The sequence below is a fragment of the Salsipaludibacter albus genome (genome assembly GCF_019798055.1).
Lineage (GTDB): Bacteria > Actinomycetota > Nitriliruptoria > Nitriliruptorales > Nitriliruptoraceae > Salsipaludibacter > Salsipaludibacter albus.
In genome coordinates this window covers 57,159-114,829 of record NZ_JAHOPH010000011.1, presented here as the reverse complement: position 1 = coordinate 114,829, position 57,671 = coordinate 57,159, and the positions used below count along the sequence as shown (strand labels likewise).

Sequence of the window (57,671 nt, the reverse complement as noted above, 5' to 3'; positions counted from 1 at the left end):
TCGCCCGCCTGGGCGTGTCGCCCACGAGCGTGGCCGTGGACAACCTCGGCTTCTTCCCCGACCTCGACGCGCTGGTCGCCGACACACCGGTCGACGTCCTGCGCCACTACCTGCGGTGGCACCTGGTCCGCACCTTCGCCTCGGCGTTGCCACCGGCGTTCGAGGACGCCAACTTCGCCTTCCACGGTCGCCTCCTGGGGGGCCAGCAGGAACAGCAGCCACGCTGGAAGCGGATCCTGTCGGCGGCGACCAACGACATCGGCGAGCAGGTGGCGCAGCTGTACGTGGACGCGGCGTTCTCGCCCGAGGCCAAGGCCCGGTGCGAGGCCATGGTCGACGAGTTGATCGCCGCCATGGAGCGCGCCGTGCGGTCGGCCGACTGGATGACCGACGAGACCCGTGCCGCGGCCCTGACCAAGGTGTCGACCTTCACCGCCAAGATCGGCTACCCCGACACCTGGCGCGACTACTCGGACCTCGAGATCACGCCCGACGTGCACGTGGCCAACCGCATGCGGGCGGCCGCCTTCGAGACCGAGCGCCGCCTGGGCCGGCTGGACGAGCCGGTCGACACCACGGAGTGGGAGATGCCGGCCCACATGGTCAATGCGTACTACAACCCGTTGCGCAACGAGATCGTGTTCCCCGCCGGCATCCTCCAGCCACCGATGTTCTGGGCCGACGGCGACGACGCCGGCAACTTCGGCGGGATCGGGACCGTGATCGGCCACGAGATCACCCACGGGTTCGACGACAACGGCAGCAAGTTCGACGAGCAGGGTCGGTTCCGGATGTGGTGGACCGAGGAGGACCGCCGCGAGTTCGACCGTCGGGCCACCGTGCTGGCGGACCAGGTCAACGCCTACCCCCTCGGCGAGGACCTGGCGGTCAACGGCCGGCTGACCCTGGGCGAGAACCTCGCCGACCTGGGCGGGCTGAAGATCGCCTTCGACGCCTGGCGTCACGCCGGCGGTGGCGACGCCGACGACGTCGGGGGCCACACGCCCGCCCAGCGGTTCTTCCTCGCCTACGCGACCATCTGGCGGATGAACTACACCCCGGAGTACCTCCAGCTGTTGCTCAACGTCGACGTCCACGCGCCCTCGGCGGTCCGGGTCAACGTGCCGGTGTCCAACCTCGCGGCCTTCGCCGAGGCGTTCGACCTGGGCGACCAGGCAACGCTGCGCCGCCCGGCCGACGATCGCGTCGAGATCTGGTGACGGCGACGACGCCCCGTCGGTCCCGGCGGTGGGTCACGCGTCGGTGACCGATTCCAGCACGGCACGCTCGGCCTCGCGGGACAACCCGGTCCGCCCGACCTCCCGACCGGCCTCGCCAGCGGCGTGGACCCAGGCCAGGGTGTCGGCCGACGTCTGGGCGATCGACCGGGTGAGCAGGCCCACCGCCCGGGCGGGTGCGTCCTCGTGCGCGACCATCCCGGCGTACTCCGGCTGGGGCAGCCACAGCGGCACCGCACGCTCGCCCATCCACGGCGCGACCTCGTGCTGGTCGAGGTCGTCGCCCGACACCCACGTGAAGGACACGTCCGACCCGACCCCGGCAGCGACCTGGCCCAGCAGTTCCCCCATCGTCGTGCGTGGCCCGACCAGGTCGTACGTTCCGGTCAGCCCGGACTCGATGGCGTCGACCTGCCACGCGGCGAGGTCGCGCACGTCGATGACCTGCATCGGGTCGGCCGGGTCCCCCGGGGCCAGGACGTCGTCGCCGGCCCGGGAGTCCGCCAGCCGGACGGGCCAGTAGGTGAACCGGCCGGTCGGGTCGCCCGGCCCCACGATCAACCCGGGCCGCACCACCAGGGACCGGTCGGTGGCGTCCACGACCAGCCGTTCGCAGGCCACCTTGTGGCCCCCGTACACCTCGGGCTCCATCGAATCGGACTCGGTGGTCACGGGCTCCCGCAGTGGCAGGGTGTCGGGGGTCCCTCCCGGGGTCGCATCGTCGGCGTAGACGCTGATCGACGAGACGTAGGTCCAGTGCCCGGTCCGGTCGGCGAGCGCGTCCAGGGCGGCGGCGACCCAGGCCGGCGACTCCTGGGTCTCGACCACGGCGTCCCACGACCCGTCCAGTGACGACCAGTCCGGATCGGCCCGGTCCAGCACGACGTGCTCCACGCCGTCGGGCAGGGGGTCGCTGCCACGACACGCACCGACCACGTCATGGCCGCGCCGGGCCGCCTCGGCCGCGATCTCGTGGCTCAGGAACAGGCTCCCCCCCAACACCAGGATCCGCACGTCTGCCCCTCGGTCGTCGGTCGTCGGGCGTCGCGGCACCCAGCCTGCCCGATCGCGACCGGCTCGGCCAGCCCGACGCGGATCCGCTCGGACGGGCTCAGCGAAGCGACGCGATCGTGCGATCGGCGGCGGCGAGCTTGCCGGCCAGCCGCCGGGCGATGAACTGGTGGAGGTCGAGGGCACGGCGCGGATCGCGCTGGACCAGCTCGGTCACCTCTGCGGTCGTGAGGTGGCGGACCTCGCAGTCGGTCTCGCACACCACGGTGGCGTTGGCGGGACGGCCGGACAGGAGGCTGAGCTCGCCGATCACCGTGCCCGGCAGCAACAGGGCGTGACGTGGGCGGTCCCGGGAGGCGGTGTCGGTCACCGTCGCCCGTCCGGCCGTGAGCAGGTAGAGGCCGACGTCGCGGTCGCCCACCGACACGACCACGTGCCCGGCCGGGAGGCTCGTGGGCACGACGTCCCGCAGCGCCAGCGGCATGTCCGCGCCGGGGGCCGTGGCCGGGTCGGTGGCCGGGTCGGTGGCCGGGTGGTCCGCCGCCGCCCCGGCGAGCAGCCGCTCCTCGCCGGCCTCCACGGCATGGTCCAGGTCGGTCGCGGTCGTCAGCACCCCCTCGGCCAGCACCGGCGCCAGGACCGCAAGGACGGCCGGCGAGCAGCCGCTGACCACGACCTCGACGCCGTGGGCGCCCGCATGGCGGGCGAGGCGGTGGAACGAGGCCAGCGCGGACGAGTCCACGCCGGTCACCCGGGCGAGATCGACGACGAGGAACTCGACCTCGGGGTCGGCGTCGAGCCCGTCGACCACCGTCGCGACGACCTGGTCGGCCGTGCCGAAGAACACGAACCCCTGGAGCTCGACGATCGAGGCCCGGCGACCGACCCGGTCGAGCACGGCCTCGTCGGCCGCGGCGCGTTGGACGTGGCTGCGGCGCTCGCCCAGGGTCGACCGGGACCGGACCGCACCGACGCGACTCGAGCGCACCACGTACATGACCGTCGCGGCCAGCAGGCCGAACCCGACGCCCTCCAGGAACCCGACCGTCGCCACCACCACGACGATCGACAGGATCACGACGTGCTCGACGGGGCCGACCCGGTGGCGCACGTCCCACAGCCAGGTCAGGGCGAAGTCGATCCCGATCGTCAGCAGGAGTGCGCCGGTGAGCAGGGTCGGCACGAGTGCGAGCACGTCGGCACCGAGCAGCAGCACGACCCCGGCCAGGAGCGCCCCCACCAGGACCGGGACCCGGCTCCCCCCACCGATCCGCCGTCCCATCATCGTGGGGCCGAGCTGGATGAACCCCGGCAGGCCAGCGAAGGGCGCGGCGGCCAGCAGCCCGACACCCGTCGCCACCAGTTCGCGGTCGGCGTCGACGTCCCGGTCGAGCTCGAGCTCGAGGGCCCCGAGGTTGAGCAGCATGCCCAGCGCCAGCAACAGGGTCAGGGCGAGCATGGCGGGCACCTGGCCCGCGACCGCGCCCCAGTCGGCACGGCCGAGCTCGCCCAGCACGCCCGGATCGAACAGCGGCCCCGAGGGGAACGGCCCGAGCACCAGGCCCCGGGCAGACGCGGTGGCACCGTCCACCCCGGCCAGCAGGGCCCCGGCGTGGTAGACGACCACCCCAACGACGACCAGCAGGGCCGGCACGGCGGCCCGGGCGCCGCGTCGGCCGAACCAGGCCAGTGCGACGGCCAGGGCGATGCCGGGCAGCAGGCGCAGCCAGGGTTCGTCCGTCGGTCCCGATCCCAGCAGGATCGACCCGCCCGCCAGGCACAGGACGACGGCCGTGCCACCCAGGAACCCCGCGACCACGGGATACGGCACGAACCTCACCAGCCCGCCGAGCCGCCGTCGACCACCGACGACCAGCGCCAGCCCGGTCACCACCGAGGAGACGACCACGAAGGCGGCCAGGGTCGGCAGCGGGTCCGTCGCGAGGTCGGCGACCAGGTCGGCGGCCACCGCGGCCAGGACCACGTTCGGGACGTCCTGGGGGCCGGCGACCATCCCACGCACCGAGCTGCCCAGCCCGACGACGATCCCGATCGTGACCATCCCGACCAGCGCCCAGCCCGCCCCCGTGGCGAGATCGCCCGCCAGTGGACCACGGAACACCAGGGCCGCGAGCGACAGGGCGAGCGAGATGCCGACGACGGCCACGACCACCCCCGCTGCGAGCTGGCGGGCCACGTCGCGCACCCGGACGGCCATCGTGTCACCTCGGGTCTCGCGTCGTGTCGAGTCACCCGCGATGACGATAGTCCACCCCCGTGCAGCGTCCACGCACGAGCACCACTGCCATGCACCGCGACCCGACGGACGGCGGGGACGACGGCCGCCCGCTCCCCCGGCGGTCGGGCATCCTTGCACTCGGCGGCCGGCACCCCCGACCGGCGCGCGATCCGTCGTGACGTCCACTCGTCGATCCCGGAGGCCTGCATGTCCGACGCCGTCCCGGACGAGGTCGTGGTCGGCCTGGACGTGGGGACCTCGGCGACCAAGGCCGTGGCCTTCGCCCCCGGCGGCTGGTCGCGGCTCGCCAGCCGCGACTACCCCCTGCGCTCCCCCGCGCCCGACCGCCGGGAGCAGGATCCCCGGACGGTCGCCGAGGCGGTCGTCGGGACGCTGGCCGACCTCGTGGCGACCCTGGACGGCGCGGCGGTGCGGGCCATCGCGGTCAGTGCCGCGATGCACGGGCTGCTGGGCCTGGACGCCGACCGCCGGCCCGTCACGCCCCTGGTGACCTGGGCGGACGGACGTGCCCTCGAGGACGCGCGCTGGCTGCTGCGTGAACACCCGGACCTCCACGGGGCCACCGGGACGCCGATGCACCCGATGGCCCCGGTCGCCACGCTGCGCTGGTTCACCCGCGAGGAGCCCGACACGGCCGACCGCGTCCGGTGGTGGATCGGCCTGAAGGACTGGGTCCTGCTCACGTTGACGGGCGAGCTGGTGACGGAGCCGTCCTCGGCGTCCGGCACCGGCCTGCTGGAGCTCACCAGCGGCCAGTGGCACCCGGACGCCGCCGGACTGGCCGGATCCTCGGTGGACTGCCTCCCGAGGATCGTGCCGGTGGACACGCGCCTGGACCTGGGCGACGAGGTCGCGGCCGCCACGGGCCTGCCCGCCGGCGTCGAGGTGGTCGTCGGCGCGGCCGACGGACCCCTGGGCAACCTCGGCGTGGGGGCGATCGGACCGGGCGTGGTCGGCGTGTCCCTCGGGACCAGCGGGGCCGCCCGGGTGGTCCTGCCCGGATCGCCGCCAACGCTCGACCCGGGCCTGTTCGACTACCTGCTCGTCGACGGGCTCCACGTGGTCGGCGGTGCCGCCAGCACCGGCGGACTGGTCGCCGACTGGGCAGCCGAGGCACTGGCGCCGGAGCTCGGCGACTCGGCGGATCGGCCTCGGACGGCACGGGTGCTGGCGGAGGCGGCCGAGGTGCCGGCGGGCAGCGCCGGGGTCGTGGCACTGCCCCACCTGCTCCCGCCCCGGGCGCCCCACCTCGACCCCGACCTGGCAGGCACCTGGCTGGGCGTGCGCACCCACCACGACCGGCGCCACCTGGTGCGCGCCGCCGTGGAGGGGGTGACGCTCCACCTCGCCGACGTGGTCGACCGGCTGGAGCAGGTCACCCACGTCCGGGAGGTGCGCGCCACGGGGGGTGCCCTGCAGTCCCCGCTGTGGCAGACCTCGCTGGCCGACGCGCTGGACCGGCCGGTCACGCTCGTCGGGGCGGCCGGCGGGACGGCCCTGGGGGCGGCGGCCCTGGGATGGATGGCCCTGGGGCGGGCGGACGGCCCCGGGCCGGCACGTGCGGCGCTGGCGCCGGCCGAGGACCCCGTGACGGTCTACCCCGACCCGGAACGGGTCGCGGCACTGCGGGCGGTCCGTCGACGGCGCGCGGCCCTGCTGGACGCACTCGTGTCGGCCGGTGCGGGGCCGACCCCGGAGGGTGGGTAGCCGGCGAGGAGCCCTTCGGTACCGTCGCCGACGACCCGACCCCGACATTCCCCCCCGACACCCCAGGAGCGCATCGTGCGCATCGGCGTCCACGTCCCCGGCACGGATCCGCTCGGCGCCGCGGCGGCTCGCGGGGCCGACCTGGTGCAGGTGTTCCTGACCGCCCCACAGTCCTACGACCCGCCGCCCGACCGCGACGACACGGCCCAACTCGTCGCCAGCGACCTGCCCGTCTACGTCCACGCGCCCTACCTCATCAACGTGGCGACGGGTGTCAACCGGATCCGCCACCCCAGCCGCTCGAACCTCGAACAGACCGTCCGTGCGGCCGAGGCGATCGACGCGGCGGGCGTGATCGTCCACGGCGGCCACGTGAGCGACGACGACGACCCGGCGACCGGCTACGGCAACTGGCGCACGACCCTGGACCGGCTCGAGACCACGGTCCCGATCCTGGTCGAGAACACCGCCGGGGGCACCAACGCCATGGCCCGTCGGGTGGACCGGATGCTCGCGCTGTTCGAGGCGCTCGACGGCACCGACACCCCGCACGGGCTGTGCCTGGACACCTGTCACCTGTGGGCCGGTGGCGACGACCTGGTGGAGGGGACCCGCCGCCTGCTCGACGGGGTCGGCCGGATCGACCTGGTGCACGCCAACGACAGCCGCGACGAGGCTGACTCGGGGCGGGACCGCCACGCCAACCTCGGCGCCGGACAGGTCGATCCCGAGGCCCTGGTCGAGGTCGTCCGGATGGCCGACGCCGACGTCGTGCTGGAGACGCCGGGGGACGTGGCGGACCACGTCGCCGACCTCGCCTGGCTGCGCGAGCGACTCTGACACCGCGTGCCCGCCGGCATCACGCCCTCGTGGCCCGGCCCAGCACCAGTGCGTCCGGCTGCTCACGCAGCACGGTGAACCCCAGCCGCTCGGAGAAGCCACGGGCCGCCGTGTTGTCGAGTGCGACGCCCAGGTGGACGTGACGTCCCGCTCGGCCAACACGGCCAGCAGGTGCTCGACCAGCCGGCGTCCCAGCTCCCTGACCCTGCGTCTCCCCCGCCCGACCGATCGGCCTCCTGACGGTCCCACCCGAGCGGCCTATCGTGGCCAGTCGACCGATCCCCGGAGCGACGCCATGGACGACCGACCTCCCTTCCGTGCCGACCACGTCGGCAGCTTCCTGCGGCCTACGGCGGTGATGGCCGCGCGCCAGCGGCGGGGCGACGGCGAGATCGACGCGGCCGCGCTCCGCGAGATCGAGGACGAGGCCATCGCCGACGTCGTCCGCCGCCAGCAGGACGTCGGCCTGCGGGGGATCACCGACGGCGAGTTCCGCCGGTTCATGTTCCACCTCGACTTCCTCGAACAGCTCGACGGCGTCACGGTGAGCGAGGGTGACTTCCTCGCACGGTTCCGGCGTGACGACGGGACCGAGGTGTCGTTCTCGCCACCGAAGATGACCGTGACCGACCGGATCGGCCACACCCACGCGATCCAGGGCGACGACTTCGACTACCTCGCGTCACGGGTCGACGAGACGCCGAAGGTGTCCATCCCGGCGCCGTCGATGCTGCACTTCCGCGGTGGCCGCGACGCGATCAGCACCGACGTCTACCCCGACCTCGAGGAGTTCTTCACCGACCTGGCCGCGGCCTACCGGGAGGAGGTGGCCGACCTCGCCGACCGCGGCTGCACCTACCTGCAGCTCGACGACACCAACCTCGCCTACCTGTGCGACCCCGCGGTGCGCGCCAGCACGGCCGAGCGTGGGGACGACCCGGACGAGCTCACCAGGCTGTACTGCCGGCTGGTCAACGACGCGATCGCCGAACGCCCGGACGACATGGTCGCGACGGTCCACCTCTGCCGAGGCAACTTCCAGAGCGCGTGGGTGTCCGAGGGCGGCTACGAGCCGGTCGCCGAGATCCTCCTCAACGAGATGGCCGTCGACGGCTTCTTCCTGGAGTACGACGACGAGCGTTCGGGCGACTTCGCCCCGTTGCGCCACCTGCCCGCGGACAAGGTCGTCGTGCTCGGCCTCATGAGCTCCAAGCACCCCGCGGTGGAGGACGCCGACGAGGTGAAGCGCCGCATCGAGGAGGCGGCCGCGTACGCCCCGCTCGAGCAGCTCGCCCTCAGCCACCAGTGCGGGTTCTCCTCGACCGCGCACGGCAACCAGCTCGAGCCCGACGACCAGTGGCGCAAGCTGGAGCAGACCGTGTCGGTCGCGCAGGACGTCTGGGGCTGAGCCCCCGAGCGACAGGATCCCGTGATGCCACCGGACGACCATCCAGCCCTCGACCATGCGACGCTGATCGTCCGCGAGAGCGAGCGCTTCCGGGAGCTGCTCGGTCCCGCCGACCCCCGTGCCCGGGTGCCGTCGTGCCCCGACTGGGACGTCGACGACCTGCTGTGGCACGTGGCCGAGACCCAGTGGTTCTGGGCGACGATCGCGGCGGAGCGGCTCGACTCGCCCCGGCCCGCCCAGGCGTCCAAGCCGGACCGGCCCACCGACCACGACGGGCTGTTGGCGGTCGGGGCCCGAGCCACCGAGCGACTGCTCGGCGCGCTGGACGACCTGGACGACGACACGCCCGTGTGGAGCTGGAACGACGCTGGCGACGGCGCCTTCGTCCGTCGGCGCCAGGCCCACGAGATCACGATCCACCGGGTCGACGCCCAGCTGGTGGTCGGCGAGGAACCCGAACTCGATCCCGACGTCGCCGGTGACGGCATCGACGAGGCGCTGGACCTGATGTTCGGCCTGGTCCCACCCTGGGGCGAGTTCGTGCCGTCGGAGCGGGCGCTCCAGGCGGTCACGACGGACACGCACCGGTCCTGGCACGTCCGCCTGGGACGCTTCGTCGGGACCAGCCCTCGCAGTGGCCGCGACTACGACCGACCGGTCGTGGCGGCGCGCGCCGACGTGCTCGACCCCGACGTCACCACCACGGTCGGGGCCCCCGCGGCCGACCTGGACCTGTGGCTGTGGTCGCGGACCGGGACCGAGGCCTTCGAGGTGTCCGGCGACGACGCACCGTGGCAGTCGCTGGCCCACCTGGTCGCCGAGGGGATCCAGTAGCCCCCCCGACACCAGCGAGACGGGAGCACCCGATGGACGACGACTTCGTCGCACCCGACCACACCATCGTCGACGGCCTGCTCGTCCGTCCATGGAGACGCGGCGACGGCCCGGCCCTGGCCGCCACGACCAATGCCTCCCACGCCCACCTGGCACCGTGGATGTCCTGGTCGACCGGCGACGACACCCCCGCCCGGAGCGAGGCGCGGGCCCAGTCGTTCGCCGGCAGGTACCTCGCGCGGGAGGACTTCGTGCTGTCGATCTGGGACGGTGACGAGCTCGTGGGCGGTTCGGGCTTCCACCCACGGTGGGGCGGCATCGAGACCCGCGTGGCAGAGATCGGGATGTGGATCTCGGCCGACCGCGCGGGTCGGGGGGTGGGGACCACCGTGCTCCGGGGCGTGGTGGCCTGGGGCCTGTCCGACGCGTGGCCCTGGGACCGGCTGATGTGGCTCTGCGACGCAGAGAACATCGCGAGTGCCCGCGTGGCGCAGAAGGCCGGCTTCACGCTGGAGGGCAGCCTGCGTGGCCCCGGACCGAGTGGCGACGGGGTCGGCCGCGACGCGACGCTCGTGTTCGGGCTCAACCGGGGTGACCCGCATTCGTCCGGGCGTCCCGGCGCAACGGGAACGGACGCCGACGGGGCCGATCGTGACGGGGACTCACCGTGACCGACGCCTACTTCACCACCGACGACGGGCGGTCCTTCCGGCCGACCGCGTTCGCACGCGGCCCGTGGGACCCGGATGCGTGCCACGCCGGCCCACCGACGGCGCTGCTGGTCCGGGCCGTCGAACGCCTCGCGACCCGCGGCGGACTGCCCGACGACGTGGCCCTGGCACGGCTGTCGGTCGAGCTGGACCGCCCCATCCCGATGGACGGCTTCGTGGTCGACGCGGGCGTCCGGCGGACGGGCCGGACCGCGTCGGCGACCGAGGCGACGATCATCGACGGCCACGGCCGGACCTGCGCGCGAGCGGCCGGGCTGCACCTGGCGACGGTCGACCTGCCCACCCCGAGCGCGCCGGTGGACGTGCCCGACCTCGCCGCGGCGGTGGACGGCGACTTCCCCGTCCCGACCGACCGGATGGGCGGCGAGTGGTTCTTCTCGCACTCGATCGAGGTGCGCTACGACCCGTCCGGTGGTCGTGGCGAGGGCGGACCGACCACGATGTGGATGCGCAGCCTCCCGATCGTCGCGGGCGAGGAGCCCTCGCCCCGTCAGCGGCTCGGTCCGCTGGCCGACTGTGGCAACGGCATCTCGTGGAACACGTCGCCGAACGACGTGGCCTGCGTGAATCCTGACCTCACCCTGACGATGCTGCGGGAACCCGTCGGCGAATGGTTCGCGAGCCGGGCGTCGACGCACACGGGCGCTGTCGGGATCGGCTACGCCCATGCCGAGCTGTTCGACGTCGACGGGCTGGTCGGCCACGCCATCCAGACCGTGGTGCTGCGCGAGGCCTGAGACGGGGCCTCGCCGCCGCGGGCCCACGGGTCGTCACCCTCGACCGGCGCCGTCCGGTGCACGCGCCACCAGCAGGTCACGCAGGTCTTCGACGTCGTCGACCACGTGGTCGGGTCCGGCGTCCTCCAGCTCGGCGCGATCGCCTGCACCCCAGGTCACGCCGACCGTGGCGGTCCCGTTGGCGCGCCCCGCGGCGACGTCGTGGTGGCGGTCCCCGATCATCACGGCCGTGGCCGGGGCCACGACGTCCAGGTCGTCCAGCGCCCGCGCGAGGGTCAGCTCCTTCGGCTCGTTCTCGACGTCGAGCCCGGGCCCGTGCACCACCTCGAAGGCCTCGTCCAGCCCCAGCGCCGCCACCAGGGGCCGGGCAGCCGCGGCTGGCTTGGAGGTCACGACCGCGCGCCGCTGCGGCACGGCGGCGAGCAGGTCCTCGATGCCCTCCACAATCGTGGTGAGGGCGACCGACAGCTCCGGGAAGGCCGACCGGTACGCGTCGAGGGCGAGCGGAACGCCGTCCTGGGGGTCGGGGTGGCCTGCCTCGGTGAGCAGCCGGGTGAAGGACGCCGCCAGGGGCGGTCCGATGCACCACTGGAGCGTGGCGGCGTCACGCGGCGCGACCCCCACGGCGCCGAGTCCCTCGTTGATGCAGGCCGGGATGGTCCGCGACGAGTCGACCAAGCACCCGTCGAGGTCGAACAGCGCCCATGCGAGCGGATCCAGCGGAGCCGATGGCCTCACGTCGTGCTCGCCTCGGTGAAGGACCACAGGTCGGAACCCCCCATCGGGGGCTCGGCGCGTCCGCACAGGGCCTCGCGCAGGTCGTCACGCCGGTCCGGCGCCAGCCAGCGCCGCCCCACGAGGGTGGCGGTGCCGGCGGTCCGGGACTCGGCCGCGTCCCCGGCAGCCAGCCATGCCGACAGTGGACGGGGCGTGCCCAGCGCCGTGAAGACGGCATGGCCGTCGTCGCGCCCGGACCGGGCCGCGTCGAGCGACACGAGTCCGTCGACCAGCCGGCCCGGTTCGACCGGGGCCAGGAGGGGATCACAGTCCAGCGACGCCGCCAGATCCCCGGGGCCGGCACCGACCACGCCGTCGGTGCGCACGACCAGGGTCTGGGGCGATGCCGCGGCCAGGGTGTCCTCGGCCCGGCCGAAGGCGCCGCGCACCCCGCGGTGACCGGCGTCGGCGCCGACCAGCGAGACGAACACGATGCGGCGAACGCCGGCCGACTCGGCCGCCGCGACCGCGACCTCGACTTCCTGTTCGAGTCGTGCCGGCTCGGCCAGCCAGGTCTCGGTGGGCAGCACCACGGTGTGGACGTCGGTCATGGCGGCGTCGAGATGGCCCTCGTCGTCGAGGTCGCCGACGGCGACGAACGCCCCGGCAGCCTGCAGGTCACCCACGTCGCCGTCGCCGGTCGCGAAGGCGCGCACGTCGGCCCCGTCGCCGGACAGCGCGGCGACCAGTGCGGGCCCGATGCCGAGGTCGGCCCGGGTGACCAGGACCGGCACGTCAGGAGCCCGTCGGGTCGGCGCCGGCCTCGGCGCACGCCGTCGCGAGGTCGCCGACCCGGTCGGTCGCCCCGTCGGTGGTGTCCAGGACCTGTCGACCCGCCGACGTCACGGACTCGGGCAGGCCGAGTGCCTCGCCCACCTCGACCGCCACCTCGAGCCGGCCCCGTTCACCCGCGGTCAGGCGGTCGTCGGCGATCAGCTCGCAGAGACGATCCACGTCCACGCTCCCCCCGAACTGTTCGAGGGCCCGGTCCACCTGGTCCTGGACGGCCTGGTCGAGCTCGCTGGCCGCGCGCGTGCGGACGTCGTCGCTGAGCTGGCCCACCTGGTCCCCGACGGCCCCGCACCCGGCCAGTGCGGCCACGGCGGTTGCGAGCGTGACCAGTCCGAGCAGGCGTGACGGACGACGGCGGGTGGGTGCGGCGGGCATGGACGACTCCGGTCGAACGGGCCACCAGTGTGCCAGCCCCACCACTCGCCGGTGGGCGCCCCCGGCCTCAGCCGGTGTTGCGCAGGCCGGCGGCGATGCCGTTGATGGTCAGCATCAGGGCCCGGTCGCGGGCGCGGTCCTCGGCGTCGTCGCCGCGGGTCCGGGCCAGCAGTTCGACCTGCATGGCGTGGAGCGGCTCGAGGTACAGGTCACGGACCGTCAGGGTCCGCGCGAGCACCGGGTGGTCGCCGAGCAGCACGTCGTTGCCGGTCAGCCGTCCGACCTCCTCCACGCTGACGTCGTACTCGTCCTCGATGATCGAGAACAGGTGCTGGTGCTCGGGCGGGACCAGCCGCTCGACGTAGCGACGGGCGATCCGCAGGTCGGTCTTGGCGAGTGTCATCTCGACGTTGGACAGCAGCGCCTTCAGGAACCACCACTCGTCGGCCATGGTCGCGAGCAGGTCACCGTGGCCGTCCTCCCGGGCGGCCCGCAGCCCCGTGCCGATGCCGAACCAGCCCGGCACGATCTGGCGTGACTGGGTCCAGCCGAACACCCACGGGATCGCCCGCAGGGCGTCCAGTCCGGCGCCGGTGGTCGATCGCTTGGCCGGCCGCGAGCCGATGTTCATGGAACCGAGCTCGTCGACCGGGGTCGAGGTCACGAAGTAGTCGACCAGGGACTCGTCGTCGATCAGCCGGCGGTAGGCCGCCCGGGACGACGACGAGACGGTGTCCATCACCTCGTCGTAGTCCACCTGGGTCGCGGCGTCGTGCCGTGCCTCGGTGTGGAGGAGGGCCGCCTCCAGGGTGGACGACAGCACCAGCTCGAGGTTCGCGCGTGCCAGGCCCGGCAGCAGGTACTTGTCCGAGATCACCTCGCCCTGCTCGGTCAGCTTGACCGAGCCGCCGACCGCCCCGTAGGGCTGGGCGAGGATCGCCTGGTGGGCCGGACCACCGCCACGCCCGACCGAGCCACCACGACCGTGGAACAGCCGCAGCCGGACCCCGTGGCGGGCCGCGGTGTCACGCAGGGCACGGATCGCGGTGTGGATCGACCACTGGCTGGTGACGATCCCCCCGTCCTTGTTGGAGTCCGAGTAGCCCAGCATCACCTCCTGGACGTCGCCACGCAGCGACACGATCGACCGGTAGGCGTCGATCGACAGCAGGTCGTCGAGGATGGTCCCGGCGGCGTGCAGCTCGTCGACGGTCTCGAGCAGCGGGGCGAACCCCAGCCGCGCCACGCCGGCGTGGATGTCGACCAGCCCCGACTCGCGCGCGCTGACCGCGGCGGCCAGCACGTCGTCGGGTCCCTTGGTCATCGACACGATGCAGGTGTCGGCGATGCCCTCGCCGTAGCGATCGAAGTCGCGGCGCAGGTTGGTGAACAGCTGCGCGGTGCGGCCGGCCCCGTCGGACACCACCGTGGTGGGCGACGACAGCGGGCGGCGCTGGTCGAGCTCACCGGCCAGCAGTTCCTGGCGGGCGACCTTGTCGTCGGGGTAGTCGATGCCGTCGAGCTCGCACAGCTCGGCGACAAGGTCGTGGAAGACGTCGGCGTGGTCGCGGATGTCGAGGATCGCCATGTGGAACCGGGCCGCGTTGACCACGTGGATCGCGCGCTCGACCATGCCGGAGGCGACCAGGTCACCACCGTGCTCGGCCAGCGAGTCACGGATCAGGCCCAGGTCGGCGATCAGCCCACTGGCGTCGGCGTAGTCGATGCCGTCGCCATGCGGCAGGCCGGCCTCGTGGCGACGTCGGGTGGCCCGCAGGCGCTCGAGGCAGTAGGACAGCTTGAGGCGGTAGGGCTCCTCGGCGTTGAGGTGGGCGAGCCGCTTCCAGACCTGGCCCATGACGGCACGGTCGCCGGCGAGGCTGGCCAGCAGCTCGCCACTGGCCGGCCGGATGCGCACCGACGGCGACAGTCGTGTGCCGAGGTCGCGCAGCACCTGCTCGACCAGGTCCATGCCCTTGTCGTGCATCACGGCCAGCACGTGGTCGGTGACCTCGGGGGTGACGAACGGGTTGCCGTCCCGGTCGCCGCCGACCCACGAGCCGAACCGGATCGGGGCCATGTCCGGGGTGAACGCGACGTCAAGCCGGGACAGTTCGGCGTTGGCGTCGTCGAGCAGCTCGGGCAACACCTCGCGGAGGGTCTGCTCGACGTAGAACAGCGCCGACGTGGCCTCGTCGACCACGCGGGGTCGTTGCAGCCGCAGCTCGTCGGTCTGCCACAGCAGGTCGATCAGCTCGGCCGTGCGCCGGTCCACCCGGGCGCGGTCGGTCGAGGTCGACCGCGGGTCTCGGCGCTGCTCGACCAGTCGACCGATCGCGGCCAGCTTGGACAGGATCGATCGGCGTGACGCCTCGGTGGGGTGGGCGGTGACGACCGGCCGGACCTCCAGGTCGTGCAGGACCGCCGCGATCTGGTCCTCGCGCAGGCCGGACGAGGCGAGCCGGTCCACGGTCGCGGCGAACCAGCCCCGACCGGACTCGTCGGGCGTCCGGAGCAGCTCCACGCGGTGGGACTGCTCGGCGACGGTGGCGAGGTGGAAGTAGGCCGTGAACGCGCGGACCAGCCGGATGACGTCGACCGTGTCGGTGTCGGCCAGCAGGTCACGCAGCTCGTCGCGCGCCCCGTCGTCGCCGTCGGCACCGTCCCGGGTCAGGCGACGGACCTCCTCGACGAGCTCGAAGAGGTCCTGTCCCTCCTGGCGCAGCAGGCTGCGTCCGAGCTCGGACCCCAGCCGGCGGATGTCGGCCCGCAGGGCGGTGTCGACCGCGGCGAGTTGGGGATCGTCCACCTGGACGTCGTTGTCGGACACGGCAGGTTCCTCGGGGTCGGCTCGGCAGACGAGACGGTGGCGGTCGGTCCCGGCCACCGGGAGCCGCTGACCGTCACCCCGACCCCGTTGTCGAGCATCACTGCCACCGGCACCCGATCGATGCTAGGACCCCCGCCCCGGACCAGTCCAACCCACCCGCGCCCTCCACCCTCCGATCTGCGGCGACCACCCCGCACCGCCTCACCTCGACCGTCACCCCTTCGCGATGTGAGTTGCCCGCCCCGATGTGACTTCGACGCGAGGGTGCGTGGAACTCACATCGCCGCGACGAACTCACATCACGCCCTGCGGACCGAACTCGAAGACGCCTCGGCGAGGTGGGCGGTTCGTGACGGGACCCGAATGAAGGGATCAGCCGGCGAGGGCGTCGTGGAGGTCGTCGAGGAAGTCCCCCCAGTGGCGATCGAACTCCCACGTCCCGATCCGCAACGGCTCCCAACCCGCCCGGGAGTAGGCGCGGTCCTTCCGATTGTCCACCATCAGTTCCCGCTGTTCGCTGTGCGCGAGCATCGAGTCGCACTCGATCGCCACCCGTTCATCGGTGAAGGTGATGTCGGGATGCAGCGTGCGTCGATGCGTGGGCACCGGCGTGGGGGCGGGATCGGGACGCAGGCCCTCGCGGAGGAGGCGTCGGTGCACACGATCGGAGAACGGCGAGTCCGCCTCGACGTCCAGCACGTCGGCCACCGCCCGGCGCAACACCGGCAGACCCGGGACACCTCGTGCCTGGCGGATGCTCTGTTGCAGCCGTGCGACGTCGACCTGACGCGCCTGCCGCGCGGTGACCAGCAGGTCGCGGACGTCGGCGGCGGACGGCGTCGGCGGGATCACCAGGTCCACGAAGCAGCGCGTGGCCAGGGCGCACGGGAGGCCCTTCGCCGCGCCGGCGTCGGTGGGACGCAGGGTCCGACTGCTGATCACCTTCGCCCGCGAGCGCAGGTGCCGCGCCGCGTGGGTCTCCATCGGGGTCACGATCCGGGGCCGTGTCCGGGGAGCACGGCCGACGCCTCGGAGCCACAGCCCGTCGGCACCGGTGACCATGGCCTGCGGCCCGCAGGCCAGGACCGCGGCCCACAACCGCCCGAGGCGATCGGTCCGCGCACCCGGCATCCGCCAGACACCCCGGCTCTCGCGAGTCCATCCTTCTTCGCTGCCACGACGGGTGAAGGTCGACGCGAGCACCCCCAGTTCCGTGACCTGCTGGATCGTGATGCGACCGCCCTGGCGGGCGGCGAGTTCGAGGACGGACTTCCACAGCAGCATTGCGCGAGCCTGCCCGGTCCTGCCAGCCTGGCGGCCCCCGCTCCGACGGACTGTGGAAAACCGACTCCTCCGCACGCCCCTCCACCCCCTCGTCGACCCCGCACGCGATGTGGGTTGCGCGTCCCGATGTGAGTTCGACGCGAGGATGCGTGGAACTCACATCGCCGCGACGAACTCACATCGCCTGGTGGTGCGGCGCGAGGGGTGGGGGTCGGGGCGAGGTGGGGTCGGGGCGAGGTGGGGCCGGGGCGAGGTGGGGCCGGGGGGAGGTGGGGCCGGGGGGAGGATCAGGTGGGGAGGGTGAGGAGGGTGGCGTCGATGGTGGCGAAACGGTCCTCGAGGGAGGCGCCGGCGGCGGCGAGGTGGCTGGCCACGGCTTCCAGGCCGGGATCGCCGACCCCGACGTCCCGGACGAACGCCCCGATCTGGCGATCGACCCCGGGCACCCGCCAGGCCCGCACGCCATCCGGCAGGTGCAGGCAGGCCAGGCCGGGCACGACGGTCATGGCCGAGCCCAGCGCCGCGACGTGGAGCATCACGGTCATGTCGTCGGTGGTGAACTGCATGCGGGGGTCCTCGGCCCCCAGCGACGCGATCACGGCCCGGGTCGCCGGACCGCACTGCACGCACGGGTGGTCGATCCACGCCCCCTCCGCCCGCACCTGCGGGTCGGTCAGGTCGACGTCCTCGCGAGTCACCACGTAGACCGGCTCGCGGCACAGCTCGATCACCGACAGCCCGTCGATCGCGCGGTCCGGCACGTTGGACCAGTGGTGGTCGACGGCGAGGTCGATCCGCCGGTTGCGCAACGCGTCGAGCACGGCGTCCCCGAGGTCGACCACCTCCAGGCCCAGCTCGGGCTCGTCCCGCTCCAGCGACGCCACCGCCAGCGGGACCAGGTCGACGATCGTGGAGCCCAGCGCGCCGACCCGGACGACGCCGGTCGAGGCTGCCGCGGCACGGCGGGTGGCGGTCTCGGCCGTCTCCAGCGCGTCGAACACCCCGTCGGCGGCGTCGACCAGTGCTCGACCCGCCCGGGTGAGCCGCACGTTGCGGCCGTCACGGACCAGCAGTTCGACGTCGAGGTCGCGTTGGAGGGCGGCCAACTGCTGGGACGCGGCCGAGGGTGAGTAGCCCAACGACTCGGCGGCGGCAGTGACGGTCCCCCAGTGGTCGACCTCGACCAGGAAGCGGAGACGGCGTGGATCAATCATGAAGTGATTCTACACGAACCCTGCACAAACATTCGATGGACAGGGACGATCGGTCTCGCCACAGTGGGTGCCGGAGCCGGAACGACAACCGACAGACATGCACCCGCCCGACACGAAACCCGGAGGTACGCCATGTTCCTCATCACCTGCCCCGACACCGACACCCCCCGTCTCGTGGACGTGCACGCGATCCGCGAGCACGCCAACACCGCGCACGGCGTGCTGACCGTGGTCGCCTGCTCCTGCGGCGGCGAGGCCGTCCTGCGCAACGGCGACCAGGTCGCCCACCACGCTCCCGGTGCCAACTCGCTGACCCCGATGGCTCCGGCCGCGATGGCCGCCTGAGCCGATCCCGGCCCCGCCCAGCCACGTCGCCAGCATGACCGGCCACCCGCCGTTCACGACGTTCGAACGCGCCGCCCCCGGTGATCCCGGTGGCGGCGCGTCGTTCGTCGTGGGGCTGCCGAGCCCGCCTGACCGGACCCGGCCGACTGGCTACAGCCGCGGCACCTCGGAGTAGGTCCCCCACACGTCCTGGAGGGCCCGGCTGATCTCGCCGACCGTGGCGTCGGCACGCACGGCCTCCATGATCGGCTCGAGCATGTTGGCGTCGGTCCCGGCGGCCGCGACCATGGCCTCCATCGCGGCGGCGTGGCGTGCCTGGTCGCGGTTCGCGCGGACCTCGGCGACCCGGACGGCCTGGCGCTCACCGACCTCGTTGGAGATCCGCAGGATGTCGAGCTCCTCGTCGTCGTCGTCGACGTGGGCGTTGACCCCGACCTGTCGGAACCGGCCCTTCTCGACCCGGTTCTGGAAGGTGAAGGCCGCGTCGGCGATCTCGGACATGAACCAGCCGTCCTCGATGCCCCGCAACAGCCCCGAGGTCACGGTGCCGTCGTCGCCCATGTCGATGATGGTGGCGAAGATCTCCTCGACCCGACGCTCCATCTCGTCGGTCAGCGACTCGACGAACCACGATCCCCCGAGCGGGTCGATGACGTTGGTGACACCGGTCTCCTCGGCGATCACCTGCTGGGTCCGCAGCGCGACCTTGGCGGCGTGGTCGCTGGGCAGGGCGAGCACCTCGTCCAGCGCGTTGGTGTGCAGGGACTGGGTGCCGCCCAGCACGGCGGCGAGCGCCTCGATGGCCGTCCGGACGATGTTGTTGTCCGGCTGCTGGCCGGTGAGGCTGACCCCGGCGGTCTGGGTGTGGAAGCGCATCAGCATGGCACGTTCGGCCGTGGCGCCGTAGCGCTCGCGCATCCACCGTGCCCAGATCCGGCGACCGGCCCGGAACTTGGCGATCTCCTCGAAGAAGTCGAGGTGGGCGTCGAAGAAGAACGAGAAGCGTGGCACGAACTCGTCCGGGTGCAGGCCACGGGACATGCCCAGCTCGACGTAGGCGAAGCCGTCGGCCAGGGTGAACGCGAGCTCCTGTGCCGCGGTCGAGCCGGCCTCGCGGATGTGGTAGCCCGAGATGGACACCGGGTGGTAGCGGGGAACCTCGCGGGTGCAGAACTCGATCAGGTCGCCGATCAGCCTCAGGTGCGGCTGGGGCGGGAACAGCCACTCCTTCTGCGCGATGTACTCCTTGAAGATGTCGGTCTGGAGCGTCCCGCCCAGCTGGTCGAGCGAGAACCCCTGGCGCTCCGCCGCGACCGCGTACATCGCGAACAGGGTCACGGCCGGGGCGTTGATGGTCATCGACGTCGTGATGTCGCCCAGCGGCAGGCCCTCGAAGAGCCGTTCCATGTCGTGGATCGTGTCGATGGCGACACCACAGTGGCCGACCTCGCCCAGTGACCGCTCGTCGTCGGAGTCCAGTCCCATGAGGGTCGGCATGTCGAAGGCGACCGACAGCCCGTGCTGGCCCGCATCGACGAGGTCGTGGAACCGCTTGTTGGTCTCGTCGGGATCGGCGAACCCGGCGAACTGGCGGATCGTCCACGGCCGTGTGCGATACATCGAGGCGTAGACGCCGCGGGTGTAGGGCGCCTGGCCGGGGTAGCCGATCCGGTCGAAGTCGACCTCGGTGTTGTGGGGGCCGTACAGCGGCTCCAGCGGGATGCCCGACAGGGTCGTGAAGTCGGCGTCACGCTCCCCCGCACGGGCGTACGCCTGCTCCCAGGCCACGCGGTCCGGCCCGTCGGCGGGGTCGACGCGCTCGGCATCGGAGCGGTCGGGGGTGCCGGGATGGGGGTCGGTCGCCACGGGGGCTCCTGGGCTGGACGGACCACCACCGTACGTCGAAACTATTTCGACGTCAAAGGAAATTGCCGGTCGGTCGGCCCATCACGTGGGTGACACGGCCGTCGGCCCGGACACCGAGGTGGTGTCCGGGCCGACGTGGCGGTGTCCCCCACCGGCGCCGGCCGTGGTGCAGGCACGACGCGGCGACCGGTGGGGGACGTGTTCAGGACTGGTCGAGCAGCCCCTCCAGCTCGCGGACCAGCAGGTCACGCGCGTCCGCGGAGTCCAGTCGCTCGGCCCAGCCGAGGAGCGCCTCGAGCTGGTCATGGTAGGCGTCCACGTTGCCGCGGTCGTCCATGCGCTCGGCCAGCTCGACCTTGCGCGTCATCCAGCGGTGGTCCTTGTCGTCGAGCTCGCCCTGGTCGGCCAGCCGGTCCAGGTGGGCCTGGAGGTCGTCCAGGGACGTCTCGATCGTGAAGGTCACCTCCGTGACCACGCTGTTTCCCGCGACGTCGACCGCCTCGACGGTCAGGACGTGCTCGCCGAGCGACCAGTCCCAGGCCTGCAGCGACAGTGAGTGTGGCGCGTCACCCGAGGCGACCTCGTCACCGTCGACCGTCACGACGACCTCGGCCACGCCGGACGTGGCATCGGTGGCGTCGACCGCCACGTCGACGACGTCGGAGGACCCGACGGTGGCCCCGTCGGTGATCCCGTCCACGTCGACCTCGGGCGCGGTGCCGTCGAGGTCGATGCTGATGGTCTCGACCTCTGTGGTCTCGTCACCACGGACGGCGCGGACCTCCACGGTGTGGGACCCGTCGGCCGTCACCTCGAGGACACCGTCCTCGTCGGCGACCCACTCACTGCCGTCGACCGAGAACTCGATCGTGGCGTCGTCGGTGCTGGTCGCCGTGACGGTGACCGGCGAGACGTACCAGCCGTCCTGTCCGTCGGGGTCGGCCGGGTCGACCGACACGTCCAGGGTCAGCGGCTCGAGCGCGCCGTCCAGCGCCAGCATCGGCACCTGGGTGGGCGAGTCGATGGTCCAGTCCAGGACCACGGACTGGTCCTGGCCGGGTCCGACGATGACGTCGAGGGCGTTGGGGTCACTGGTGTCGGTGTCGTGCGACGGGCTCGAGTCCCACTCGCCGGCACCGCCACCCGGGCGCCACTCGTTGATGTAGCCCATGCCCGCGGGCGGGTTCTCCCAGTACTCCAGGGAGTAGACGGGCCGGACGTTGCCGATGCCCTCGCCACCCTCGGCGTCGATGAACATCGCGGTGCCGTAGGCGGCACTGTCGAGGTCGAGGTCACCGAAGGCGCTGGCGGGCACCACGACACCGAACTCGTTGGTCTCGGGGACCGCGAAGAGCTCGCCGTCGGCGATCTTGGTGCCGTCGGGCGCCCACACGCCGGCCTGGTCGAACCGACCGTGGATCACCACGGTGGACTCCCAGGACGACTCGGTGTCCATGTTGGTGCCGGGCAGGGCTGCCTGGGCGTCACCCCCACCCTCACCCACGTAGACGTTGACCCGCTGGAGGGCGATCTCGTCGCCGCCCCAACCGGACGGGTTGGTGACCGGGCCGTCGATGCTGACCACGAACCGGTAGTCGTCCCCGTCGCGGTACACCTCCATGCCGGTGAGGTCGAACACGCCGTCGGAGAACACCTCGTTGGACGGGTAGACGTAGCTGCCCGGACCGTCGTCGTCACCGGCCGGGTCGTCGAGCGAACCGACGAACTCGCCGTAGTTGCGGGCCATGACACTGCGCGTGGCGACCGTCGAGGTGCCGTCCTCGGCGTAGGCGTACACCGTGAGGTCGTTTCCGCCGGTCTCGACCGGCACCTCCACGCTGAACTCGCCGTCGGTCGGGGTGACCTCCCACAGCTGCGTCCCGAGCCGCACGTCGACGGACTCGCCGTCGGTCGTGCCGGCGACGGTCACGGTGTCGCCGTCGACGGTGGCGCCGTCGTCGGGACTGGTCAGCTCGAGGCTGGGCGCCGGGCCGTCCGGCGTGTCGACCTCCATGACCTGGATGTCGCGGTAGAAGACCTCGTCGCCGCCACCGTGGTTCTGGATCCCCACGTGGGTCAGGCCGTCGAGGCGGTTGTCCTCGGTGCTGGTGAAGTCGTTGACCTCGACCCCGTTGAGGATGACGCGCACGCGGTCACCCGTCACGACCAGCTCGTAGGAGTTCCACTCGCCGGGCGGGTTCAGCGCGGAATCGCGGGCGTCGGCGACCGGGGCCTGGAAGTCGTAGATGGCACCCGTGGTCGAGTCCGGGTCGTCGGTCGCGTCGATCTGGATCTCGTAGCCGTTGTCGACCGCGACCCACGGGTCGTCCCCGGGGTTCGGGAAGCCGACGAACACGCCGCCGTTGTCGTCACCGGCCAGCTTCCAGTCCAGCTTCAGGGAGTAGGACTCGAAGCTGTCCGGGTGGTAGAGCAGCCCGAGGCCGCCCTGGGACAGCAGCGAGCAGTCCTCCTGGAGCGCGAAGCCACCGGGACCGGCCATGACCCACTCGTCGAAGCTCGCCGGCGTGCCGTCGAACAGCATCCGGTAGCCCTCCTCGGGTGTGGTCGGGTCCTGGCAGGCAGGCGCGCCGCCGTCGCCGACGTGGAAGAAGTCGAACCCGGCGGCCTGGCCATCGCCGTTGTAGGCGGCCAGCCCGATGTTCGGGTCCGGCAGGGAGTCCAGCGGACGGGTGCGACCGAACGAGGTCCACGTCTCGCCGTCGGCCGACCATGCGGCGGTCAGGCCGATGCCGTTGCTGGTCACGCGCAGCCAGACCCCGTCGGTGTTGATGCCGTCGGGCAGCGGCGCGGACTGGTCCAGGCCGCCGTCGTGGATCGCGGACCCACCGACGGTCTGGCCGAACTCGGCGATCCACCCGCGGGTCGGGTCGTCCATGAGCATGAGCTTGGCGAAGTTGTCGTCGTCCTGGTGGACGAGGATGCCGGCCTGCTCGTACTCCTCGCCCTGCGGCAGGGTCACGTGCGTCGTGGCCGACCAGCTGTCGGTGTCCGGTGCGTCCTGGAGGATGACGTTGGCGGCGTTGGTCGCGCCACCGTGCATGTCACCGTCGAGCGCGTCGATCTGGAGCTCGCCGTCGGTGACCCGGTAGTGGTCGGTGTCCTCGCGCAGGATCTCGGTCCAGCGGCACAGGTCGAGCGCATCACCCTCGAACTCGTCGTTCGGATCGACGTCACCCGAGCAGTCCGGGTCGACGTCGATGGTGAAGGCACGGCCCGTCGAGCGACCGTCGGCGTCGGTGGCGGTCACCGAGGCCCGGTAGGTGCCCGGCGTGTCGTAGGTGTGGCTGGCGTCGGCGGTCGTGACGGTGTCGGAGCCGTCGCCGAAGTCCCACGAGTAGGTGACGTCGGTGCCCTCGGGGTCGGTCGCCGACGCGGTGAACGCCACGTCGAGCGGCGCGACGCCACTGGTCGGCTCGGCCGTCGCGGTCAGGTCGGGCACGGCGTTGTACTCGGGCTCGATCCAGACGTTGCGGTAGCGGACCGGGTCGCCGTGGTCCTGCAGGCGGATCGCGCCGGTCGCCGGGCCCTCGGGCAGGTTGCCCCCGGTCGGACCGGTGATCTCGACGTCGTCATGCACGACCACGCCGTTCCAGGTCACCGTGACCCGGGCGTTGGCGACCTTGTTCCCGTCGGCGTCGTAGCGCGCCGCGGTGTAGTCGATGTCGTAGGTCTGCCACGTCTCGGGCGGGGTCGCCTCGTTGCTGTCGGCGGCCTTCTGGGTGTAGATCGCCGCGGCGTCGTTGTCCTGCAACGGATCGATGCCGAACGAGTCGAGCACCTGGATCTCGTAGCGCTCCTGCTGGTAGACGCCGCTGTTGGCGCGCGCCTGGCCGGTCACGTCCGGCGGGAACTCGGGCAGCCAGAACTCGACGTGCAGGGAGTAGTCGCCGAACGCCTCCTTGGTGCGCAGGTCGCCACAGCACACCTCGTAGACGCCGTCGGACACCTCGGGCCACTCGGGGGCGCGTCCATCGGTGTGCTGCCACTCGGACAGGCCGTCGGCACCGTCGCCCATCAGCTGGATCCGCTCACCGGCGGGCCGGACGGTCATCGCGTCGAGGTTGACGTGCCCGGTGCTGTCCGGGCCGACGTCGAACTCGACCAGGTTGGCCCCGGCCTCGAGCTCGACGCGTTCGCGCTGGGTCGCCCAGATGCCCCACTCGATGGTGCTGGGGAAGACCACCTCCTGGCTCTCCTCGCCGTTGACCCGCATCCGCATGGTCTTGTCGCCGGAGAACGGGTTGGGACCGTTGGCGTAGCGCACCCCCAGGTCGTAGGACCCGGCCTCGTCGACGACGACCCGGAAGCGGGTGCCGCTGTGGGCCTGGTTGACGCTGGCGACGAAGCCGTCACCGGAGTAGGCGGCGTGGTCGGTGGCGATCACGGCACCACCGTCCAGGACCCCCTCCTCGGCCTCGTGGAAGAGCGGCTGCTCGTCGTCGGGGATCTCGTTGAGCGTGTACCACGCCTCGGTGTTCCACAGCTGCTCGCCGGAGTCGGAGGTGAACGGCCGCGGCGAGCGGACGTGCACGACACGGTTGCGCTTCAGGCCCGGGATCTCCAGGGTGACCGTGGTGGCGTCGCCGGACACGGTGGCCGCGGACGGCGTGAGGGACTCCTCGCCGATCTTGGGACCGCCGTAGGACGGCGACGGGCTGTAGGTCCACTGCTCGACCTGGTAGGCGGTCGCCGGGTCGGCGGTCACGGCGTCGACGGTCTCGGCCGACAGGGGCTGGGTGTAGGTGAACTCGAAGCCGGTGGCCGTGGCCCGCATCTCCTGGACGTCGAAGGCGTTGGTGCCGTTCGGGCTGAGCTTCTGGAGGCCGTACTTCAGCTTGCCGCCCTCGCTCCAGTTGCCGGCCTCGCCGATGCCACCGACGTAGATGTCGCCGTCGGGACCGACGATGGTGCGGTTGACGCCTGCCTCGAGTCCCGCGGTGTGGCGGAACGCCGCACCCTGCATGACCCCGTCGACCTCCTCGAGGAAGGCCCGCTGGAGACCACCGTAGGTCACGTCACCGAACAGCATCTGGCCGGCGAACGGGCCGTCCTCGAGCAGCACGGGGTTCGAGGGCGAGTTGCTGATCTCGTTCTGGGGCAGCCACAGGACCGGGCGGGTGACGGGCTGGTCGTCGAAGGGACCGGGCGGGTTGGTGCGGTGGTTGAAGAACCGGTCCTGCTCGACCGCCAGGAGCTTGGACGACGGGAGCCACGCCCCCTGGTTGTCCATCACCATCAACTGACCGTCCGGGCCCAGTCCCATCCCGTTGGGGGTGCGCAGGCCGCTGGCCACGTACTCGACGTCACCGGTGTCGGGGTCGATCTTGATCGTGGTCCCGCGGTTGTCCGCGGGCTGCGGGTCGGTGGTCGCACCACCGGCGTCGATGGCCACGGACAGGTTCACCCAGAAGTGGCCGTCCTCGTGGAGCAGGCCGAAGGCGAACTCGTGGAAGTTGCCCCCGAACGGCCACGAGGCGAGCTGCTCCTGCTCGAGGAGTCCGTCACCGTCGGTGTCGGGGCGCATGGCGACGAGGCCGTCACGCTCGGACACGTAGATCGTGCCGTCGACGACGGCGACGCCCATCGGGTTGAGGAGGTCGTCGGCGAGCTTGGTCACCGTGACCTGGTCGGCGCTGGTGACGCCGGTCACGTTGTCGAGCACGTACAGCTCACCGGTCTCCGACGGCGGCACGCCGCCGCCGGGGCTGACGTCGCCCGAGGTGGTCAGCACGAGCCGGTCGTCGTCCCAGGCCAGCGAGGACACCATCGGCTCGAAGCCCTCGGGGCGCAGGTCGGTGAGGTCGTAGTTCGGGTGCACGGCGTCCAGTCGGAGACCGTCACCGGGCGTGTCGGTGGCGCCCTCGCAGGACTTGGTCCCGGGGGCGGTCACGCGCACGACGTCGCTCGGGGTCTGCAGGTTCTCGGTGGGCACCAGTTCGAAGCCGGTCGCACCGGGGGCCTGCCACTCCAACGTGACCTGCTGGCCGCCGCCCGCCTCGAAGTGCTCGAGGAAGAGCTCGTGCGTGCCGGCAGTCAGGGCGACCGATCCCTCGGCCGGCGGGTCGATGCCGTGGAGCCCGTCGTGGTCCACGACGACCTCGCCGTCCAGCGACAGGCGCGAACCGTCGTCGCTGGTCAGCCGGAAGGTGTACTCACCGTCGGTCGGCACGACCAGGTCGGCGATCGTGTGCGAGATGAAGTTGTCCGACATCTCGAAGTCGGCCTCGGCCGAGTAGTCGATGACCGGCATGTACTTGTCGACGTTGGGTGTCTGTCCGCTCCGCAGGGTGCACAGTTCCGACAGCGACACCCCGCCCAGGTCGTACACGCGCAAGGTGACGCCGGGCTGGACGTCGGCGTCCTGGGCTCGGGCGGCAGGCACTGCCAGCGCGAGCGCCACGAGCGTCGTCAGGACGACGACGAGCAGGCTGCGGGCAGGACGGGACAGTCGGACGACAGGATTCATCGCGGGCAGGCTCCGGATCGGTCGGGGTCGGTCCTCGGGCCAGGCCGATCGGACGGTTTCCCACCCACGTGGCGACGCGTACGGTCGCCGACCTGCTGCACACCCGTGTACGACGTTTCACCTACGAGGTGTAGCACTTCGGTCGAGGCATTGCCAGAAGTAGCGCAAGAATGCCTTGAAACGGCGGAGGTTGTGTACGCCGTCCGCACATCTCGAGGTCGTCGGGATACCACGACATCGACCGGTGGGGGCCGGTCAGTCCCTATCCTGCCGCCCGGGCACCGACGTCGGCCTTCGCGAGTGATCGGCGCCCGCCGGACCGGACCCCGACCCTGGCCACCTCGTGCCCGACGACTCCGCGACCAGGCGGCGCCACCACGGACGACGCCTGGCGACCGCGCTGGTGGCGACGACCGTCACGGCACCGGTGCTGGTCGCCGGGGCCGTCGCCGCGACGAGCGGGCGGGACCTGCCCCCGGTCGCCACCGTCGCCACGATCGAGGATCCCGGGACCCCCACGGGCCCGGTGACGCCGCAGTTCGCGCCGGTGTCGCCCGCGCCTCCCACCGAGACCACGCCCGCCAACACGGCGAGGCCACCGGAGCCGGACCCCGCGCCGTCGACCCCCGCGCCGTCGCCGCCACCGGTTCCGGCGGGCCTTCCCCATGCCGAGCCCGTCCGGATCGCGATCCCCGACCTCGGCATCACCTCGGAGCTGGTCCGGCTCGGGCTCAACCCCGACGGCAGCCTCCAGGTGCCCGAGGACTTCGACCTCGCCGGGTGGTACGCCGACGGTCCTGCCCCGGGCGACGCCGAGGCCCCACCGGCGGTGATCGTCGGCCACGTCGACTCCACGACCGGCCCGGCGGTCTTCCACCGGCTGCGCGAGCTGGTTGTCGGCCAGCGGGTCGACGTGACCCGCGAGGACGGCTCCGTCGCGGTGTTCCGCGTCCGCGACACCGTCCAGTACCCCAAGGCCGCGCTGCCGACCGACGAGGTCTATGCCACGCGATCGCCGTCCGAATTGGTCCTGATCACGTGCTCGGGGGCGTTCGACCGCGCGGCCCGCTCCTACCTCGACAACTTCGTGGTCACGGCGTCCCTCGACCCGGAGGCCAGCTCGGTCCCACCCTGACGTCTCGCACGCGCCGCGATCCTCCCACCCGGACACCGCGGAGCTCGAGGTGCATGAAAGACTCGACAACGTCACTTCTGTTGTCTAGTGTTCTTTACTGTTGCCAAAGTTGAGCGACGACGTCCGCCATGGAGGACACCACATGACACGCACCCGAACGTTCCTGATGCTGCTGGCCGCCTTCCTGCTGGCCGCCGTCACCGGCACCGCGGCATCGGCCCAGGACCTTGACTGCGACGACTTCGCGACCCAGGCCGAGGCCCAGGCCGCCTACGACGACGACCCGAGTGATCCGAACGGCCTCGACGCCGACGACGACGGCATCGCGTGCGAGTCGTACTTCGACGACGGCGACGGCGCCGAGGACGGCGACGACGGCGACGACAGCGACAGCGACGACGGCGACAGCGACGACGACGGCAGTGACGACGGCAGTGACGACGGCGACGACGGCAGTGACGACACGGTCATGCCGACCGGTGGCGTCGCGACCGGCGGCGGTGGCACGGCCAGCACCACGTCCTGGCTGACGACGGTGGCCATCCTGCTCGCCGCCCTCGGTGCGTTCGTGGTGGCCGGTCGCGCCGCCACCGGGCGTCGCTGAGGCAACACCGCGACCACCTCGACGCGACGGCCGCACCCCGGGGGTGCGGCCGTCGTCGCACGAACGCCGGGATCAGGCGTCGGTCGGGAAGTCCCCGGCGCTGGCCCGGACGGCGCGCAGGGTCGCGAACACGCGACGGGCCGCGTCGTCGTCCAGGCCCTCGACGCCGTAGCGCACGGCCTCCAGCGCCTCGGTCGCCGCCGCGACCGTGCGGCGTCCCGACCGCGTGATCGCCGCCAGCACGGCCCGGCCGTCGGTCGGGTGCGGTCGTCGCTCGACGTAGCCCGAACCCTCGAGCCGATCGATGGCGTTGGTGACCGAGGCGGGCGACACCTGCAGCCGCTCCCCGACCTTGCCGAGCGGCAGCGCTCCCCTGCGCGAGAAGGTCAGCAGCGCCAGCACCTCGTAACGCGCGAAGGTCAGGTCGTGTGGTGCGAGTGCCTCGTCGCATCGACGCAGGACGAGCTGGTGGACCCGGGCGATGGAGGTCACGGCCGTCATGACGTCCGGCAGTGCCCACCCGTGGGCGACCCAGTGGTCCCGCGCCACGGCGATCGGGTCGAACGCCAGGGCAGGCTCGGGCCCCTGGTCCCCCGCTTCCGCGGACGGCGTGCGCTCGCTCACCGCCCGACCGATCCCGTCGGGGTCGCCGCCCCGTCGTCGACGTTGTCCAGCAAGCGGTCCGCCGCGGTGTAGGGATCCAGCTCCCGGCGGGCCACCCGCTCGGCCAGCGCGCCGAGCCGGCCGTCGCCCGGGCCGACCTCGAACCGGGCCCGGACTCGCGCCAGTGCCAGCTCGCGGACCAGCTGGACGGCCCGGTCGCGTCGGCGCTGCTCCCCCAGCCCGGTGTCCGCGAGGTGGGCGCCGTGGTCGTCGATCGCCGAGACCAGCTCCTCCAACCCGTCCCCCCGGACGGCGACGGTCCGCACGATCGGCGGCCACCACGCGTCCCGACCGATGCCCACCGCGCCACTGGCGTGGCCCATCTCGAGCATTCCGCGCAGCTCGGACTCCAGCTTGCCGGCGCCGGACTGGTCAGCCTTGTTGACCACGAACACGTCGGCGATCTCGAGGATCCCGGCCTTGGCCGCCTGGATGGAGTCGCCCATGCCGGGTGCCATCGCCACCAGGGTGGTGTCGGCGGTGCCGGCGATGTCGACCTCCGACTGCCCCACCCCCACCGTCTCGATGATCACGTCGTCGAAGCCGGCCGCGTCGAGCACGACGACGGCCTGGGGCGTGGCGAACGACAGCCCGCCCAGGTGCCCACGTGCCGCCATGGACCGGATGAACACGCCCTCGTCGGCGTGGTGGCCCTGCATCCGCACCCGGTCCCCCAGCAGCGCGCCGCCGGAGAACGGCGACGACGGGTCGACGGCCAGGACGGCCACGCGCCGGTCGCGTGTCCGCAGGGCGGTCGCCAGGGCGTTGGTCAGGGTCGACTTGCCCACCCCGGGGGCACCGGTCACGCCCAGCACACGGGCGTTGCCCCCCATCGGATGGAGTCGCTGGACGAGTCCGCGCAGCTGGTCCGGCGTGCCGTCCTCGATCCGGGACAGGGTCCGGGCGAGCGCACGGCGCTGGCCGTCGAGCAGGCGCTCGACCAGGTCGTCGTCGGGCCCGGGCACGGGTCGCGCCGTGCCGGGTCGGGAGGAGGCCGTCATCGCGCTCCTCAGCCCACCACGTCGACGACCAGGGCATCGCCCTGGCCACCACCACCGCACAGTGCGGCCGCCCCCCGGCCACCGCCCCGACGACGCAGCTCGTTGATCAGCGTCACCGTGATGCGGGCACCGGTGCAACCGATCGGGTGACCCATCGCGACCGCGCCGCCGTTGACGTTGACCAGGTCCTCGGAGATGCCCAGGTCGGCCGTGCCGGCCATCGCCACCGACGCGAACGCCTCGTTGAGCTCGTAGAGGTCGAACGAGGCCGCGTCGGCATCGAGCTTGGCCGCGGCGGCCCGGATGGCGTTGGCAGGCTGGGGCAGCAGCGACAGGGGCCCGGCCGTGGCACCCCAGGCGGCCACGGTCGCAAGGACCGGCAGGTCGTTGGCCTCGGCGTGGGCGCGCGAGGTCACGACCAGCGCGGCGGCACCGTCGGAGATCTGTGACGCGTTGCCGGCGGTGATGGTGCCCTCGCGGGTGAACGCCGGACGCAGGTTCCCCAGCGAGTCGACGGTCGTCTCGGGCCGTATGCCCTCGTCGCTGTCCACCAGCACCGGCTCGCCGCGACGCTGGGGGACCTCGACCGGGACGACCTCGTCGGCGAACGCCCCGTCCTTCCACGCGGCGGCGGCGCGCTCGTGGGAGCGGGCGGACCACTCGTCCTGGGCCTCGCGGGTGTAGGCGTGGGTGTCGGCCTGGTAGTGCTCGGTCGCCTCGCCCATGGCCTGGTGGTCGAAGGCGCAGGTCAGCCCGTCGAACATCATCGAGTCCTTCAGGGTCCCGTCGCCGAGCCGGTAGCCGAACCGGGCCTTGTCCAGCACGTAGGGCGCGTTGGACATCGACTCCATGCCGCCGGCCACGACGACGTCGAACTCCCCGAGCATGACCAGCGAGGCGGCGCGGGCGATCGCGGCCATGCCCGACGGGCACACCTTGTTCATGGTCTCGGCGGGCACGTCCAGCGGGATGCCACCGAGCTGGGCGGCCTGGCGTGACGTGATCTGGCCCTGGCCGGCCTGCAGGACGTGGCCCATGACGACGTAGTCGACGTCCTCGCCGGTGACCCCGGACCGCTCGAGCGCCGCAGCGATCGCGTGGCCCCCCAGCTCCATGGCCGACAGCGACGACAGGCCACCCCCGAACCGGCCGATCGGGGTGCGGGCGATCGCGGTGACGACGGCTTCGTGCATGGGGAGGCTCCTGGCGGACGGTGGCTCCTAGTCTAGGTCCCCGGCCGAGCCGGATCGGTGGTCGGACGGGAGGAGGACGCCATGGAGGTCACGCGCATCGACCAGATCGCGATCGCGGTGGAGGACCTGGACGCAGCACTCGACCTGTGGGAGCGGGCCTTCGGGCTCACCCCCCACCATCGCGAGGTGGTCGAGTCCGACGGCGTGGAGGAGGCGATGATCGACGTCGGTGGCGTCTGGATCCAGCTGCTCCAGGCCACGCGGGACGACTCACCGATCGCGAGGTACCTCGAGCGCAACGGACCCGGCCTGCACCACCTCGGCCTGGGCGTGACGTCCGTGGGCGAGGCGCTCGACCACCTCACGAACGAGGACGTCCAGGTCATCGACGACCGACCGCGGCCGGGGGGCTCTGGTCACACGGTCGGCTTCGTCCACCCCCGGGGCACCGGCGGCGTGCTGGTCGAGCTCGTCGAGGACTGACCGACCCGGGCCACGGGCCGGGACGTCGCCGTCCCGCCGATGCCGCACGACGGATCCGTCCTAGGGGACCAGCACGATCCGGCCGCGGGCCGTGCCGCTGGCGAGGAGATCGAGCGCCTCGGCAGCACGATCCAGCGGCAGCTCGCGGTCGACGACCGGGGTGATCGCGCCGTCGACCAGCAACGCCGCCAGGTCCGCGGTCCGGGCGCCCCGGTCGGGCGACGCGGACAGGTCCGCGGGAGGAAGATGGCGGTCCCGGCGCGAACGCAGGACCAGTCGCAACACCCGCGGCATGCTGCCGAGCCATCGTCCGGCCGTGCCGTATCCGTCATGGCCCACCAGCACGTACACGCCATCGTCCGTCAGGACCCGGCGCACGTGGTCGTAGGGGTGGTTCCCCGGGACGTCGAACACCAGGTCGTAGCGCTCCTCGCCCGTGGTGAAGTCGTCGCGCTCGGCATCGACCACGTGGTCGGCACCCAGTCGCCGGACGACGGCGAGCCGGTCGGGGCCCAGGTCGACGCCGGTGACCTCGGCACCACGGGCCCGGGCCACCTGCAGGGCCAGCCCACCGACCCCGCCGGCCGCGCCGTTGACCAGCACCCGGCGCCCCGGACCCAGGGCGGGCCGGTCCGGGAGGTTCATCAGCACGATCAGCCCGGCGGTCGGCACCGTCGCGGCAGGGATGAACCCCACCCCGGGCGGCAGGGGCGCGAGGTTGTCCGCACGGACCGCCACGTACTCGGCCCAGGCACCGCCGTTGTTCCACTGGTTGCCGCGCAGGACCTCGCCGAACACGCGGTCACCGACCCGGAACCGGTCGACGTCGGCGCCGACCCCGACCACCTCGCCGGCCATGTCGGTGCCGGGAACACGACGACGGGGACGCACCAGCCCGTTGCCGAACAGGCGCAGGACGTGGGGTCGTCCGGTCACGACGTGCCACACGTCCGGGTGCACCGACGTCGCGCGGACGGCGACAAGGACCTCGCCCGGCCCCACCCGCGGCGCGGGCACCTCCTGCAGCGACAACACGTCACGGGCGGCCCCGTAGCCGTCCTGGACGATCGCGCGCATCGCTGGCCGTTCCTCGGTCAGCCCGGGGTGGGGATCTCGACGTAGTCGTGGTCGAAGTAGCCCAACGCGGGGCCGGCGTCGCCCAGTGCGGCCGCAACGACCTCCCCGACCACGATCCAGTGGTCACCACCCTCGTGGAGGTCATGGACCCGGCAGTCGAGCCAGCCGAGGGCCTCGGCCAGGATCGGCACGCCGGTGACCGCCTCGATCGTCTCGATCCCGGTGAAGCCTGCCCAGCCCCGGGACCGGTCGGGATTCGCGAAGTGGTCCGACAGCTTGCGGGCCGTCGCCGGCAGCATCGACAGGGCGAACCGCCCGCCGGAGCGCACGCGGCGGGCCATGTCGGTGGTGCGCTCGACGCAGACCAGGACCAGCAGGGGTTCGAGCGACACCGACGCGACCGCGTTGGCGGTCATCCCGGTGACCTCGCCCTGGTCGTCCATGGCGGTCATCACCGTCACCCCGGTGGCGAACCGCGACATGACCGCGCGGAACGCCCGCGAGTCGGGGACGGGCGCGACGGCATCACTGGCCGCGGCACGATCGTGGTTGTCCATGGCGGTCACGATACCGATCCCGACGATCCGTCCCCCGGCGTCAGCACCACCCCGAACAGGTCGGTGGCCAGCGCGGACCGATCGGCGTCGTCCAGTGCACGCGCCGAGGACACCAGCACGAAGGACTCGCTGCCGAAGGACCGGCCGACCAGCTCGTCGGGGATGTTGAAGAAGGCCGAGTCCTCGGCGATCTGGCTGCGATGCGCCAGCATGGCCTCCTGCTTGGCCGCGAGTTCCTCCCGCACGTCGACCACGACCAGGATCTGCTCGGACGGCGTGCCGAACGACGCGACCTGGTCGTCGTCGAAGGGCGACACCAGCCCACGCGAGCGCAGCTCGTCATGCATCTGCTGGACCTCCTCGCGGGAGATCGTGTGGGCGACGTGCAGGCCGACCCGGTGGGGCGTGCCCTCCACGTCGGCCTGGGGATCGGCGGCCAGCTCCACCGCCCGCCCCGTGACCCGGTGGGACATGACGTGGTCGGGATGGCCGTAGGTGCCACGCTCGTCGTCGCTGACGACGACATCGGGCCGGAGGCGTCGCACGACCTCGGCCAGTCGGGTCGCGGCCTCGTCGAGGTCGGCGTTGGTGAAGGCGTCCGGATGGTCGTTCTCGGGGGTCCCGACCATGCCCGAGTCCCGGTAGCCCAGCCACGTGTGCGAGGCCAGTCCGAGCACCTCGACCGCCGCGGCCATCTCGTCCCGACGGACCTCGTCCATCGGGCGGTCGCCCAGGTCGATCCCGGCGAGGTTGTCACCCGCCTCGCCACCGGTGCAGGTGACGACGTGGGTGGACGTCCCGGCGCGGCCGTAGCGGACCAGGCTGCCCCCGACGGCGATGGACTCGTCGTCGGGGTGCGGGTGGACGGCGAGCAGGGTCGGCACGGTGGGTCCTCGGGCAACGGGCGGACGAGCGGCGGTGCACCGGGGTCCGGGCAGCCGTCGCGACGATACAAGTTCAACCTTGCTCGACGTCAATCCCGGCCCGGCACCCGACCCGACTCCTGTCGGAGCACGAAGGACAGGCACTGGCGTTAGGCTTGGCTGGTCGTGGGTCCGGGGCGCCCCGTGAAGATCATTGCCACACGGAGAGCACACCGTCCAGTACGTCATCGTGGACCGTCCCCAGGACCTCGCAGCGCAGTTGGCCACGGTCGACGGCGCCATCGTCGGGGTCGACGTCGAGCGCTCGACCAAGCCGCGCTGGGACAACCCCGCCGCGCTGGTCCAGGTCGGCGTGGCCGAACGGGCCGTGCTGGTGGACACCCACCTGCTGGGCGCCGTGCCACTGCTGGGCGAGTTCCTCCGCGAGCGGGTCGTCGTGCTCCATGCCGCGACCAACGACATCGCGTCGATGGACGGCGCGGCCATCGAACTCGACACCCTCGAGGACACCTCCGTCGCCGCCGGACTGCTCGGGCTCCCACTGGGCCTGGACGACCTGCTCGGCGAGCGGCTGGGGGTCTCACTGTCGCCGGACAAGCAGCGCTTCCAGCGCGCCGACTGGGAACGTCGCCCGCTGCCCGAGGACATGGCCGACTACGCCGCGGGCGACGTCGTCCACCTCCCCGAGCTGATCACCGACCTGCGGGCGATGCTGACCGAGCGCGACCGGCTCGACTGGTACCGCCAGGAACGTGACCACATGATCGACGCGACACGGTCCAACGTGCGCCACTGGGAGGACACCAAGGGTGGCGGGCGGCTCAGTCCCGAGCAGCGCGCCGTCCTGCGTGCCCTGTGGGAGTGCCGCGAGGCCCTGGCCGAGCGCGAGGACCTCGCACCACAGCGGGTCCTGCGCGACGCGACCCTGCTCGACCTGGCGACCGACCCTGCATCCGACGCCAGGGGGCTCGCCCGGCGCAACAAGCGGCGGGGGGCGCCCAGCGACGCCCTCGCAAGCGAGCTGTTCGCTGCCCAGGAGGAGGGGCGCCGGGCCGAGCCGGTGCCGCGGGAGGGCTCGGGACGCCACTTCGACGCGACCGACCGTGACCGTCACGCGGCCATGCGCCACGCCCGCTCGGAGCGTGCCGACGAACTGGGGATGTCGGCCGGTCTGCTGTGCCCCGGACGGGTGCTGTGGGGCGGGATCGCGGCCGACCCGACCGGACCCGACGAACTGGTCGAGGCCATGGACCTGCGTCGTTGGCAGCGCGACCAGCTCCGCGAGGCGTTGTGGGACGCCTACACGTCCGTCCAGCCGTAGCCTTCCGCCGACGGCGCGAGCCTGGACGTTCCGAGCGAAGCGAGGAACTCCAACGTGCCCGGATGACGTCGTGTCCGAAGTGACGAGACCGGTTCGGGCACGCCTGGGAGGCCTACCGCTCGGTGGACTAGGCGTCCACCTCGGCGAGCTTGCGGGCGAGGTTGCCCGGCATGGCGAAGTGGACGTCCTCGTCCACGACCATGACGGTCTCGACCGTGCCCAGCCCACGCTCGCGGAACCAGGCGATGACCTCGTCGACCAGGACCTCCGGCGCGCTCGCACCGGACGTCAGGCCGACGGTCCCGACCCCGTCCAGCCACGACGGATCGATGTGGGAGGCGTCGTCGACCAGGTGGGCCGGGGTGTCGTGGTCGTTGGCGACCTCGACCAGGCGCTTGGAGTTCGACGACGTCTCGGAGCCCACGACCAGGATCAGGTCGCAGCGGGGCGCCAGGGTCTTCACGGCGTCCTGCCGGTTCGTCGTGGCGTAGCAGATGTCGCCCTTCTTGGGCTGCTGCAACAACGGGAAGCGCTCACGCAGCCGGTCGACCACGGCGGCGGTGTCGTCCATCGACAGCGTCGTCTGGGTCAGGTACGCGACCTTCTCGGGGTCGACGTCGTCGAGGTCGTCGACGTCCTCGGGGGTCTCGACCAGCGAGATCGAGCGGGGCGCCTGGCCCATCGTCCCGAGGACCTCCTGGTGGCCCTCGTGGCCGATCAGGACGATGTCCTTGCCGGCGGTGGCGTAGCGACGGGCCTCGTTGTGGACCTTGGTGACCAACGGGCAGGTCGCGTCGATCAGCGTCTGGTCACGGGCGGCCGCGTTGGCGAAGGCCTCCGGGGGGGACCCGTGGGCCGAGAAGACGATCACGGAACCTTCGGGGGCGTCGGTCTCGTCCTCGACGAACACCGCCCCACGGTCGGCCAGGGAGTTGACCACGTGGGTGTTGTGGACGATCTCGTGGCGGACGTAGACCGGGGCGCCGTAGGCCTCGAGCGCCTTCTCGACGATCAGGACGGCGCGGTCCACGCCGGCGCAGAACCCTCGTGGGGCGGCCAGCAGGAGCGTGTGTGGGGAGGACGACATCATGGAAACCAGCGTATCGACGCCCACATGACCCCCGACCCGGTGGGAGGTCCGTCCGGCACTACGCTCCGGCGAGGCGGGACCCGTCCCGCTCGCGCGGCCCACGCAGGAGGACGTCGGTGCACATCATCATCGGGGGCTGCGGACGACTGGGGTCCGAGATCGCCGAGACGATGTCGGCCAAGCCCGACGCCGACCTGGTGGTCGTCGACCTGGACGGCGACACGTTCAACCGGCTCGGGACGTCGTTCAACGGCGAGACGATCCAGGGCGACATCACCGACCGGGACGTGCTCGAGCAGGCCGGCGTGGACCGGGCCGACGGGCTGCTGGCCGTCACCCGGTCCGACAACGCCAACCTCATGGCGGTCCAGACCGCCACCCACCTGTACGGCGTGCCGCGCACCGTGGCGCGCCTTTTCAACCCCGACCGCGAGTCGACCTACCGGAAGCTGGGCGTGCGCCACGTCTCCGGCACCGGCATCCTGGCCAAGCTGTTCCTCAACGAGTTCCGCGACAGCGACTTCCCCCACCACATCACCTTCGACCTCGGCGACGTCGAGATGGTCGACCTCCGGCTGGGCGCGGAGGCGGACGGGCTGACCGTGGCGGCGTTCGAGGAACAGGCCCGGGTGCGCGTCGCGGCGGTCAGCCGGGACGACGAGGTCGTGCTGGCGACACCCGAGCTCGAGCTGGCGCCAGGTGACCAGGTCACCGCCGCCATGCACCGCTCCCGACGGCGCCACGTGACCCACCTGCTGGAGCGCACCTGAGCACCTGTCGCCGGGACCACGGCCGAGGAGGACACCCGTGTACATCGTGATCGTCGGTGGCGGACGCATCGGTCGCCACATCGCACGTGACATGGTGACGCGCGGCCACCAGGTCACGATCATCGAGGAGCACGCCCAGCGCTGCCAGTCGCTGCTGATCGAGCACGACGTCCTGCTGATCGAGGGCGACGCCGGCGACATCCACTACCTCGAGCAGGCCCACGTCGACCGGGCCGACGTGTTCGTCGCCACCACCCACACCGACCACGACAACCTGGTCGCCTGCCAGCTCGCACGTGCCGAGTTCGGGGTCAACCGGGCGATCTCGCGGGTGAACTCGCCCAAGAACGTCGAGATCTTCGAGCGCCTCGGCATCGAGGCAGTCTCGTCGACCCGGTTCATCTCCGAGATGCTCGAGTCGGAGTTCACGGTGCACGACCTGGTCCGGCTCACCTCGCTGCGTGGCGGACGCGTGGCGCTGCTGGAGATCACCGTGCCGGACGGGGTCACGACCCACGACCCCGACCGCGGCAGGGAGGGCGACGTGTTGCCGGCGCCGCCGACCCGGTCGATCCAGGACCTCGGGCTGCCCGACGAGTCGGTGCTCGCCGCGATCTTCCGCGGTGACGAGACGATCATCCCGCACGGCGTGGCGACCATCGAGCCCGGCGACGAGATCCTCGCGCTGACCACGCCCGAGCACCAGGACCTGGTCCGGTCCATCCTGGTGGGCGAGGCATGACCGACCGCCCCGACCTGCGACGTCCCCGGGCCGAGCCGCGCTGGCTCACCGCGCTCCGGGGACTGGCGCTGGTCACCGGGCTGGCCCTGGCCGTGGGCCTGTTCGGGCTGCTGGTGGCATGGTTCGCCACCCTGCTGGCCTGAGCGCGCGATGCTGCTGCCACCGAGTGCCGACGACCTCCGCGCCACGGCTCGCACGATCGGGCGGGTCCTGGCCGTGCAGGGGGCCGTGACCGGCGTCCTGGCCATCGCCGCGCTGCTGACCGGCGACGTCGACAGCGCCAGCGCGCTGGCCTGCGGGGCGGCGCTCGGGATCGGCTTCGGTGCCCTTGGCCGGACCGTCAAGGCCAGGACGCGGCGCCTGACCTGGACCCGCGGCGTCGTCGCCGGGGTCGCGTCGCTGGTCGCCGTCGCACTGGTCGCGTCGGTGCCGCTGTGGCTGTCGGGTCACTACGCCGCCTGGATCGACGCGTTGTTCGACGCGGTCTCGGGCCTGACCACCACCGGGCTGACCCTGGTCAGTGACCTCGACCACCTGTCGCCCACACTGGTGGTGTTCCGCGGGACGCTGGAGGTCGCGGGCGGCGTCGGGTTCCTGATGCTGGCGTTGTCGCTGCTCAAGTCCCTGGCGATGATGGGGTCGACCATGGAGCCCGGCCACGGGGGACGCGAGCGGATCATCCGGGCTCCCACCATGCTGTGGCGCGAGGTGCGCACCGTCGTCGGCGCGCTCCTGGTCGCGGGCATCGTGGGGGTCGCCGGGTCGCTGGCCCTGGCCGGCGTGCCGCTCGCCGCGCTGCCGGCGACCACCCTGGCGCTCACCGCATCGGCGGCCACGACCGGTGGCTTCGCCCCGCTCACCCCCTCGGTTGGCGTCTACCACTCGGCCCTGCTCGAAGCGGTGCTGGTCGTGCTGATGCTCGGTGGGGCCGTGTCCGTCTGGGCGCACCTGCACGCCCAGCGACTGGACCAGGTCCGCAAGGACCTCGATGCCCGGGTGTTCGTGGCCACGCTGGTGGCGGTGGTCGGGGGCGCCGTCGTGGGGTTGGCCCAGGCCGGCACCTTCTCGCAGGTCGAGGCCCTGGTCCGCCACGGAGCCTTTCTGGCGGTGGCGAGCGTGACCACCAGTGGGCTGTCGACCGTGAGCCCGCGACTGCTGGCCACCGACTTCGGTGCGCTGGCGACGTCGGCCCTGATCTTCGGCATGGTCGTCGGCGGCATGTCGGGGTCGATGGCATCGGGCCCGAAGTCGCTGCGGGTCGGGCTGCTGCTCAAGGGCCTGGTCGGCGAGGTCCGGCGCGTGCTCAGCCCCGACAACACGGTCCAGGCGTCGTGGTTCTCCCACCAGGGGCGCCGGGAGCGACTGACCGACGCCCACGTGCGCTCGGCCGCCACGATCCTCCTGCTGACCCTCGCCGCCATCCCGGTCGCCGCACTCGCCCTGCTGTGGTCGGACCCGTCGGTCGGCCTGTCCCAGGCGATCTTCGCGGCCAGCTCGATCATCAGCAACGTCGGCCTCGACATCGGCGCACTGCGGCCCAGCGATCCCGCGGCGACACGGCTGCTGGCCACCGCCCTGATGGTCCTGGGCCGGCTGGAATGGCTGGCGGTGTTCGCCTTCGTCGGCACGCTCGTCGCCCTGGTCCGCGACGGCCGGCGACTGGGCCGCGGTCCGCGTCGCCGACGCCACCACGCCCGGCCGCGGTCCAGCGGCTCGCCCGGCGACCGCGTCGCCCTGTCGCGGGACGTCACGTCCGACGCCTCCTCCACCCGCACCCCGGGAGGGACCGCATGAAGCCCCGTCCACGCCCGTGGCTGCGATCGCACCTGGTCGAACTGGCCCTGTTCCTGGTCGTGGTGCTGGTCGCGTCGGCCGGCATCGTGTGGGCCAGGTGGGCGGCACCCGACGAGCCCCTCGAGCGCATCGCGATCGGTGCCGCCCAGCCCGACGACGCACGGATCCGGGCGATCACCTGCGAGCGGACGCTGCCGGACGCGGTCGACGCCGCCGAGGAGGAGGCGGAGGAGGAGGCAGCAGCACCCCCGCTGGGCCGGGTGCAGTCGTCGGAGGTCCTGGCCTGCCCGGACGCCTTCGACCAGGTCGTGGTGGACTACGTCGGCGAGGTCGTCGGTGACGTGCTGCGCCGCGACGGTGGGGCCTGGCTGCTGGTCAACGACGACGCCTACGCACTGGAGTCGGGACCCCTGGCGGCGCACGACGCGCACGACGGCGCCAACCAGGGCCTGGCCGTGTGGCTGCCGACCGAGTTCCTGGACCTCGTCGACGAGCCGGGCAACGCCAGCCGCCGGGGCGACGTGATCGAGGTGGTGGGGCGGATCCACCGGGCGGACCCGCTCGACGGGGGTGGCCTGACGCTGCGGGCCTCCTCGGCCGAACTGGTGCGTGACGCCGAGCCCGCCGGGGCGGCGATCAACCGGCCCCAGGCCCTGGTCGCCGTCCTGATGACCCTGGCGGCGTTCGCGGTGGTGGCGTGGGGCCATCGCAACGGCCGCCTGTCGGTGCCTGGCCTGCGGACGCGCCGCCGGCTGTCGAAGCGACGCTGAGGTGCTGTTCCGACCCGACCGCGACGACCTGCGGATCATCGGCTACTACATCGGCAAGGTGCTGGTCGGCCTCGCCGCGGTGATGGCCGTGCCGCTGGTCGTGGCGGTGCTGCAGGGCGCGCTGGACGACGTCACGGCGTTGGTGTGCGGGATCTCTGCCACCGCGGGGCTCGGGGCGTTCCTGCACGCCCGACTGGTGACCACGAAGTCGCTGGACTGGTCCCACGGCATGGTCATCGTGGCCCTGTCGTGGCTGGTGGGCTCGGCGATGGTGGCGATCCCGCTGTACCTGTCGGGCCACTTCGGGTCCTGGCTGGACGCCTGGTTCGACGCGATGTCGGGCCTGACGACGTCCGGGCTGTCGCTGCTCCAGGACCTCGACCACCTGTCCGTGCCGATGAACCTCCTGCGCCACCTCACCCACTTCGTCGGGGGCCAGGGGATCATGCTGGTCGTGCTGACCGTCATGGCCTCGTCGGGTGCGCGGGTCAGCACGCTGTACGTGGGCGAGGGACGCGACGACCGGATCGTCCCGTCCATCGTGGCCACGAGCAAGTTCATCTGGCTGGTGGCGACCACCTGGCTCGTGGCGGGCACCGCCGCCCTGTGGGCCACCGGCCTGGTCGCCGGGCTCAGCCCCGGACGCGCCCTGTTCCACGGGGTGAACATCTTCATGGCCGCCTTCGACACGGGAGGCTTCGCCCCCTACTCGACGTCCATGGCCTACTACCACTCGGTGTCCATGGAGGTCGTGGTCCTGGTGTTGATGGTGGCCGGCACGCTGTCGTTCGGGATGCACTGGGAGTTGTGGCGTGGACGGGCCCGTCAACTGGTCGACAACATCGAGATGCGCTCCCTGGGGGTGACCGCGCTGGTCACCGGGGGCATCGTGGTGTTCGGCCTGGTCCGGGCAGGGACGTTCGACACCACGACGGCCCTGTGGCGCAAGGGGGTCATGACGCTGGTGTCGGCGCACACCGGCACCGGCTTCGCGTTCAACGCGTCGACGCTGTACGTGACCGACTGGGGGCTGATCGCGCCGGCCGGGATCGTGATCGCGATGGCGCTGGGCGGGATGGCGTCGTCGACCGCCGGCGGGATCAAGGCGATGCGCGTCGGGACGGCGGCCACGTCGATCCTGCGCGACGTCCGGCGCGCCGTGCAGCCGGACGCCGCCGTGGTCGTGGCGTCGACGACCGGCCGCAGCCGCCGCGTGCTGGAGGACGATGCCGTCCGCTCGGCCGTCACCGTGACCGTGCTGTACCTGCTGACCTTCCTGGTCGGCGCGGTCGCCGGCGTACTGGCGGACTTCTCCCTGGACCAGGCCCTGTTCGAGTCCACCTCGGCGACCGCCAACGTCGGCCTGTCCAGCGGCGTGCTGGCATGGTCGAACCCGGTCCCGCTCAAGCTGGTCTACCTGGTGCAGATGTGGCTCGGCCGCCTGGAGTTCATGACCGCCTTCGCCCTGGTCGGCTTCGTCTACGCCGCCGCCCGTGCCAAAGTCTGACCGCCGACACCTCGACGCTGCGGACAGGACCTCGTCCGGTCAGATTGGAGTTCTTCGCTGCGCTCAGAACATCCAGTCCGACAGCCTCCGGAGCGGGGCGGCGGGCTGGAGTTGCGAGCGGAGCGAGCACACTCCAATGCAGCCGGATCAAGCGAACGACGCAGGATGTCGACCGCTACGGCTGCGCTTTGTCAGTGCGGCCCTCGGTGGCGTCGGAGGGGCACAGGGGGGCGACGACACAGGCCCCGCAGTCACGGTTGCGGGCCGTGCAGACGCGCCGGCCGTGGAAGATCAGCAGGTCGGAGACGTCCAGCCACCGGTCCGCGGGGAACAGGCGCATCAGGTCGGTCTCGATCCTGGGCGGGGTGTCCTGGCGCGTGAACCGCAGCCGGCGCGCGAGCCGCCGGACGTGGGTGTCGACCACCACGCCGACGTGGGCGGCGTCCTCGCCGGCCGTGTTGGAGATGACGACGTTGGCGGTCTTGCGGGCCACGCCGGGCAGGGCGGTCAGGGCCTCCATCGTGGTGGGCACCTCCCCGTCGTGCTCCACCAGCAGCTGTCGAGCGGTGGCCTGCAGGTTCTTGGCCTTCTGGCGGAACAGCCCGAGTCGTCCGATCAGCTCCTCGAGTTCCTCGCGGGTGGCCTCGGCCATCGCGGTCGCGTCGGGGAAGCGTGCGAACAGGTCGGGAGTGACCTGGTTGACCATGACGTCGGTCGACTGGGCAGACAACATGGTCGCGACCAGCAGCTCGAACGGCGTGGTGAAGTCCAGCGCGATGTGGGCGTCGGGATGCTCGACGGCGAGCCGGTCGAGGATCCACGGCGCACGCCGGGTCTTGCCACTCAGCGGTCCCACGCCGTCCGGCGGTGGTGACCCATCCTCCACGCCACGGTCGGCAGTGCCGGCGGGTGCATCGGGTTCATCGGCGGGAGGTGTCATGGGCGAGGACGTTAGCGGCCGGTGGCGCGGGCAGGTCAGTCGACCTCGACGTGTGCATCGTCGTCGACCGGATCACCCTGTTGGACGGCCCGGTCCTCGGTGAACGGATCCGCGACGGTGGCGGGACCGGCCTCGGCGGGGTCGGTGGCCCGCGCCCCGTCGGGTGCCGTCGGCATGCGGTTGGCGGTCGCGGGCTCCCGCGCCGCGTCGACCGGCACCTCCAGCGCGGGGAGCCGGACCGTGAACGTCGTGCCGGAGCCCAGCAGTGAGTCGAGGTCGATGGTGCCACCGGTGCGACTGACGGCGTTGCGCACCAGCGACAGTCCCAGGCCCGTGCCACCGGTCTGGCGCGACCGCGCGACGTCCACGCGGTAGAACCGCTCGAACACGCGTGGCAGGTCGGCCTTCGGGATGCCGATGCCGTGGTCGCGGACCACCAGCACGGCCTCGCCCCCCACCGCCGACAGCGTGATGTCCAGCGACCCGCCGTCGCGGTTGTACTGGATGCCGTTGTCCACCAGGTTGCGCACGATGAGCCGGAGGTCCTCGGGATCCGCCCGGACGGCGAGGCTGGGCGGCAGCTCGACGGTCACCGTGACGTGGCGCTCCTCGGCCCATTCCTCCACGGCCTCGACCGCCTCGACCAGGAGCGGGACCAGGTCGACGTCGTTGGGCAGGACCCGGGCACGTTCCTCCAGGCGACGCAGGTCCAGCAGGTCGTGGACGAGGCGCACCAGGCGCGTCGACTCCTCCTCGAGTCGACGCAGCAGCTTCGGCAGCCGGTCGGGCTCACGCTGGACGGTGACCAGCAGTGCCTCGGCGAGGGCCTGGATGGAGGTCACCGGGGTCTTGAGCTCGTGGGACGCGTTGACGACGAAGTTGCGTCGCAGGTTCTCCACCCGCCGCTCGCGGGTCCGGTCGGTGACCAGCACGAGCTGCTGGCGTCCGATCCGGGTGACGACCGCGCGAACCATCCGACCGGATACCTCGGCGTCGATCGTGACGGGATCGGGACCCGCCGCACGTCGCACGCCCTCGGCCAGGGCCTGGCTGCCCAGCGCGGCGAGCATGGTGGTCGGCTCACCGTCGGACGCGATCCCGAGGAGGTCACGGGCCGGCGGGTTGGCGGCGGCGACGTAGCCGTCCGAGGCGAACAGGATCGCGGGCGTCGGCAAGGCCTGGACCAGCTCGCGTCGCCACGGCAGCTCTTCCTCCATCTGGGCGACTCGCTGGTCGAAGAACTGCCCGGTCGCCTCGATCGCGGCCACGAGGTCGTCCAGCACCGGGTCGTCCACGTACTCCAGGCCACCTCGCGTCTCGCTGGTGCGCCACCAGCGGACCTGGCGGGCGAGGTCGGCGACCTCGCGGTCGCGACGCCTGACCACGACCTGGGCCAGCACCAGCGCGAGGACGATGCTCGCCCCCCCGCCGACCGGCCAGCCGAACACCTCGGTCGTCGCCACCGCGACCACGGCGGTGGTGAGGGTGGCGACTGCGGGCCCCGCCCTCATCCGTCGGCGAAGCGGTAGCCGACCCCGCGGACGGTCTGGATGCGCGTGGGCTCCTGTGGATCCTCCTCGATCCGGGTCCGCAGACGGCGGATGTGCACGTCCAGCGTCTTGGTGTCGCCGACGTAGTCGATGCCCCAGACCTCGTTGATCAGGTGGGTGCGCGACAGGACGCGGCCGGCGTTCTCGACCAGTTCGCTCAACAGGTCGAATTCCTTGGGTGGCAGCTCGACCTTCTCACCGTCGACGTGCACCTCGTGGCGCACCCGGTCGACCCGGACGCCGGCGGCCTCGGCCGGCGCGTCGACGTCCATCATGTCCACGATCGGCGCTCGACGCAGCACGGCCTTGATGCGGGCCACCAGCTCGCGCGTGGAGAAGGGCTTGGTGAGGTAGTCGTCCGCACCGAGCTCGAGGCCGACCACCCGGTCGACCTCCTCGTCGCGGGCCGTGACCATGATGATCGGCACGTCGGACCTGCTGCGGATCGCCCGGCACACCTCGGTGCCCGAGATGCCCGGGAGCATCAGGTCCAGCAGGACCAGGTCGGGCCGCACCCGTTCCCACGTGCCCAGCGCCGACGTTCCGTCCTGGACCCAGTCGACCTGGTAGCCCTCGGCCTCCAGCGTGATCGTCAGGCCCTCGGCGATCGACGCCTCGTCCTCGACGAGCAGCAGCCGTGGCATCAGGAGGCGCGGTCGTCGGGGAACTCCGCCTGCACGCGCTGCTTGCCGACCGGCACACGCTGGCCCGTGGCGACGAACGCCGCGTCGCGCGCGATCTCGACCCCGTGGTCGGCGATGCGCTCGTAGTAGCGGGCGAGCAGGCCCAGCACCAGCAACTCGGTCCCGACGTCGTCGGCCTCGACGACCTGCTGGAGCAGCACCTTCTGCAACTCGTCGACCGCCTCGTCCGCGTCGTCGACGTCGTGCACGGCCAGGGCGTCCCGGCGTCGCCACGCGTCCATGCCCGCCACGAAGACCTCGGCCGACCGCCGCGCCAACTCCTCGAGCTGGGAACGGATCGGCTGGTCCAGGAAGCGTGGGTCGAACTGGTTCAGGGTGAAGCAGGCGTGGCGCAGCAGGCTGGCGGACCGGGAGACGTCCACCGTCATCCGCAGCAGGGCGACGAGCCGCCGCAGGTCACCACCGACGGGGCCCTCGCGGGCCAGCAACACGAAGCCGGCGTCCTCGACGTCCTCGCAGGCCATCGTCACCTCGACCGCCATCTGGTCGGCCCGGTCCAGGACCGCCTCGTCGCCGAGCAGGAACCCCTCCGACATCCGGGGAACGGCGTCGGCGACCCGGAGGCCGGCGGCGACGAAGGCGTCGTCGAGCTCGTCGAGGCGGTTGTGGAAGTCGATGCGGGTCTCTTGGAACTCGGCGTCGTCCAGCGACTGCGGACGTCGGGGGGCGGCATCACGGGCGTCACTCATCATCGTTTCCCTGTGTGGCGAGGCGTGGCGCACGCGGTGGTGCGCGGGGCTCGTCCGGCCGTCGACGGCCACGGTAGCGACCGCATGTGCACGTCAGCCCGGTGGATCGGTCAGCCCTGCTTCCGGCGCTCGAAGTGGTTGCGCAACAGGATCGCGGCGGCGTTGAGCGTCAGGGTGAACAGCAGCAGGATCAGGATCCCGCCCGGCGCTGCCGCCTCGCGCCACGCCGGTTGCGGCAGCCGCGCCCAGTTGAACACCACGATCGGGATCGCCGTGAAGAACGGGTCGGTCCAGCCGCTGAAGAGGCGCACGTCGTTGGTCAGGAACGTGGCCGCGCCGACCACGATCAGCGGCGCCGTCTCGCCGATCGCCCGGGCGATCGCGAGGATCATCCCGGTCAGGATGCCCGGTGCCGCGTTGGGCAGGACCAGCTGCTTGGTGACCTGCCACCGCGTCGCCCCCAGGCCGTAGCCGCCCTCGCGGAGCTCCCGCGGGACCGCCCGGATCGCCTCCGCGGCCGAGATGGTGACGATCGGCAGGACGAGCAAGGCCAGGGTCAGGCCACCTGCCAGGACCGAGCTGCCCCCGAGGAAGCCCATGAGCTGGACGAAGATCGCGAAGCCGAGCAGGCCGTAGACGATCGAGGGCACCCCGGCGAGGTTGCGGATGTTGATGTCCACGGCCCGTGTCAGCAGGTTCTTCTCGGCGTACTCCTCGAGGTAGATCGCGGTCGCGATCCCCAGCGGGAACGCGACCACGATCGTGATCAGGCCGATCTGGATGGAGCCGATCATCGCCTGCCCGAGTCCGGTCGACTCGGCCCGTGACGAGATCGGGTCGGTCACGAAGCTCAGGCCCCGCTCGGACAGGAACGGGATCGCGTCGACCAGGATGCTCCACAGGAGCGCGACCAGGAAGGCGAACGCCAGCAGCAGGGCGAGGAGCATCGCGCCCTGGAACGCCAGCTCGCGCAGCTTGTCCCCGCCGGCCCGACCGCTGAGGTCGACCGTGCGCTCGGCCGGGACGGTGCTCGTGGTGGCGGACATCAGTAGGCCTTCCGATACCGGCGGACGATGCGATCACCGAGCACGTTGAGGAGCAACGTGATGCCGAACAGGAGCAGCCCGAGGAAGTACAGGCTGTCGAACTGGTAGCCGACCGTGACCGAGTCCGACCCGAGCGCCAGGTTCGCGATGGCCGCGGTCAGGGTCTGGCCGGGACCGAGCGGGTCGGACTGGAAGGGCGTGCCTCCGGCTGCCCCGGCCGCGATCGTCACGACCATGGTCTCGCCGATCACCCGGGACAGGGTGAGGATGAAGGCGGCGACCAGGCCGGACAGGCCGGCCGGGAGCACGACACTGGTGATGGTGCGTCGCTTGCGGGCGCCCAGGCCGTAGGAGGCCTCGCGCAGGTCCTGGGGAACGGAGCTCAGGGCGTCCTCGGAGATCGAGGCCATGTAGGGCGACGCGAGCACCCCGACCGCGATCCCTGCCGAGACCATGTTGAAGATGTTGGCGCCGTCGAACACCGCCTGGACGATGTTGGGGGTGATGAAGGTCAGGGCGAAGAAGCCCACCACCACCGACGGGATCCCGGCCAGCACCTCGAGGATGGGCTTGAGCACGCGCCGCACGCGGCGACTGGCGTACTCGGACAGGTAGATCGCCGACCCGACGCCCAGGGGGACCGCGATGAGCATGGCGATGGCCGCGACGTAGAGCGTCGGCACGAGCAACGTGCGCAGGTCGAAGCGCTCCGAGCCCGGGAACCAGCCGCCCGCGTCCCACAGCAGCGACAAGGACGGCAGCCCGGCCAGGAAGTTCACGGCCCGACCGAGGAGGCTGAAGACGATCGCCAGCGAGATCAGCACCGACACCACGCCAGCCGTCCGCAGGATCCACGTGACGGCACGCTCGCGACCGGCGTTGCGCCGGTTGCTGCGCAGGAAGTCACTGGGTGGAGCGGTCGAGGACATGGTTGCCTCCGGTCGGTCGGTACCGCCCCGGCGGGACGGGCTGCCGGGCGCGTGGACCCGGGTGGTCCGTCGGCCGGGTCCACGTGGACCCGGCCGACGGCGAGGTGGTCAGATGTTGGACTCGCGCGCCTCCCAGGCGGCCTGGACCTCGGCCCAGGCGTCGTCGGTCAGCTGCACGTAGCCGGCGTCGGCGACGGCCTGGTAGCCACCGTCACCCATGTAGTAGTCGACGAAGCCCTCGAGCGCGCTGCCGTAGTCCTCGTCGAGCTTGTCGAGGTTGACGTAGATGAACAGCGGACGCGACAGCGGGTACTCGCCCGACGCGATGGTCTCGTCGTTGGGCTCGACGCAGTTGCCCTCCTCGTCGGCGACCTGGAACGCCCGGAGCTGGTCCTGGACCTCGAGGAAGTAGGCGTAGCCGACCCAGCCGAAGGAGTACTGGTTGCCGGCGAGGCCCTGCACGATCACGTTGTCGTCGTTCTGGCCCTGCCAGTCGGGACGCACGCCCGGTTCGACGCCCTGCTCCTCGGCAATGCCCTCCAGCGCGATCTCGATGAACGAGTCGTAGGTGCCGGACTCGGTGCCCGGGCCGGTGGTCGTCAACGGGACGTCGGGGAACTCCTCGCCGGACGCGTGCTCGCCGACCTCGCCCACGATGGCGTTGGCGTCCGCCCAGCTGGCGACCTCACCGGACTCCGGTCCGACCAGGGCGTACATCTCGGCGAAGTTGAGGCACTCGGCGATCGCGTCGTTCTGCGGCGACGTCAGGACGGTCATGCCGTCGATCGCGACCTGCAGCTCGAGGATGTTCTCCACGCCGTTCTCGGCGCACAGCTCGACCTCGTCCTCGGCGATGGCCCGGGAGGCGTTGTTGACCGCGGTCTCCCCGGTGCAGAAGAAGTCCGCGAAGCCGCCACCGGTCCCGGTCGACTCGACCGTCGCGTCGGCGCCCTCGTTCTCGGCGGCGAAGTCCTCGGCGACGATGGCAGTGATGGGAAAGACCGTCGAGGAGCCGGCGATCGGGATCGTGCCGGTCCCACCGCCGCCCCCACCCTCGGCGGCCTCGCCACTGGCCGACGAGTCGTCGGCGGTGTCGGAGGTGTCCCCACCGTCGTCACCGCCACACGCGGTCACGACGAGTGCCAAGGACAGCACCAGGCCGGCGACTGCGCGGCCACGATTCCTGATACGCATGATGAACCTGTCTCCTGCAAGAGCGTCGGAAGCATTCGGCCACCCGGACCGGGCGACTGGTGGGGACACTACGAAGCCGTGGTCGCGGTCGGCTTGCTCGCAAGTGAACGCCGGGTGAACGCCTGATCGGTGTCGTTCCTGGTCCTGCGGGTGACGCCGCGATCCGGGCAGGCGGTCAGCCGAAGCGGCCGGTGATGTAGGCCTCGGTGCGCTCGTCGGAGGCAGCGGTGAAGATGGTCTCGGTGTCGTCGAACTCGATCAGCTCACCGGTGCGCATCCCCGTCTGGTCGTCGACGTCGACGCTGAGGAACGCGGTGTGGTCGGAAACCCGCGACGCCTGCTGCATGTTGTGGGTGACGATGACGATCGTGTAGTCGTCGCGCATCTCGCGCATCAGGTCCTCGATGCGCAGCGTGGCGATCGGGTCCAGGGCCGAGCACGGCTCGTCCATCAGGATGACGTCGGGGCGCGTCGCGATCGTCCGGGCGATGCACAGGCGCTGCTGCTGCCCGCCGGACAGCGCCAGGCCGGACTCGTCGAGGTTGTCCTTGACCTCGTCCCACAACGCCGCGCCGCGCAGCGACTCCTCCACGAGGTCGTCGAGGCCCTTGGTCCTGCCCATCAGTCGCGGGCCGTAGGCGACGTTGTCGTAGATCGACTTCGGGAACGGGTTGGGCTTCTGGAAGACGATCCCGATGCGGCGACGGACCTCGACCGGGTCGACCTTGGGACCGTAGATGTCGACCCCGTGGTAGCGGATGGAGCCGTCGACACGCGCCGTGGGGATCAGGTCGTTCATCCGGTTGAACGTGCGCAACAGGGTGGACTTGCCGCAGCCGGACGGACCGATGAAGGCCGTGATGCGATTCGACGGGATCGCCATCGACACACCACGGACCGCGGTGAAGTCCCCGTAGTGCACGTTGACGTCCTCGACCTCGAGGATGGTGTCGGTCGCCGGCGTCGCCGTGGCGTCGGTGGCGGGCGTCGTGGTCGTCTCCTGCATGGGATCTGCCACCTTGCTCTCGGACGTGGTCTGGAACCTGGCGCTGGTCTCGGGGGTCATGGCCTGCCTCGAAGTCGACTACCGGTGCCCGACGTCGCGTCCGGACCGGAGGGCATGGAAGGCGCCCCACCCAGTCAGGTGCGGCACCACAGGTGTACAGGCCGCAGTTGAACGTCCGGTGAACGTCGTCGGGTCCGGGACGGGGGAAGGCGCGCAGGCAACGTCGGACCGGGCAGACGGGGCCGGAGCGTGGCCGTCAGCCTCCATACGTCGCGACCTTGTCGGTGCGATGGCTGGCCCGGACCCGACGCACGGTCCCGGACTGGCCACGCATCATCAGCGACTCGGTGACGGCCCCGTGGCCGTCGAAGGTCACCCCGGCGAGCAGTTCGCTGGGGGTGATGCCGGTGCAGGCCAGGAAGCAGTCGGGCGACGACACCAGGTCGTCGGTGTCCAGGACCTGGTCGAGGTCGTAGCCGGCATCGAGCAGGGCCCGTCGTTGATCGTCGTTGCGGGCCCACACGCGACCGAGGATGCGTCCGCCGAGCGCCCGGACACCGCACGCGGTCGTGACCCCCTCCGGGGTGCCGCCGATCCCGTAGAGGATGTCGACCGACGGCCGGGAGGCCCACGCCGCGGAGATCCCACCGGCGACGTCGCCGTCCATGATCAGGTTCAGCCGCGCCCCGGCGGCCCGGACCTGCTGCTTGAATTCGGCGTGGCGGTCGCGGTCGAGCATCATGACGGTCAGGTCCCCGACCCGCTTGCCACTGGCCTTCGCGACGGCCTGGAGCAGGTCGGGGATCGGCATGTCGAGCTCGACGACGTCCGCCGCCTCGGCGTTGACGACCAGCTTGTGCATGTAGACGGCCGGGCCCGGGTCGAACATCGTCCCCCGCGGCGCGGCCGCGAGCACGGCGATGGCACCGGGACGGCCCTCGGCCAGCAGCCGCGTGCCGTCGACCGGGTCGACGGCGATGTCGACCTCGGGGGCCTCGCCGGTGCCCACGCGCTCGCCGTTGAACAGCATGGGCGCCTCGTCCTTCTCGCCCTCGCCGATGATGACCGTGCCGTCCATGTCGACGCTGGACAGCATCTTGCGCATCGCGTCGACCGCGGCCTGGTCGCCGGACTCCTTCTCGCCCCGTCCCTGCCAGCGCGCCGAGGCCAGTGCGGCCGCCTCCGTGACCCGGATGAGCTCGAGCGCGAGGTTGCGATCTGGACGCGAGGGATCCGGCACTGGCGACTCCGTTGTCGAGCGGGCGGACATGTCGATCCTAGGGGTTCCCCGGGGCCTCACACGTGACGTTTGCCCCTGTTGTGCCGCCGTTCGACCCGGTTCACGTCGCGCCCGAAGGTCAGGCGCTACCGGCGGCGGGGCCGGACCGTCCGGGGCAGGTCGACGTCCAGCCCGGGTGGGAGCGGGCCCGACTCCGCGGTGGCCCGCAGGGCATCGTTTTCGAACATGACCCGGTCGCGCAGCCCCGAGGAGTCGTTGAACATCCGCTTGAGCAGCGACACCGTGTCGCGGTCCCGGCCCACCACCTGGCGCAGCCAGGCGAGTGCGGCGTCCATCCCCTCGCCGGACGGCACGGCCCGCTGGACGAACCCCGTGGCGACCAGTTCGTCGCGATCGACGTCACGCGACGACAGGACCCAGTCCTTGGCCGTGCCCAGGCCGACGAGCCCCAGGGTCCGTGCGGTGCCGATCGGCCGCGCGTGGATCGCCCCGGGGAAGCGCACCCATGCGGCGGGTTCGGCGACCCGCAGGTCACAGGCTGCGGCGAGCTCGGCGCCCGCGCCGATGGCGGGACCGACCAGCACGGCCACGGTCGGCAGGGGGGTGAGGGTCAGCCGCTCGAACAGGGTCGTGAGCAGCTCGGTCCGGCGACGGCCCCCGTCGGGCAGGGACTCGCGGACGTCGGCGCCGGCCGAGAACACCCCGCCGGTCCCGGTCGCGATCACCCCGACCACGTCGGGATCGCCCTCCGCCTCGTCGACCGCGTCGACCCACGCCGCCAGCAGCGCCGTCGACAGGGCGTTGCGAGCGTCGGGTCGGTCCATCGTCAGGACCGCCAGTCGTCCGCCCTCGACCGGCTGGTGCGTGACCTGCAGTGGGCGGTCGCGCGGATCGGGTCCACCGCTCATCGACTGGGGTCCTCGGTCGTCGTTCCACGAGTCGTGGGAGCCTCGACGCTAGCCTCGGGTCCTCATGGGCAGCCACACCACGGACACGCGACGCCGGCTCGCACGACTCGTGCGCCGGTCCGACGCCGACCTCGCCGAGGCGGCCCTGCTGGTCAACGTCGAGGCGATGCCCGACCTCGACGTCGACGTCGCGCTGCTGCGCATCGATGCGCTGTCGGACGCCTTCCGGGTCTGGTGGGGTGACCACGAGGAGCTCGAGGCAGCCGCGGCGCTGCGGGGCTTCCTGGCCCACGAGCAGGGCTTCACCGGGGGCCGGGACGACTACCACCACCCGGACAACGCCCTGCTGGTCGAGGTCATGGACCGCCGCCAGGGGCTGCCGATCCTGCTGGCCGTGCTGTACGCGGCGATCGCCCGTCGCGTCGGCATCCCTGCCTGGGGCATCGCCCAGCCCGGGCACTTCTACCTCGGCATCGGCGACCCGGAGCGCCCGACCGTCCTGGACCCGTTCGACGACGGCCGCGAGGTGGCCGGTGACGAACTGGCCGAGCGACTGCGGCTCGCGACGGCGGGGCGGGTCCCGTTCACCCGTTCGCAGCTGCGACCCACCTCGCCGGCGATGACGGTCCGGCGGATCCTCAACAACCTGACCCGCGACTACACCGCACGGGGGATGGTCAACGCCGCCCTGTGGACGGTCGAGCTGAAGCTGGTGCTGCCCAACACCGTCCCCGACGACCACAAGGCCCGCGGCGAGCTGCTGACCCACGTCGGGCGCTACGGCGAGGCCGCCGACGAGTTCGAGACCTACCTCGACCTCGGCGGTGACGACCGGGGCGACGCCGACGACATCCGCGCCCGCGCCGTCCGCGCGCGCGCCCGCCTCAACTGAGTGCACCGTCGGGGCCACTTGGCTCCGGACGGGCACGGCGTCAGGTGTCGCCGAAGTGTCGCGGCTGGAACACCGCGAGGATCTCGCCCGTCAACTCCCCCGGCCCGCCGACGTCGGCCGGGTCCCAGGTGTCGCCGAGGTGCAGGTCCAGGGCGGCCACGGTGGCCGTCCGCATCGCCACCGACCCACCGGTGAGCCGCCACACCAGGGCGCCCCAGGTCGGCTGGTGACCCACGACCAGCAGTCGGTCGACGGCGTCGGGCACCAGCGCCAGCCGGGCCAGCACGCGATCGACGGAGGCGTCGTAGAGGGCGTCGACCGCGTCCACGCCCACGTCCCAGCCACCCGCCTCGGCCGCCAGCTCGGCGGTCGTGCGGGCACGCACGGCGGACGAGGCCAGGATGGCATCGGGCACCAGGCCGGCCGAGGTCAGCAGGCGGCCCATCGCCGTGGCGGCGTCCACGCCCCGTTGGTTGATGGGGCGCGCATGGTCGGTGGCGGCGCCACTGTGCCAGTCGGACTTGGCGTGGCGCATTACCAGCAGCTGCTTCACGATCTCGTCTCCCGGGCCGCCTGGTGCGTGGTCGCCATCGTGGCACCACGCGACCGCGCTGTCAGCACGACGCCGGCCTCAGCCCAGCAGGCGCTCGCGCAGGTGGTCGATGCGCAATGCGCCCCCGTCCAGCACCGCGCGGTGGAACGCACCGAGGTCGAAGTCGTCGCCGTCGCGTTCCCGGAGCCGGTCCCGGATCGCCAACAGGGCCCGTTCGCCCACCTTGTAGCTGATCGCCTGGCCCGGCCAGCCGAGGTAGCGCTTCACCTCGGAGGTCGCGACGTCGAGCGGCTGCAGGCCGGCGCGGTGCATGTAGTCCACGGCGATGTCGAAGTCCCACCGCTCCCCGGCGTGCAGGCGGGCGTGGTCGGGGATCGCCAGGTCCAGGTGACAACCGATGTCGACGACGACCCGGGCGGCGCGGAACGCATGGCTGGCCAGCATCCCCAGGCGCCACGCCGGACGCTCGAAGTAGCCCAGCTCGTCCATCAGGCGCTCGGCGTACAGCGCCCAGCCCTCGCCGTAGCCCGGGTACCAGACCAGCATCCGGTGGGCGCGCGACAGCAGGTCGGCGCGGTCCATGACCGTGGCGACCTGCAGGTGGTGGCCCGGGAAGCCCTCGTGGTAGGCGGTGGAGACCTCCTGCCACAACGGCACGGCCTGCTTGTCCCCGATCGAGTACCACACCGACCCCGGCCGGACGAAGTCCTCGGAGGGGTTGATGTACCAGGCCCCGAGCGCACCCCCCGGAGGGGCGAGGTTGACCGTGACCGTCTTCATCTTGTCGGGCAGGTCGAAGTGCACGCCGTCCAGCTGGGTGACCGCCTCGTCCAGCCTGGCCTGCACGAAGTCCACGAACGCCTGCGGGGTCGGGGCGGCCCTGTCCGGGTCGGTCTCGAGCCGCTCGATCACCGTCGAGACGTCGGCATCCGGATCGATCTCCGCCGCGACCACGGCCATCTCGTCCCACAGGTCGCCGAGCTCCTGCCACCCCCACTCGTAGGTCTCGACGAGGTCGAGGTCGTCACCGATGTAGCGGTCCACGGCCCGGGCGTAGCGCTCGGGCCCGACCCCGTCCTCGGTGGGGGCGACCGGCAGCAGCTCGTGCTCGAGCCAGTCGGCGAACGCCGCGACCTCGCCGGTCGCGCTCACGACGGCAGCGGCCAGGGTGGTCAGCTGGTCGTCGCCCACGCCGGCATCACGGGCCAGGTCCACCCAGCCGTGCCAGTTGGAGTCCGGGCCGGCCAGGGTGCGGGCCTGCTCGATGATCGAGGCGACCTGGCGACGTGCGGGCACCAGTTCGACGTCGCGACCCCGCTGCAGCGTGGCGCGGTAGCCGGCCAGGGGCTGGCCGATCGTCGCCAGCCGGGTGGTGATGGCCCGCCAACCCTCCGGGGTCGTGTGGTCCATGATGTCGAAGATGTCACGGATCCGCGTGAACGGGCAGTGGATGTGGTTGAGGTCGCGGAGGTGGTCCCCGGCGGCATGCTCGGCCAGGTGCTCGTCGAGGCTGGCGACCAGCACGCGTGCGGCGTGCGACTGGTGGGGGTCCGGGTCGTCGAGGTGGTCGACGAGCTCGTCGCGCGTGGTCGACCACAGCCGGACCCAGGCGTCGTGTCCGGCCGGTGAGAAGTCGTCCCAGCGATGGTCACGGCCGGTCATCCCGAAGCCCGTGGCCGTCATCGGGCTGGCATCCAGCACCCGGTCCACGTAGGTGTCGCTGATGGTGAAGGCGTCGGTCACGCATGCTCCGTTCGGCGCCGGGATCGCCCGGCAGGGTCGCGTCGTCGCACCGTAACGCCACGGCCGCTCCCGGACCCGTCGTCCGGTGGCGCCGACCGGACAGCCGGGCCGACCGCCTGCCCCCGTCCGCCCGACACGCCATGATGGAGTCCGGCCGGAGGACCCGGCCCCCAGACCGCGGACGACGAGGCAGCCGATGGCAGGCACGAGCGTGGGGGTCGGCGTCGTCGGTGCCGGCACCATCAGCACCGAGTACCTCACCACGTTCGCCGGCGCCCCCGACCTCCACGTCGTTGCGATCGCCGACCTCGACCCCCCTCGGGCGGCGGCCGCCACCGACCTGGCACCGGGCGCCCGCGCGACCACCACCGAGGACCTGCTGGGCGACGACGCGGTCGAGGTGGTGGTCAACCTCACCGTGCCCGCCGTCCACACCAGGGTGACGCGGGCAGCCATCGCGGCCGGCAAGGACGTCTGGTCCGAGAAGCCGTTGGCCCTGGCGAGCGAGGACGGCCGTGCCCTGGTCGAGGAGGCGGCGCGCGCCGGGGTGCGGGTCGGGTGCGCCCCCGACACGGTCCTTGGCACCGCCGTCCAGACGGCCCGGCGCGCGATCGACGACGGGCTGCTGGGTCGCCCCGTCGCCGCGACCGCGCTGATGCAGTCACCCGGCCCGGAGCCGTGGCACCACCAGCCGGACTTCTACTACCTGCCCGGTGGCGGCCCCGTGTTCGACATGGCGCCGTACTACCTGTCCGCCCTCGTGCACCTGCTCGGTCCGGTCACGCAGGTCGTCGCCGCCGCGTCACGCTCGCGCGACGAACGGATGATCGGCAGTGGTCCACGCACGGGCGAGCGGGTCCCGGTCGAGGTGGACACCCACGTGGCCGGGGTGCTCACGCACGCCAGTGGGGCCCTGACGACGGTCGTGTTCAGCTTCGACACGATCGCGACCCGGTCGCCGAACCTGGAGGTGCACGGGGACGACGCGTCCATGGTGGTCCCCGACCCCAACTTCTTCGACGGCACTCCCCTGCTGCACCGACGCGGGACGACCCGGTGGGAGGAGCTCGCACCGACGGCCGGCTACCGCGAGGCCGGGCGCGGGACCGGTGTGCGCGACCTGGTCGCCACCGCGCCGGGACGTCCCCGGGCCGACGCCGGCCTGGCCCTGCACGTCCTGGAGGTGATGGAGGCCATGCTGGCCCCGAACGGGTCCGGCCCGATCACGTCGGCCCCGGACCGGCCAGCGGCCCTGCCGCTGCTCCCGTAGGGGTCGCCGCGGGTGCTGCACCGGCAGCGTCGACCGGTACACGATCTGGACTATCCGCCGCCACCGGGCGGACCTAGCCTGTCGACAGGGTCTCGGGCGGACCCCAGCGGATCCGTGCCGCGACCCGCTCGGGGGACCCGGGGGCGCGGGATGCCGACCACCTACGGACAGTTCTGCCCGGTGGCGAAGGCCATGGAACTCCTGGACGAGCGCTGGACCGTCCTCGTCGTACGCGAGCTGATGCTCGGCAGTCGGCACTTCAACGCCATCCGGCGGGGGGTGCCGCACATGTCCCCCACCCTGCTGTCCAAGCGCCTGCGGACCCTGGTCAAGGCGGGCGTGGTCGAGCGCTGGGAGGACGGCAACCGGGTCGTGTACCGCCTGTCGGAGGCGGGGCGCGAGCTCGAGCCGATCATCGAGTCGCTCGGCGTCTGGGGGACGCGGTGGATCCCCGAGCTCGGCGACGCCGACCTGGACCCACACCTGCTGATGTGGGACGTCCACCGCAGGATCGACCTGGCAGAGGTTCCCGACAGTCGCACCGTCGTCCGGTTCCGCTTCCCCGAGGTCCCCGGGGCGCCCGGGACCTGGTGGGTCGTCATCGACGAGGGCGAGGTCGACCTGTGTGACGTCGACCCGGGACACGACGTGCTCGTCACCGTCCGGTCCAGCCTGCGGAC

At 72.1% G+C, this 57,671-nt stretch carries 50 protein-coding genes and 2 pseudogenes (2 of these 52 cut by a window edge); 21 read left to right on the top strand and 31 right to left on the bottom strand.

The annotated features are described in order from the left end of the window. A protein-coding gene (locus tag KR546_RS09005) for a M13 family metallopeptidase (protein WP_238444372.1) crosses the window boundary here: on the top strand, positions 1–1,220 show its 3' portion. Its footprint begins 736 nt before the window's first position; 1,220 of the gene's 1,956 nt are visible here — the last part of the coding sequence; its start codon lies beyond the left edge, outside the window; the stop codon is at positions 1,218–1,220. A 33-nt stretch (positions 1,221–1,253) separates the two neighbouring features. On the opposite strand, the gene KR546_RS09000 is transcribed toward KR546_RS09005, so the two are convergent. After that, positions 1,254–2,252, bottom strand: coding sequence for a Rossmann-fold NAD(P)-binding domain-containing protein (locus tag KR546_RS09000; protein ID WP_238444371.1), 999 nt, complete (start codon positions 2,250–2,252; stop codon positions 1,254–1,256). 97 nt (positions 2,253–2,349) lie between these two features. Further along, positions 2,350–4,467, bottom strand: a complete 2,118-nt coding sequence (locus tag KR546_RS08995; RefSeq protein ID WP_238444370.1) for a SulP family inorganic anion transporter — start codon at positions 4,465–4,467, stop codon at positions 2,350–2,352. 228 nt (positions 4,468–4,695) lie between these two features. Here KR546_RS08995 and KR546_RS08990 point away from each other — a divergent pair, with 228 nt between their 5' ends. The 6 genes from KR546_RS08990 (at position 4,696) to KR546_RS08965 (ending at position 10,766) form a co-directional block, all read left to right on the top strand. After that, complete coding sequence (locus KR546_RS08990; RefSeq protein WP_238444369.1) at positions 4,696–6,216, top strand: gluconokinase; 1,521 nt, start codon at positions 4,696–4,698, stop codon at positions 6,214–6,216. A 75-nt stretch (positions 6,217–6,291) separates the two neighbouring features. After that, positions 6,292–7,056 (top strand): deoxyribonuclease IV, encoded by a 765-nt coding sequence (locus tag KR546_RS08985; RefSeq protein ID WP_238444368.1) that lies wholly within the window; start codon positions 6,292–6,294, stop codon positions 7,054–7,056. Between the two features lie 295 nt (positions 7,057–7,351). Beyond that, the gene (locus tag KR546_RS08980; protein WP_238444367.1) at positions 7,352–8,464 is read left to right on the top strand and encodes a 5-methyltetrahydropteroyltriglutamate--homocysteine S-methyltransferase; all 1,113 of its coding nucleotides are present in this window, start codon (positions 7,352–7,354) and stop codon (positions 8,462–8,464) included. A gap of 24 nt (positions 8,465–8,488) precedes the next feature. Next, complete coding sequence (locus KR546_RS08975) at positions 8,489–9,298, top strand: maleylpyruvate isomerase N-terminal domain-containing protein (RefSeq protein ID WP_238444366.1); 810 nt, start codon at positions 8,489–8,491, stop codon at positions 9,296–9,298. A 32-nt stretch (positions 9,299–9,330) separates the two neighbouring features. After that, complete coding sequence (locus KR546_RS08970) at positions 9,331–9,969, top strand: GNAT family N-acetyltransferase (RefSeq protein ID WP_238444365.1); 639 nt, start codon at positions 9,331–9,333, stop codon at positions 9,967–9,969. Next, complete coding sequence (locus tag KR546_RS08965) at positions 9,966–10,766, top strand: thioesterase family protein (protein WP_238444364.1); 801 nt, start codon at positions 9,966–9,968, stop codon at positions 10,764–10,766. Before KR546_RS08970 ends, KR546_RS08965 begins: the two co-directional genes overlap by 4 nt. A 33-nt stretch (positions 10,767–10,799) precedes the next feature. Here KR546_RS08965 and KR546_RS08960 read toward each other — a convergent pair whose 3' ends face one another. The 6 genes from KR546_RS08960 to KR546_RS08935 form a co-directional block, all read right to left on the bottom strand. After that, positions 10,800–11,504: an HAD hydrolase-like protein gene (locus KR546_RS08960; RefSeq protein WP_238444363.1), complete on the bottom strand. Its 705-nt coding sequence runs from the start codon at positions 11,502–11,504 to the stop codon at positions 10,800–10,802. Continuing rightward, positions 11,501–12,277, bottom strand: coding sequence for an NAD(P)H-binding protein (locus KR546_RS08955; RefSeq protein ID WP_238444362.1), 777 nt, complete (start codon positions 12,275–12,277; stop codon positions 11,501–11,503). The genes KR546_RS08960 and KR546_RS08955 overlap by 4 nt, the downstream gene beginning before the upstream one ends. Before the next feature lies 1 nt (position 12,278). After that, positions 12,279–12,710, bottom strand: coding sequence for a hypothetical protein (locus tag KR546_RS08950; RefSeq protein ID WP_238444361.1), 432 nt, complete (start codon positions 12,708–12,710; stop codon positions 12,279–12,281). A 67-nt stretch (positions 12,711–12,777) separates the two neighbouring features. Continuing rightward, on the bottom strand, positions 12,778–15,540 hold the full coding sequence (gene ppc, locus KR546_RS08945; protein ID WP_238444360.1) for a phosphoenolpyruvate carboxylase: 2,763 nt from the start codon (positions 15,538–15,540) through the stop codon (positions 12,778–12,780). A 372-nt stretch (positions 15,541–15,912) separates the two neighbouring features. Beyond that, positions 15,913–16,824, bottom strand: coding sequence for a hypothetical protein (locus KR546_RS08940; protein WP_238444359.1), 912 nt, complete (start codon positions 16,822–16,824; stop codon positions 15,913–15,915). A 287-nt stretch (positions 16,825–17,111) separates the two neighbouring features. After that, positions 17,112–18,038, bottom strand: a complete 927-nt coding sequence (locus tag KR546_RS08935) for a LysR family transcriptional regulator (protein WP_238444358.1) — start codon at positions 18,036–18,038, stop codon at positions 17,112–17,114. Positions 18,039–18,170: 132 nt separating this feature from the next. On the opposite strand from KR546_RS08935, the gene KR546_RS08930 reads away from it, so the two are divergent. Further along, positions 18,171–18,383 carry a hypothetical protein gene (locus tag KR546_RS08930; RefSeq protein WP_238444357.1) on the top strand — a complete coding sequence of 71 codons (213 nt, stop codon included), beginning with the start codon at positions 18,171–18,173 and terminating at the stop codon, positions 18,381–18,383. A 150-nt stretch (positions 18,384–18,533) separates the two neighbouring features. Here KR546_RS08930 and KR546_RS08925 read toward each other — a convergent pair whose 3' ends face one another. From KR546_RS08925 to KR546_RS19925, 4 genes and pseudogenes are all read right to left on the bottom strand, one after another. Beyond that, complete coding sequence (locus KR546_RS08925; protein ID WP_338019126.1) at positions 18,534–20,249, bottom strand: acyl-CoA mutase large subunit family protein; 1,716 nt, start codon at positions 20,247–20,249, stop codon at positions 18,534–18,536. A 202-nt stretch (positions 20,250–20,451) separates the two neighbouring features. Further along, entirely contained in the window at positions 20,452–21,249 is a 798-nt protein-coding gene (locus KR546_RS19935) for an Ig-like domain-containing protein (RefSeq protein WP_420804248.1), read from the bottom strand. Between the two features lie 39 nt (positions 21,250–21,288). After that, a pseudogene (locus tag KR546_RS19930) lies at positions 21,289–23,415 on the bottom strand (3-keto-alpha-glucoside-1,2-lyase-like domain-containing protein); the annotation flags it as partial. A 78-nt stretch (positions 23,416–23,493) separates the two neighbouring features. Continuing rightward, a pseudogene (locus KR546_RS19925) lies at positions 23,494–26,736 on the bottom strand (3-keto-alpha-glucoside-1,2-lyase-like domain-containing protein); the annotation flags it as partial. Positions 26,737–27,079: 343 nt separating this feature from the next. Between KR546_RS19925 and KR546_RS08910 the strand changes: the two are divergent. Both KR546_RS08910 and KR546_RS08905 read left to right on the top strand, forming a co-directional pair. Then, positions 27,080–27,871 carry a class F sortase gene (locus KR546_RS08910; RefSeq protein ID WP_238444356.1) on the top strand — a complete coding sequence of 264 codons (792 nt, stop codon included), beginning with the start codon at positions 27,080–27,082 and terminating at the stop codon, positions 27,869–27,871. 142 nt (positions 27,872–28,013) lie between these two features. Further along, positions 28,014–28,475: an excalibur calcium-binding domain-containing protein gene (locus KR546_RS08905; RefSeq protein ID WP_238444355.1), complete on the top strand. Its 462-nt coding sequence runs from the start codon at positions 28,014–28,016 to the stop codon at positions 28,473–28,475. Positions 28,476–28,547: 72 nt separating this feature from the next. Here the strand turns inward: KR546_RS08905 and KR546_RS08900 are convergent, their stop codons facing one another. The 3 genes from KR546_RS08900 to KR546_RS08890 are packed head-to-tail and all read right to left on the bottom strand — an operon-like array spanning position 28,548 to position 31,332. Beyond that, complete coding sequence (locus KR546_RS08900) at positions 28,548–29,099, bottom strand: MarR family winged helix-turn-helix transcriptional regulator (RefSeq protein ID WP_238444354.1); 552 nt, start codon at positions 29,097–29,099, stop codon at positions 28,548–28,550. Further along, a complete protein-coding gene (gene meaB, locus KR546_RS08895; protein WP_238444353.1) occupies positions 29,096–30,139 on the bottom strand; it encodes a methylmalonyl Co-A mutase-associated GTPase MeaB in 1,044 nt (347 codons plus the stop codon). The genes KR546_RS08900 and meaB overlap by 4 nt, the downstream gene beginning before the upstream one ends. Before the next feature lie 8 nt (positions 30,140–30,147). Then, complete coding sequence (locus KR546_RS08890) at positions 30,148–31,332, bottom strand: acetyl-CoA C-acyltransferase (protein WP_238444352.1); 1,185 nt, start codon at positions 31,330–31,332, stop codon at positions 30,148–30,150. 81 nt (positions 31,333–31,413) lie between these two features. Between KR546_RS08890 and mce the strand changes: the two genes are divergently transcribed. Then, positions 31,414–31,815 carry a methylmalonyl-CoA epimerase gene (gene mce / locus KR546_RS08885; RefSeq protein WP_238444351.1) on the top strand — a complete coding sequence of 134 codons (402 nt, stop codon included), beginning with the start codon at positions 31,414–31,416 and terminating at the stop codon, positions 31,813–31,815. Positions 31,816–31,875: 60 nt separating this feature from the next. On the opposite strand, the gene KR546_RS08880 is transcribed toward mce, so the two are convergent. From KR546_RS08880 to KR546_RS08870, 3 genes are read right to left on the bottom strand one after another with little or no spacing between them, the layout of a single operon-like run. Next, positions 31,876–32,892: an NAD(P)-dependent alcohol dehydrogenase gene (locus KR546_RS08880; protein WP_238444350.1), complete on the bottom strand. Its 1,017-nt coding sequence runs from the start codon at positions 32,890–32,892 to the stop codon at positions 31,876–31,878. Positions 32,893–32,909: 17 nt separating this feature from the next. Further along, positions 32,910–33,449: a flavin reductase family protein gene (locus KR546_RS08875; protein ID WP_238444387.1), complete on the bottom strand. Its 540-nt coding sequence runs from the start codon at positions 33,447–33,449 to the stop codon at positions 32,910–32,912. A gap of 5 nt (positions 33,450–33,454) precedes the next feature. Further along, positions 33,455–34,333: a PIG-L family deacetylase gene (locus KR546_RS08870; RefSeq protein ID WP_238444349.1), complete on the bottom strand. Its 879-nt coding sequence runs from the start codon at positions 34,331–34,333 to the stop codon at positions 33,455–33,457. A gap of 229 nt (positions 34,334–34,562) precedes the next feature. Between KR546_RS08870 and KR546_RS08865 the strand changes: the two genes are divergently transcribed. Further along, entirely contained in the window at positions 34,563–35,654 is a 1,092-nt protein-coding gene (locus KR546_RS08865; RefSeq protein ID WP_238444348.1) for an HRDC domain-containing protein, read from the top strand. Between the two features lie 127 nt (positions 35,655–35,781). Here KR546_RS08865 and KR546_RS08860 read toward each other — a convergent pair whose 3' ends face one another. Then, positions 35,782–36,744, bottom strand: coding sequence for a 4-hydroxy-3-methylbut-2-enyl diphosphate reductase (locus KR546_RS08860; RefSeq protein WP_238444347.1), 963 nt, complete (start codon positions 36,742–36,744; stop codon positions 35,782–35,784). A gap of 116 nt (positions 36,745–36,860) precedes the next feature. On the opposite strand from KR546_RS08860, the gene KR546_RS19675 reads away from it, so the two are divergent. Genes KR546_RS19675 through KR546_RS08830 form a run of 6 tightly spaced genes read left to right on the top strand, consistent with a single transcriptional unit; the run spans position 36,861 to position 42,327 of the window. Then, entirely contained in the window at positions 36,861–37,514 is a 654-nt protein-coding gene (locus KR546_RS19675) for a potassium channel family protein (protein ID WP_238444346.1), read from the top strand. A gap of 37 nt (positions 37,515–37,551) precedes the next feature. Then, positions 37,552–38,256, top strand: coding sequence for a potassium channel family protein (locus KR546_RS08850; protein ID WP_238444345.1), 705 nt, complete (start codon positions 37,552–37,554; stop codon positions 38,254–38,256). Beyond that, entirely contained in the window at positions 38,253–38,399 is a 147-nt protein-coding gene (locus KR546_RS08845; protein ID WP_238444344.1) for a hypothetical protein, read from the top strand. Before KR546_RS08850 ends, KR546_RS08845 begins: the two co-directional genes overlap by 4 nt. 7 nt (positions 38,400–38,406) lie before the next feature. Then, positions 38,407–40,050 carry a potassium transporter TrkG gene (locus KR546_RS08840; RefSeq protein ID WP_238444343.1) on the top strand — a complete coding sequence of 548 codons (1,644 nt, stop codon included), beginning with the start codon at positions 38,407–38,409 and terminating at the stop codon, positions 40,048–40,050. Beyond that, positions 40,047–40,820, top strand: coding sequence for a hypothetical protein (locus KR546_RS08835; RefSeq protein WP_238444342.1), 774 nt, complete (start codon positions 40,047–40,049; stop codon positions 40,818–40,820). The genes KR546_RS08840 and KR546_RS08835 overlap by 4 nt, the downstream gene beginning before the upstream one ends. A gap of 1 nt (position 40,821) precedes the next feature. Continuing rightward, on the top strand, positions 40,822–42,327 hold the full coding sequence (locus tag KR546_RS08830) for a TrkH family potassium uptake protein (RefSeq protein ID WP_238444341.1): 1,506 nt from the start codon (positions 40,822–40,824) through the stop codon (positions 42,325–42,327). Between the two features lie 175 nt (positions 42,328–42,502). Here KR546_RS08830 and nth read toward each other — a convergent pair whose 3' ends face one another. The 10 genes from nth to KR546_RS08770 form a co-directional block, all read right to left on the bottom strand. Further along, positions 42,503–43,183, bottom strand: a complete 681-nt coding sequence (gene nth, locus KR546_RS08825; protein ID WP_238444340.1) for an endonuclease III — start codon at positions 43,181–43,183, stop codon at positions 42,503–42,505. A 119-nt stretch (positions 43,184–43,302) separates the two neighbouring features. Further along, positions 43,303–44,778, bottom strand: a complete 1,476-nt coding sequence (locus tag KR546_RS19170) for a sensor histidine kinase (RefSeq protein ID WP_274387834.1) — start codon at positions 44,776–44,778, stop codon at positions 43,303–43,305. Then, positions 44,775–45,461 carry a response regulator transcription factor gene (locus tag KR546_RS08805; RefSeq protein WP_238444339.1) on the bottom strand — a complete coding sequence of 229 codons (687 nt, stop codon included), beginning with the start codon at positions 45,459–45,461 and terminating at the stop codon, positions 44,775–44,777. Before KR546_RS08805 ends, KR546_RS19170 begins: the two co-directional genes overlap by 4 nt. Next, complete coding sequence (locus tag KR546_RS08800; RefSeq protein ID WP_238444338.1) at positions 45,461–46,210, bottom strand: phosphate signaling complex PhoU family protein; 750 nt, start codon at positions 46,208–46,210, stop codon at positions 45,461–45,463. Before KR546_RS08800 ends, KR546_RS08805 begins: the two co-directional genes overlap by 1 nt. 110 nt (positions 46,211–46,320) lie before the next feature. After that, positions 46,321–47,256: a phosphate ABC transporter permease PstA gene (gene pstA, locus KR546_RS08795; protein WP_238444337.1), complete on the bottom strand. Its 936-nt coding sequence runs from the start codon at positions 47,254–47,256 to the stop codon at positions 46,321–46,323. Continuing rightward, on the bottom strand, positions 47,256–48,185 hold the full coding sequence (gene pstC, locus KR546_RS08790) for a phosphate ABC transporter permease subunit PstC (protein WP_238444336.1): 930 nt from the start codon (positions 48,183–48,185) through the stop codon (positions 47,256–47,258). Before pstC ends, pstA begins: the two co-directional genes overlap by 1 nt. A gap of 108 nt (positions 48,186–48,293) precedes the next feature. Continuing rightward, a complete protein-coding gene (locus KR546_RS08785; protein WP_238444335.1) occupies positions 48,294–49,379 on the bottom strand; it encodes a substrate-binding domain-containing protein in 1,086 nt (361 codons plus the stop codon). 175 nt (positions 49,380–49,554) lie between these two features. Further along, entirely contained in the window at positions 49,555–50,385 is an 831-nt protein-coding gene (gene pstB, locus KR546_RS08780; RefSeq protein WP_238444385.1) for a phosphate ABC transporter ATP-binding protein PstB, read from the bottom strand. A 256-nt stretch (positions 50,386–50,641) separates the two neighbouring features. Beyond that, positions 50,642–51,655 carry a class II fructose-bisphosphatase gene (glpX, locus tag KR546_RS08775; RefSeq protein ID WP_238444334.1) on the bottom strand — a complete coding sequence of 338 codons (1,014 nt, stop codon included), beginning with the start codon at positions 51,653–51,655 and terminating at the stop codon, positions 50,642–50,644. Positions 51,656–51,750: 95 nt separating this feature from the next. After that, positions 51,751–52,533 carry an enoyl-CoA hydratase/isomerase family protein gene (locus KR546_RS08770; protein WP_238444333.1) on the bottom strand — a complete coding sequence of 261 codons (783 nt, stop codon included), beginning with the start codon at positions 52,531–52,533 and terminating at the stop codon, positions 51,751–51,753. A gap of 64 nt (positions 52,534–52,597) precedes the next feature. Here KR546_RS08770 and KR546_RS08765 point away from each other — a divergent pair, with 64 nt between their 5' ends. Next, positions 52,598–53,425: a SirB1 family protein gene (locus tag KR546_RS08765; RefSeq protein WP_238444332.1), complete on the top strand. Its 828-nt coding sequence runs from the start codon at positions 52,598–52,600 to the stop codon at positions 53,423–53,425. 40 nt (positions 53,426–53,465) lie between these two features. Here KR546_RS08765 and KR546_RS08760 read toward each other — a convergent pair whose 3' ends face one another. Both KR546_RS08760 and KR546_RS08755 read right to left on the bottom strand, forming a co-directional pair. Further along, positions 53,466–53,978: a SixA phosphatase family protein gene (locus KR546_RS08760; RefSeq protein ID WP_238444331.1), complete on the bottom strand. Its 513-nt coding sequence runs from the start codon at positions 53,976–53,978 to the stop codon at positions 53,466–53,468. 78 nt (positions 53,979–54,056) lie between these two features. Further along, positions 54,057–55,721, bottom strand: a complete 1,665-nt coding sequence (locus KR546_RS08755; RefSeq protein WP_238444330.1) for a DUF885 domain-containing protein — start codon at positions 55,719–55,721, stop codon at positions 54,057–54,059. A 196-nt stretch (positions 55,722–55,917) separates the two neighbouring features. On the opposite strand from KR546_RS08755, the gene KR546_RS08750 reads away from it, so the two are divergent. Further along, positions 55,918–56,991: a Gfo/Idh/MocA family protein gene (locus KR546_RS08750; RefSeq protein ID WP_238444329.1), complete on the top strand. Its 1,074-nt coding sequence runs from the start codon at positions 55,918–55,920 to the stop codon at positions 56,989–56,991. A gap of 150 nt (positions 56,992–57,141) precedes the next feature. After that, positions 57,142–57,671, top strand: partial view of a winged helix-turn-helix transcriptional regulator gene (locus KR546_RS08745; protein WP_238444328.1) — the 5' portion only. It continues 184 nt past the right edge of the window; 530 of the gene's 714 nt are visible here — the first part of the coding sequence; the start codon lies at positions 57,142–57,144; its stop codon lies off the right edge, out of view.

Coding starts and splice junctions, on each gene's coding strand:
- KR546_RS08890 (WP_238444352.1), bottom strand. CDS start 31,332: ATGCACGAAGCCGTCGTCACCGCGATCGCCCGCACCCCGATCGGCCGG.
- KR546_RS08785 (WP_238444335.1), bottom strand. CDS start 49,379: ATGCGTATCAGGAATCGTGGCCGCGCAGTCGCCGGCCTGGTGCTGTCC.
- KR546_RS19935 (WP_420804248.1), bottom strand. CDS start 21,249: ATGCTGGCGCTGGACGGCGCGCTCGAGCCGCTGACCCTGGACGTGTCG.
- KR546_RS08805 (WP_238444339.1), bottom strand. CDS start 45,461: ATGCCACGGCTGCTGCTCGTCGAGGACGAGGCGTCGATCGCCGAGGGC.
- KR546_RS08750 (WP_238444329.1), top strand. CDS start 55,918: ATGGCAGGCACGAGCGTGGGGGTCGGCGTCGTCGGTGCCGGCACCATC.
- KR546_RS08835 (WP_238444342.1), top strand. CDS start 40,047: ATGAAGCCCCGTCCACGCCCGTGGCTGCGATCGCACCTGGTCGAACTG.
- KR546_RS19170 (WP_274387834.1), bottom strand. CDS start 44,778: ATGAGGGCGGGGCCCGCAGTCGCCACCCTCACCACCGCCGTGGTCGCG.
- mce (WP_238444351.1), top strand. CDS start 31,414: ATGGAGGTCACGCGCATCGACCAGATCGCGATCGCGGTGGAGGACCTG.
- KR546_RS08905 (WP_238444355.1), top strand. CDS start 28,014: ATGACACGCACCCGAACGTTCCTGATGCTGCTGGCCGCCTTCCTGCTG.
- KR546_RS08875 (WP_238444387.1), bottom strand. CDS start 33,449: ATGGACAACCACGATCGTGCCGCGGCCAGTGATGCCGTCGCGCCCGTC.
- KR546_RS08860 (WP_238444347.1), bottom strand. CDS start 36,744: ATGATGTCGTCCTCCCCACACACGCTCCTGCTGGCCGCCCCACGAGGG.
- KR546_RS08980 (WP_238444367.1), top strand. CDS start 7,352: ATGGACGACCGACCTCCCTTCCGTGCCGACCACGTCGGCAGCTTCCTG.
- KR546_RS08970 (WP_238444365.1), top strand. CDS start 9,331: ATGGACGACGACTTCGTCGCACCCGACCACACCATCGTCGACGGCCTG.
- KR546_RS08880 (WP_238444350.1), bottom strand. CDS start 32,892: ATGCGCGCGATCGTCCAGGACGGCTACGGGGCCGCCCGTGACGTGTTG.
- KR546_RS08950 (WP_238444361.1), bottom strand. CDS start 12,710: ATGCCCGCCGCACCCACCCGCCGTCGTCCGTCACGCCTGCTCGGACTG.
- pstA (WP_238444337.1), bottom strand. CDS start 47,256: ATGTCCGCCACCACGAGCACCGTCCCGGCCGAGCGCACGGTCGACCTC.
- KR546_RS08840 (WP_238444343.1), top strand. CDS start 38,407: ATGCTGCTGCCACCGAGTGCCGACGACCTCCGCGCCACGGCTCGCACG.
- KR546_RS08770 (WP_238444333.1), bottom strand. CDS start 52,533: ATGAGCGGTGGACCCGATCCGCGCGACCGCCCACTGCAGGTCACGCAC.
- pstC (WP_238444336.1), bottom strand. CDS start 48,185: ATGTCCTCGACCGCTCCACCCAGTGACTTCCTGCGCAGCAACCGGCGC.
- KR546_RS08930 (WP_238444357.1), top strand. CDS start 18,171: ATGTTCCTCATCACCTGCCCCGACACCGACACCCCCCGTCTCGTGGAC.
- KR546_RS08935 (WP_238444358.1), bottom strand. CDS start 18,038: ATGATTGATCCACGCCGTCTCCGCTTCCTGGTCGAGGTCGACCACTGG.
- meaB (WP_238444353.1), bottom strand. CDS start 30,139: ATGACGGCCTCCTCCCGACCCGGCACGGCGCGACCCGTGCCCGGGCCC.
- KR546_RS08995 (WP_238444370.1), bottom strand. CDS start 4,467: ATGGCCGTCCGGGTGCGCGACGTGGCCCGCCAGCTCGCAGCGGGGGTG.
- pstB (WP_238444385.1), bottom strand. CDS start 50,385: ATGCAGGAGACGACCACGACGCCCGCCACCGACGCCACGGCGACGCCG.
- KR546_RS08845 (WP_238444344.1), top strand. CDS start 38,253: ATGACCGACCGCCCCGACCTGCGACGTCCCCGGGCCGAGCCGCGCTGG.
- KR546_RS08975 (WP_238444366.1), top strand. CDS start 8,489: ATGCCACCGGACGACCATCCAGCCCTCGACCATGCGACGCTGATCGTC.
- KR546_RS08765 (WP_238444332.1), top strand. CDS start 52,598: ATGGGCAGCCACACCACGGACACGCGACGCCGGCTCGCACGACTCGTG.
- KR546_RS08990 (WP_238444369.1), top strand. CDS start 4,696: ATGTCCGACGCCGTCCCGGACGAGGTCGTGGTCGGCCTGGACGTGGGG.
- KR546_RS08800 (WP_238444338.1), bottom strand. CDS start 46,210: ATGAGTGACGCCCGTGATGCCGCCCCCCGACGTCCGCAGTCGCTGGAC.
- KR546_RS08940 (WP_238444359.1), bottom strand. CDS start 16,824: ATGCTGCTGTGGAAGTCCGTCCTCGAACTCGCCGCCCGCCAGGGCGGT.
- glpX (WP_238444334.1), bottom strand. CDS start 51,655: ATGTCCGCCCGCTCGACAACGGAGTCGCCAGTGCCGGATCCCTCGCGT.